Source organism: Aliiglaciecola lipolytica (assembly GCF_018860635.1).
Taxonomy (GTDB): Bacteria; Pseudomonadota; Gammaproteobacteria; order Enterobacterales; family Alteromonadaceae; genus Aliiglaciecola; species Aliiglaciecola lipolytica_A.
This window is the reverse complement of sequence record NZ_JAHKPT010000005.1, coordinates 1-56,053: the sequence shown is the minus strand read 5'-3', so window position 1 is coordinate 56,053 and position 56,053 is coordinate 1. Positions and strand designations below refer to the sequence as shown.

Here is a 56,053-nt window from a genome sequence, read left to right as displayed (position 1 = left end):
TTACTGTGGGGATTCTTCAGACTAAAGCCCCTACTATAGGTTGAGGTAATTTAGGATTTGTAGCATGGGATTTATCCCATGGAATCTTTTATCTATGTTTACAGGGGCTAAAGCCGCTGCTACAGGTTGAGGTAATTTTGGGTTTGTAGCATGGGATTTATCCCATGGATTATTTTATCTATGTTTACAGGGGCTAAAGCCCCTGCTACAGGTTGAGGTAATTTTGGATTTGTAGCATGGGATTTATCCCATGGAATCTTTTATCTATGTTTTCAGGGACTAAAGCCGCTGCTACAGGTTGAGGTAATTTTGGATTTGTAGCATGGGATTTATCCCATGGAATCTTTTATTAAATGCATTTAAACCTTTTGATTGGTTGTTGCGACTTAGTTACATACCACAGCCAAACAAGAGAACCTTATGTTTAAATCGAATCAATCTAAAATATTGTCTTTGTTATCACTCGCCGTTTTACTGGTGAGTTTTAATCTGTCTGCAAGAACTATTAATCAAAGTATTGATGCCCAAAGTGGTGGAACCTTATTTATACGTACTGACGTGGGCCGTTTAATTATCGATACCCATAATCAAGATACCGTGCTTTTGGAAGTGGATATTGACGGTGACGATGCCAATGATTTAAAGGTTACCCAAGAAGCGAAAGGCAATACCGTAAATATTATTGGTAAAATGAATAAGCTTAAAAAGTGGGGGTGGAACAGAGATATTCGAGCTGAATTTAGAATTACTGTGCCTAAAAACTTTGATTTGGAATTACATACCTCTGGTGGCTCAATTGATATTGATGATCTAGTGGGAGATATTGATGCTCACACTTCAGGTGGCCATATTAATGTTGGAAATATTACAGGTGATGTTGTTTTAAAAACATCCGGTGGCGCTATTAAGAGCAAAGAGATACACGGTGCAATTGACGCCCACACCTCGGGTGGCAGCATTCGTGTGACTATGACTAAGCAACCGAGTGAAGATGCGGAGCTTTCAACCTCAGGTGGATCTGTTACTGCTTATTTACTCGATACTATCGCGATTGATATAGATGCTTCCACCAGCGGTGGCAAAGTCCGTTCTGAATTTGATGTGGATGGTCGAGTTAAAAAGCATTCTATTCGCGGTGAAATTAATGGCGGAGGTCCAACGTTGGAGTTGCATTCCAGTGGCGGCAGTATATCCATCAAAAAATTGTAATTGGGAATTTATCTTCTTGATTCTTCCATCTATGTTCACAGAGACTAAAGCCCCTGCTATAGGTTGAGGTTATTTTGGATTTGTAGCATGGGATTTATCCCATGGAATATTTTATCTAAGTTTTCAGGGACTAAAGTCCCTGCTACAGGTTTGGATTATTTCGTTTTTTACCGTTGAAAAAACGCCTCAAAATTTGGGTTAATTTATTAACCTTCTACTTATTTTATCTATTTTAAACTTTCGTTTATTCTCAAAAACTCTTCATTTTGTTATCAATCCAGTAAATTTCTTTAACAATTGTTCAATTAATTATTTAACTTCATCGCAACCACTAATTTAAAAGTATTATTATATAAAACAAGTAGTTAAATTATTTTAAAAGACAATAAAATGGTTTGTGAAATTAACCAATGAAAAATAATTGTTAATTAAAGGTTGACTAAATTACCCTTTTTAAAGAATATGCTCAAACGGTGAGCATATGACCATATATCTTCATTGGCTCATTTATGTTTTTTATTGCCCATCAGTTTTGGCGAGGATTGAATGCTATTTTGGGAACAAAAACATTCAAAAATTTAATTATTAAAAACCAATCAGTAACTAAATTAGAGAGTTCACAATGTTTAAAAAAATTCATAAAACATCAGTTTTGTCGGCCAGCACAAAGGAAATTAATTTGTCCGATTCAAAAATCAACGGAACTGACGGCTTTCTCGAATCTAATTCTCGACCACTAGCATTTGGCAAGATGAGCCTGCTTGCAGCAGCTATAATGACCGCTTCTATCCCTGCTCATGTAAATGCAGCTGAATTCCTTGATGGCTTAGCTGAGGTAAATTTCTTAGCCATGCAAAATTATCAAGCTATTCAAGCCAAAGAAGGTGCATTTCGCCCAGTAGATGAAGTGCAATCTTCTGGATTCGGTCGAATTAGAGTTAACTTGATGTTTAAATTCCATATCAACGAATACATTACTGCTGATGTTGATATTGCTGAAGAGCCTAATGATTTCGGTAATAATGGCGACAGAGATTTTTCTTTTCACCAAGATTATGCGGGTATTGAGTTTGAACTTCTTGGTCTTTCAGGCATGGCTCGCGAAAATGCCAATTTAACCCTTCGTTTAGGTAATATCGGTGGTTCTCCCTTCCAATTTAAAGGTTTCCAAGATGGTGCTGACAACCAAGGAAATGCGCTAATTGGAAACGGTATAACTGATTACGCTACTGCAGAAAACGGTGCGCAATTGAGCTATAGCGAGACTTTAGATAATGGCATTATCAAGGCGTATAACGTTACCGGTCATATTACAACGTCAAGTTTTGGCGAAGCTTTCCAAGAAGATAGAGGGTTCAATTACCGACTGCAAGGTACCTTAGAGTTTGCTGGTGGTTTTAAAGTTGGATTGAATTTTCTACAAGCTAATCAGGGAGATCAACTCCGTTTTGAAAATGGAATTGCTAGCCTTGATGGTTTAACCACTACTAACTACCGCTTTGGTGATGGTGAGAACTACAACTTCTCAGCTTCTCCTTCTAGCGAACGTGATACCCATGTTGGTGTAATGCCAGGTCTTGACCAGTCTATTATGCAATTAAATTTGGCGTATCAACCTACACCAGAAACTAGCTTGATTTTCATGATCGGTAAAGCTAAAGACGACTATACTTTTGCTGATGCGGCAGGAAATGCAGTCGCCGGCATTACTTATTTCGGTGTAGATGGTATTGCTGATCCCACCGGAACAACATTCGATTCAAATAGCGTAATTAAAGGTGAGTCATCTGTTAAATATTACACGTTTGAAGCACAGCATTACCTAATACCTAATAAATTCTACTTGGCTGCTCGTTATGCCGAAGCTGAAAATACTTCAGATCTTATTGAACAAACTGACAATACCGTTGAGCGTATTCAAGTAGCAGCTGGATACTGGTTCAACGATAGAACCCTATTAAAAGTTGAATATGTTGACCAAGACGAAGGTGCAAACTCAGGCGGTCAAATTGGTACTGGTTTCGACGGTTTCACATCTGAGATTTCAGTTAAGTTCTAAGTTATCTAGCGAAAATAAAAACGTCCCATTTAGCCTAGTTAAATGGGGCAAAAATGTTTGAAAATAAGGGGTACACCCGATGTTAAAAAAATTATCTATATTAGCTTCCGTCTGTATGACACTGAGCACAGTGGTAAGTGCTGAAACTATCACCATTGCTACTGTTAATAACGGTGACATGATTACGATGAAAGAGCTTAGTAGCGATTTCGAAAGTAAAAATCCAGGTATCAACCTAAAGTGGGTCACCTTAGAAGAGAATATTCTTCGCCAACGCGTGACAACAGATGTAGCCACAAGTGGTGGTCAATATGACGTGATGACTATTGGTACTTATGAAGTACCAATTTGGGGAAATCAAGGTTGGCTTAAAGAGTTAGATAACCTTGGTGATGATTACGATATTGAAGATCTTTTACCCGCTATCAGAAGTGGTTTATCGGTAGACGATAAATTATTTGCTGCGCCTTTTTATGGCGAAAGTTCAATGGTGATGTACCGAACTGATCTAATCAAAAAGGCCGGTCTTGAGATGCCTAAAAAGCCCACTTGGGAATTTATTCGCAAAGCTGCAAAGGCGATGACGGATAAAGAAGCGGGCGTATATGGTCTTTGTTTACGCGGTAAAGCAGGTTGGGGTGAGAACATTGCTTTGATTACAGCTATGTCCAACTCATTCGGCGCTCGTTGGTTCGATGAAAATTGGAAACCACAGTTTAATACTCAGGCTTGGCACGACACCTTGCAATATTATGTGGATGTGATGAATGAGTCTGGTCCTCCAGGATCATCAGCTAATGGATTTAACGAAAACTTAGCTTTATTTCAAACTGGGAAATGTGGAATTTGGATCGATGCCACTGTTGCTGGCGCTTTTGTTACCAACAAAACTGATTCTGAAGTAGCCGATAAAGTTGGTTTTGCTCTTGCTCCTGATATGGGCTTAGGCAAACGTGGAAATTGGTTATGGGCTTGGACTTTAGCAATCCCTTCAAGCAGTAAAAAATCTGATGCAGCAATGAAGTTTATTAGTTGGGCAACGTCTAAACAATATTCGGCGTTAGTTGCTGAGAAAAAAGGTTGGGCGAAAGTTCCTCCTGGTACTCGTGCTTCTTTGTACAACAATCCTCAATACATGAGTGAAGCTCCTTTTGCACAAATTACGTTAGATTCAATTCAATCTGCAGATCCTGTAAATCCGACGGTTGATCCTGTTCCTTACGTAGGCGTGCAATTTGTTGCTATTCCTGAATTTCAAGGTATTGGCACTGCTGTAGGACAACAATTTGCGGCAGCACTGACTGGCCAAATGACGGTAAAGCAAGCGTTAGCAAGTTCACAACGTTTGGTTGAACGTGCAATGCGCAAGGCGCGTTACCCTAAGTAGTTTTACTTAGTTTTGCGGGTAAGTGAACTACACTTACCCATACTTTCACTTGTAAGAGGTCTAGGTTATGGCAACAACACAATCTCGTACTTTGGCTAGAATAATGTTATTTCCATCAGTCATATTGTTGTTGGCGTGGATGATAGTGCCGCTGTGCATGACATTGTATTTCTCGTTTTTGGATTACAATCTTCTTATTCCAGGAAACAATGAATTTATTGGTTTCCTTAATTACGAATTTTTTCTAACAGATCCAGCATTTATAGAATCGTTTTTTAATACTCTTTGGTTAGTCGGCGGTGTGTTGTTGATTACCATCTGTGGCGGAATTGGCTTAGCCATATTGTTGGACCAAGCAATTTGGGGTCGCAACTATGTACGTATAATGGTTTTAGCACCGTTTTTCGTAATGCCTACCGTTTCCGCATTAGTCTGGAAAAATATGTTTATGAATCCGGTGAACGGATTATTCGCTCACTTTGCAAATTGGATAGGCGTAGCGCCTGTTGATTTTTTTGCGCAAATTCCTTTGCTGTCAATTATTCTCATCGTTTCTTGGCAGTGGTTACCCTTCGCAGCCCTCATTTTGTTGACGGCTATTCAGTCTTTAGATCGTGAGCAGTTGGAAGCGGCTGATTTAGACGGTGCGGGTCCTTTCAGTAAATTTTATTACATTGTTTTACCGCATTTATCACGGGCAATAACAGCCGTTATTTTGATAGAAACCATATTTTTACTGTCAATATTCGCTGAAATATTGGTGACCACCAGCGGTGGACCAGGATATGCCTCAACCAATATTACCTATTTGATTTATACCCAATCATTGCTTCAATTTGACGTTGGAGGAGGCTCCGCGGGAGGTATTGTTGCCGTTATTATCGCCAATATAGTCGCTATTTTTCTAATGCGCCTAATCGGCAAAAACTTGGAGGACTAAACAATGGCTATTAATAGTAGTAATAAATCAAAAGTAATTTATACCGTTTTAGCCTGGACCATAAGTGGAATGATATTTTTTCCGATTTTATGGACATTAATCACCAGCTTTAAAACTGAAGCAGAAGCGATTTCAGCCAGTCCAAGTTTGTTTATGTTTGATTGGACGCTCGAGAACTATTCTGACGTATTAGAACGTTCGCCTTACTTTGACCATTTCTGGAATTCTGTGGTGATTTCTGTGGGGTCTAGTTTGTTGGGATTGTTAATCGCTATCCCTGCAGCTTGGTCAATGGCGTTTGTGCAAAATAAGCGAACTAAAAACCTATTAATGTGGATGTTATCAACCAAGATGTTACCGCCAGTGGGTGTCTTAATTCCTATTTATTTGTTGTTCCGGGATTTTGCATTGCTCGATACTAAACTGGGTTTGGTGATTGTGATGACATTAATCAATTTGCCTATCATGGTATGGATGCTCTACACCTATTTTAGAGAAATTCCAAACGAGATCCTTGAAGCTTCGCGTATGGATGGTGCTGGAATTTTTGAAGAAATATTTCATGTGCTCTTGCCTATCGCGTTACCTGGTATTGCATCAACATTATTACTCAACGTTATTTTAGCCTGGAATGAGGCGTTTTGGACGCTCATATTAACAGCCGCCAATGCTGCACCTTTGACTGCTTTTATAGCCAGTTATTCTAGTCCAGAAGGATTATTTTACGCCAAGTTATCAGCTGCATCAGCGATGGCCATTGTACCCATTCTCATATTGGGTTGGTTTAGTCAGAAACAATTAGTGCGCGGATTGAGTTTCGGCGCGGTTAAATAGGAGATTTAGAAATGGGCAGCATTACCTTAAAACAAGTAACAAAAAGCTTCGGCGATGTAAATGTAATCAAGCCGTTAGACTTAGAAATTAAAGACGGTGAATTCATTGTGTTCGTTGGTCCATCTGGTTGTGGTAAATCAACGTTATTACGGATGATTGCAGGCTTAGAAGATACCACCAGTGGTAATATTGAAATAGATGGAAAAGACGCGACCAAAACACCACCAGCAAAACGCGGTTTAGCGATGGTGTTTCAATCATATGCGTTGTATCCGCATATGTCGGTTCGTAACAACATTGCCTTTCCATTAAAACGAGCAAAAGTAGATCCTGCTGAAATCGAAGAAAAAATCGCGTCAGCAGCAAAGATTCTTAATTTAGGGGATTACCTAGACCGTAAGCCAGGGCAACTGTCAGGTGGTCAACGCCAACGTGTGGCCATTGGTCGCGCTATTGTGCGTCAGCCTTCGGCGTTCTTGTTCGATGAACCTTTATCAAACTTAGATGCATCTTTAAGAGTTAACATGCGTCTTGAGATTTCTGAATTACACAAGAGCTTAGCAACAACAATGATCTATGTAACCCATGATCAGGTTGAGGCGATGACAATGGCTGACCGTATCGCGGTATTTAATGGCGGTGTAATTGAGCAAGTGGGTACGCCTATGGAGTTATATCAAAATCCAGTGAACCGTTTTGTTGCGGGCTTCATCGGCTCACCAAAAATGAACTTCATTGATGTAAAACCTGTTGAGGGTGATCCAACTAGAAGCATAGGTGTTCGTCCAGAGCATTTGAAAGTAACTCAAGAACAAGGTTTATGGAGCGGAAAAGTAGGGGTTATTGAACACCTCGGTTCAGAGACTTTCCTGCATGTTCACGTTGACGGCGTTGGTACATTGACCATTAAAGATGATGGAGATTGTCCATTAAAATATGGTGATCTTGTCAATCTCACCGCGTCACAAAATAAAATCATGCATTTTGATAAAGACGGTGTGACCTTAGCGTCCTTGTCTTGGGGCGATAATGCAGTAATCGCTAAATAATCTTTAGTGAGCTTAGGCGCCAAAGTCCGCTCCTAAGCTCGCATTTTAATGAGTAAATTTTTATGGCAATTCAACTGTGCTATCAATCACTTGAAGCATTACCAAATAATATAGGTAAACCCAACTATTCCAGGGATTCGTTGTCAGCAGGGATTGTACATATCGGAGTGGGTAATTTTCATCGTGCACATCAAGCTATGTATTTACACCAGCTGTTCAATTCTGGCGAAGCCTTAGATTGGGCTATTCGAGGTGCTGGTACTAAGTCTTTCGATGCGGTGATGCGCGATAAACTTCAACAGCAAGATTGGTTAACGACCGTTGTTGAATTAGATAGTAAAGGATTAACTGCGCAAGTTTGTGCATCAATGATAGATTTTATTGAAAATGATGCCGACAGCGTAATCCAAGCCTTGAGTCACAGTGAAATACGCATAGTGTCGTTAACGATTACTGAAGGCGGTTATTTCATGGATGACAAAACTGGTGGATTTAATCTCAGTGACCCTGAAATTCAGCAGGATATAACCAACTTCAGTGAACCCAAAACGGTGTTTGGCATAATCATTAAGGCGCTACAACATCGCCGTGATAATCATATTGCACCATTTACTGTTATGTCATGTGACAACATTCCTCACAATGGTTTGGTTACTAAACGTGTAATTTCGCAAATGGCCTGTGAAATCGATCAAGGATTGGCAGATTGGATTGCTGATAAGGTTTCATTTCCCAACTCAATGGTAGATTGCATTACTCCGGCTACGTCTAATTTGGAACGGGAAAAACTGACAGATTTGTTTGGAATCACTGATAATGCGCCGGTATTTTGCGAACCTTTCCGTCAGTGGGTAATGGAAGATGACTTTGTGAATGGTCGTCCGCCATTGGAAAAGGTAGGGGTCGAGTTTGTTGAGAATGTCGAACCTTTCGAATTAATGAAATTGCGAATCCTCAATGGTGGTCACGCCGCCATTGCTTACCCTGCAGCTCTTTTAGGTATTAATTTTGTGCATCAAGTGATGGCAAACCCGTTGATTGGACAATACCTTAAAAAATTAGTGAGTGAAGAAATCATTCCTACGCTAAACCCAGTACCTGGAGTCGATTTTAATCAGTATTTTTCACTCATCGAATCGCGCTTTTCGAATCCAGAGGTAAAGGATACGGTTCCTAGATTGTGTCAGGACGCTTCCAATCGATTACCAAAATTTATTTTACCCATTATTCAAGCCAACTTAAGTCAAGGAAATGACTGTAAGGGGTTAGCATTAGTGATTGCATTATGGTGTCGTTTATGTGCACAAGGAGGAGATCCAGATAGCCCTATAACGATTCAGGATCAACAAGCTAATAGACTGATAAACCAAGCAATATTAGCTAAGGATAATCCATCTATATTTTTGCAAATGCATGATATATTTGGGACACTTGGGAGCCAAGATACCTTTATTCGAGATTTTTCAAATTGGTTGAACATGCTCTGGGATGTCGGTACTTCTAATACCTTAAAACACTACTTGTAGTAATTTTCTTAACTGGTGACACTATCATGACGCAAACCCAAACTTCGCTTTCACCCTGTTCAATTGATTTGGTTATTTTCGATTGTGATGGGGTATTAATCGATAGTGAAATTCTGAGTAAGCGGGTGTTGCTTTCAATGCTTGAAGATCTGGGTGTCAGTATCTCTGATAGTTACTTCGACACTTATTTTCTCGGACAAAGCTTTAAATCTGTTACTGCTAGGGTGTTAACAGACTACTCTGTGACGTTAACTGAGCAGTTTCGAGAAAATTATTTAGCTGCATTGTTGCAGGTGTTTGCACAAGAATTGGTTTCTACCGATGGTTTAAAGGATATGCTTGCAGCATTGCAAACAAACAGTTGTGTTGCTACTAGTAGCAGCCCGCAAAGAGTTAAATTTGCTCTGCAAACTATCGGTTTAAGCGATTTTTTTAGCGATAGGGTTTTTACCTCCTCAGAGGTGAAAAATGGCAAACCTGCCCCTGATATATTTCTGCACGCAGCCTCTAGAGTCGGTGTAGAGCCAGAAAATTGTTTAGTGATTGAAGATTCACAAGCTGGTATTCAAGGGGCCCTAGCAGCCAATATGCAGGTCATTAAGTACGCTGGCGCAAGTCATCTGAAGCATAAAGGCATATTAGAAACGGATATAGCAAACAATGTGGCAACAATATTTGATTGGCAGCAGTTATTTGAACTGGTTCCCTCTCTCAATTCAAGCAAGCCAATAGCGAGGTAAAAGTGGTTAAGTTAACGAATGCCGAAATGCGTAAGCTAGATGAAGCAGCTAGAGCTGGTTGGTTGTATTATGTGGCCGGTAAAACCCAAGACGAAATTGCTAAAAAACTCAATGTATCCCGTCAATCAGCTCAACGTATGGTTGCTTTGTCGGTCAGTAAGGGCTTAATCAAGGTTAGGTTAGATCATCCCATTGCTAAGTGCATGGACTTGAGCGTTAAACTCAAAGATCGCTTTGGTTTAACCACCTGTGAAGTGGTGCCTAGCGATGATTCTGAATCAACTTTGGGACTCGCTCAAGCTGGTGCAGATGAAATTGAAAAGCACCTTAAATCGGCTGAACCCAAAGTGCTTGCCATGGGGACAGGTCGGGTTTTACGCGATTGTGTTGATGAGCTTTCCTCATTGGACTGTGAGCAACACAAAATAGTCGCTTTGTTGGGGAACATGACATTAGATGGTTCCGCATCTCCTTACGATGTAGTAGTGCGTATGGCAGAACATATTAAAGCCAAGCATTACCCAATGCCTTTACCTGTATTACCTCGCAGCAAAGAAGAAAAAGAACAATTGCATTCGCAATATAATATTGCCAGTAATTTAGCGTTAGCCGCTAATGCGGATGTTACCTTCGTAGGAATTGGAAATCTTGGTTTGCATTCCCCGTTGATGTTAGATGGATTTATTACTAAAGAAGAGCTGAAAGATTTGCAAAAAAACGGTGCAGTTGGAGAGATCATTAGTTGGGTCTTTGACCGTAATGGCAAACTATTAGACTGTGCTGTAAATGATCGTGTTGCCAGTACGCCTTTGGCTGTAAGTTCTGATAAACCTGTGATTGGTATAGCGGCAGGTCAAGAAAAGGTAGATGCTATTTTGGGCGCGCTTAGGTCTAAGATGATAAACGGATTGATCACCAACGAGTACACCGCTGAAAAAGTGCTGAGCCTCGACTAAATTTGAACCTCAGCGCAGTATTGGTAAAGGGGAGGTTGATGACCGAGCCTATGCAACAGCGGTTTATTTTACCTGATTAGGCTGATAACCGCTGCTAACGTTCATCGCTTCTGGGGCTTGAGGAATAATTTCTTTGCGGCGGCTAGGACCGGAAAATTTTACTTTGTAAGTATCGTATTCCTTAATTGACTCAAAGCAGTATTTACCCAACGCATTTTCTAATTCAGCTAAATTGTGATTGGTAATCAATATACAATTTTTGTTATTCACCAATCGTTGTCGCAGCAAGTTACCTAGCCAGCTTTGAGTATTCTTTTTAAGCATGGTTTCGTTAACGCATACTTCATCCAGGATTAATAAATCCACATCCAACAATTCTTTTTGTATTTCTCTAAATTGTTCGGCAACGTTATCTGTAGCATTGTAATCATATGAAAAGAAGCGCATCTCAAGCAGACTTGAAAGTTGTCTATACAATACTGATATTTCATATTGGTCGATTAGCTGGTGGGCAATCGCACCGGCAATATGCGACTTTCCGCGGCCATAATCACCATAAAAGATCATCATATGTGAGCCGCTTGAACGCCATATTGGATCATCGTGGGCAGCAATAAATGACTGAGCAATACTCACCGCTTCAATTACGTCATCGCTATCTTCTATCAGTGTTTGGAAGTTCCATTTTGGATTGAGATCTGAGCGACCGTGGATTTCTTGAATACGTCTTAGTTTGGCTTCTTGCTGCATTTTTTTGACGTCTTCGTTGGCTAAATGCTCGTATTGCGCTCGCACCTCTTTGTAGTCAGTATAGGTATCAGGAACATTGGTTTTACCCAAAGCTTTAGCTAATTGATCTAATTTTTGTTTGATACTGTCCACGTATTTTTGCTCTTTTATGGTTGTTTTTTTACTGTGCTATTTCTTACTATACTTAGCGACAAGTTGTTTAGCGTTATCATCAGCTTCAACACCTGCTTTAGGAGTAACCCACTGATTTCCCACTTTCTGAACATTTTTAACGCCACTTGCTAACCGTCTTTGCTTAATTTGAAAGACAAATTTCTGGGTCCATTGGTATTGACTAAATTGTAGTTCAGGTCGACCCATCCAATAGGCAATAAATTCACCCAGTTCATGTTGGCTGTAGTCTTTGTCAATAATCCCTACCAAAGAAGCTAAATCTTCAAAGGCAGTTTGATGTGGTTTCCATGTTGCCGTCATCCCACTCCATTGTAAATGAAGGCTAGGGTAGTCGTCTTGTTTAATATTCAGTAGTGGTAAACGGACCCGTTGTTGGTTGAAGCTTTTGTCTAAAGAGGCGTCAGATTCTATTTCTACCAGTTGTTGTTTAACGAGCTCTTTAATCAGCCCATTGATTTGTCTTCCCAAGGTAAATTCTTTGGTTTTACTATTTAACAGCGCAATTAACTGCTTGTAATTTAACGGTGCGGTTAGTCCTGTTTGTTCATCAGCAATAGGTCGTAGACCAAGCAAATACAGCACTCTAGCATCATTGCTAAGTTCTTGTGTGAGAGCGGCTTGTTCCGATGAATTCATAATCAGTAAGTTAGTTTTGTTGTAAGTAAGACGTTAGCCATTCAACGGCGGCTTCTTCAGGAATTGGGTGGTTTAGTACATCAATATGAAAAGCGGGGGATAGTAGTGTCGCCCCGGAATTGTGTAATAACTCCTGCATTGTTTTCGCACCATAACAATAGGTGTCGTAACTGCTATCACCTAAACCAACGACTAAAAATTGTACATTATCTAATGAGTGATTTTTAATTTGCTTGGCGAATGCTTGGATATTATCGGGTAATTCACCAGCCCCATGGGTACTGGTACAAATCAACCATTTGCCTTCGTTGGGTATCTCTTCAATATTAGGTTCTAAGTGAATGTTTGCACTGTGTCCATTGGCTTCCAATGTTTCTTGTAAGGCATCGGCAACATATTCGCTTGCCCCTAACATAGTGCCTACAATGATTTCATAATTTGCCATGTCGTTGACCTTTATTTACCGATACAAAATGAAGAAAATATGCGTCCGAGTAAATCGTCTGAACTGAATTCACCGGTGATCTCATTTAATGCTTGCTGGGTTAAACGCAATTCTTCTGCCAAAATCTCTCCGGCAATATGTTCATGCAGTTGTTGTTGTCCAATATCTAAGTGTTCTGCTGCTCGATCTATGGCATCTAAGTGTCTTCGTCTGGCAATGAATTGGCCCTCAGAACTTTGGTCAAAACCCATACATTCTTTAAGGTGTTCAGCTAAGGCTTCAACACCTTGATTTAGACTTGCTGATAGACGGTAGACTGGTGTGTCACCGTGTTGTTCAAATCCCACTGACTCACCGGATAAATCGACCTTATTTCGAACCAAGGTCAGGCCAATATTAGCGGGCAATTTTTGCATAAATTCAGGCCAGATTTTATACGGATCATTTTCCGTGCTTTCACAGCTATCTAGCATGAATAAAACTCTGTCTGCTTTTTGTATTTCCTGCCAAGCTCGTTGGATGCCGATTTGCTCTACTTTGTCTGAGCTCTCTCTAAGCCCCGCAGTATCAATGATATGCAGTGGCATGCCATCTAAATGGATATGTTCTTTGAGTACATCTCGAGTGGTGCCTGCGATATCGGTTACAATGGCGGCATCGCGTCCAGCTAGAGCATTGAGTAGACTTGATTTCCCAGCATTAGGTTTACCGGCAATAACCACCTGCATACCTTCACGTAACAAGCTACCTTGCTTGGCTTGTTGTTTGACGTTTTGCATTTGGGTAATGATGTCGTTCAGATCTTTAGCTACTTTTCCGTCACTTAAAAAATCGATTTCTTCTTCTGGAAAATCGATGGCTGCTTCTACGTACATTCTTAGATGTATCACTTTTTCCACCAGCTGGTGGATATGTGCTGAAAATTCGCCTTGTAACGAACGCATAGCGCTTTTAGCCGCTTGGACTGAACTAGCATCAATTAGATCGGCTATGGCCTCAGCTTGGGCTAGGTCGAGCTTATCATTCAAAAATGCGCGTTCGCTAAACTCGCCAGGTCGAGCCATACGTATTTTGGGTATTTTGAGTATTCGCTTAATCAGCAAATCCAAAATGATTTGACCACCATGACCTTGCAACTCTAGTACGTCTTCACCAGTAAACGAATGTGGGTTTTCGAAGAACAACGCAATACCTTGGTCCAAAGTCTGGTTGTCTTCGTCTAAGAACGCCAAGTATTCTGCTTTCCTTGGCGTTAACGTTTTACCTAGTAATGCTAAGGCAACAGTTTTCGCTAGTGGTCCAGAAACTCTAACTATGCCTACGCCGCCACGACCTGGGGCTGTGGCTTGAGCAACAATAGTGTCAGTTGGTAATTCCAAAATAGTATTGCCTGATTAATCGCGAAAGTTGTTAAATTGCAACGGTTGACCCATATCTTCGCCCCTAAGTAACGCCATCACCGCTTGCAAGTCATCACGTTTTTTGCCGGTTACACGAAGTTGATCGCCTTGAATGCTGGCTTGTACTTTCATTTTTTTATCTTTAATTAACTTCACGATTTTTTTAGCAATGGGTTGCTCAATGCCTTGTTTGAATTTGATGGTGCTACGGTGGGTTTTACCACTTCTTACCGTATCTTGAGGATCCATGGCATTAGTGTCTAAGTTACGCTTAGAACACGCATTACGCAGCATATCTGTGAGTTGTTGAATTTGAAAGTCGCCTTCAGCAGTCAGCACGACTGATTCATCTTTGAATTCAATGGAGGCTTCAACACCTCGAAAATCAAAGCGTGTACTGAGTTCACGATTAGCGTTGTCAACTGCGTTACGAACTTCGTTCATTTCAATTTCTGAAACAATGTCAAAAGAGGGCATTTATTACTCCTGTTTTAATTTTGAGTATATTGTAAACCTGTAAACTTAGACAAAAAAGCCCGCAATGGCGGGCTTTCACTTTTATTTGGTGCCAATCACTTTTTATTTAGCTTTTAATCCACGTTTTTCCATGGACGAGTAAATAATTTTAGCTTGAACCAAGGTAATAACGTTACTTATTAACCAATATAAAACTAGACCAGCTGGGAATATGAAGAAGAATAAACTCATAGCTACTGGCATCCATTGCATGATTTTCTGCTGCATTGGATCTTGAATCGTCATAGGTTGCAGTTTCTGCAATAAGTACATACTCAAGCCAGTTAATACTGGTAATACAAAATACGGGTCTTTGACTGATAAGTCAGTGATCCAAAATATAAAATCAGCGTGTCTTAATTCAACACTCTCTAGTAGAACCCAATATAGTGCTAAGAATATAGGCATTTGCAGAAGAAGAGGGAAACAGCCACCCATGGGGTTCACTTTCTCTTTCTTATACATTTCCATCATGGCTTGAGACATTTTTTGTCTGTCATCACCAAAACGTTCTTTTAGTTGTGCCATCTTAGGCGCTAAGTTACGCATTTTGGCCATAGACTCATATTGTTTCTTAGTCAGGGGATACATAGCCCCTTTAACAATAATCGTAATGATGACAATGGCTAGTCCCCAGTTAATAACAATACTTTGAATAAATTGCAGTAATGCAAACAAAGGCTGTGAAATCCACCAAAGCACACCGTAATCAACAGTAAGGTCTAAACCGCGCGCTATTTGGGCAAGTGAATCTTGGTCTTTAGGACCCATGTACAGTGTACTTGTAATGGTGGTTGAATCACCTGGTGCAACATCTACAGGTGCGCCTTTAAAGCCAATTGCAGCATATCTAGACTGAACCACAGTACTGTACAACTGATTTGTGTCTTCTTGAGGTGGAACCCAAGCCGATACAAAGTAATGTTCTAACATGCCAGCCCAACCACCAACGGTTGTTTTGTTTAGTTTTTCATCTTCCATGTCATCAAAAGAGAATTTTGAATAACGGTCGTCTTGAGTAGAGAATGCACCACCACGGTAGGTCGGCATAAACATACTACTTTCTGTGCCCTCAATAGCCTGTTTTAATTGGCCGTATTGTTGGTATTGCTTAACTTGAGAACTTCCGTTAACAACTTCGTATTCCACTTTTACATCGTGATGACTAGGGGTAAATATGAATCGTTTTGTAATTGCTACACCATCAGCAGAGGTCCACTTTAAAGGAACCACCAATTCTTTGTCTTGCATGACGAATTCTTGTTGGCTAACTACATAAGCGGGACGCCCTTTTTTGGTGTCAATCGCATCTCTGCCAACTAATCCGCTTTGTGCAATGTATAAAGTGACTGCATCAGGGCGTAATAAGCTGTATGAGTCGTCAGATCCTTGAGTAACCGGAAACTTACGAAGATTAGCGGAAATCACATCGCCACCACGGGTATCTATCAATACATCTAATGTGTCAGATATAACGTGAACAACAGAATTAGATTGTGTAACTACCGGATTTACATCTTCAACTATCGTTGATTCAGGGACATCACCGTTATTGTCTGAGATAGTAGAGGGCGGTAAATCAGAACTAGGTGTGGACAAAGGTGCTTGTTCAACTATTTGAGTAGGTTGAACGGGCTGAGGACCATAGTCTTTTTGCCATTCTTGCCATAATAGAAAACTGACCAAAGCTAGGCCAATTATCAAAAAACTGCGTTGGGATTCCATATAATACTCTTTAACTACGTGTTCAATTTTGCGATTTTTTAAGACCGCATTTAGCTTTTCACAAATAGAGTAGTCTATTTGTGAACGTATTTATTACTTCTAATTTTTCACAGGGCGAAATAGTATAGGCAAATGAGGCAAATGATAAGTTCATTCGTGTTTTTTCGCCTTATTTTCTGGTACATGGTCAATACCACCCTGATGTAAGGGGTGACATTTACTAATTCTTCGAATCGTCAACCAACTTCCTACCCAAAACCCATGTTTGGAAATAGCTTCTATACCGTACTGAGAACAAGTCGGGTGAAAACGACAATTTTGCCCTAGCATAGGAGAAATCCAAAGTTGATATTGTCGTATCAACCAGACTGGGATTGCGCGCAACGGTTTGAGAGCTTTTTCCATAATTTTCCTAACAACAATGTTATTTGTTGATTCGTCATTGTGTCTAAGCCACTTTTTCCAACCACAACTATATCAGTGTTTGGAAGTTGGTGTTGATGCACGCGAAAACTTTCTCTGATAAGACGTTTAATGCGATTTCTATCGTGGGCTTTTTTGACGCGTTTTTTGGATATAGTAATACCCAGCCTAGGATGATCTAGCTGATTGAAACGGCCTAACACAGTGAGTTGAGGTGAAACTGAGGGGATAGCTTTTTGAAAGACTTTTTCAAAGTGAGTGGGAGTTAAAAGTCTTAGCTCCCGAGAAAACGAATTTTCACTCACTTTGAGAAATTAGGCTGATAAACGAGCACGGCCTTTAGCACGACGATTAGCAAGGACTTTACGTCCATTCTTTGTCGCCATACGGGCACGAAAACCGTGTGAACGCTTACGCTTTAAGTTACTTGGTTGAAATGTTCTTTTCATGACCTAGTCCCGATACATAAAGGTTAATACAAAATGAACTTCAATAGACGTTTAACCATTGCGCTCAAAAAGGATGCGGAATACTAGAGATATTTGTACCTGTTGTCAATCATTGATCGCAGAGATCGTTAAATTATTTGCTTTTATTTTTATAATAAATTAATTAACTGTTGATAACTGTATAAAATTAAATGAGGTTATCCACAAAAAGCTAGTTTATTTTTTCTAAATGGTGATTTTTATAGATTATTTTTATCCACCACGAATTCAAAATAATACAAGGTTATAGCTTTTTAATTTTTCATAATATAATAAAATAATCAACTAAAACAAATAGATAGATGGTATTAGACTAAGGTTTAGTAAATTATATCTAAATCAGTATTGCACTTAGTAGTGGGAATGCGAGATAATTCACAACCCCCTACGCTAAAGGGGATGAACAAGAACAATAATTGGACAATTTTCACTTCAGCGAGTGTTTTTAATTATCGAGTTATTTTAACTTTTAACGGGCTTAAACCGCCTCGTGACGGACTTTTTTTAATGTCTTTATGGAATAGATGCCTCGATCGTCTTCAACACGATCTTTCTACGCAAGAATTTAGTATGTGGATAAGACCGCTAAAAGTTTCAGAAGATAATCTTTATGTAACTTTGTCTGCTCCTAACCGATTCGTGCTTGATTGGGTTCGGGATAAGTACCACAGTCGTATAACCCAGTTATTGGAAGAATTTTGTGGTCCAGAAGCGCCAAGTCTATTATTGGAAGTGACAGCTAGACAGACGTCAAACTTTGCTTCTAACAATAACAACTCAAATGGTAATTTTGCGCCTAACAATAATGGTGCGAGTAATACGGCGAAACCCAATAGCGCGCAACAACCTCCAGTAGACGTCCAAAATTCAGAAACGCAAAAACCGGATAATAAAGATTTTAATCAAAAAGCCAGTGTTTCCAGTCAAGCTCATAAAAGTAATATTAATGTAACCTACAAATTCGATAATTTTGTTGAAGGTAAGTCAAATCAGTTAGCAAGAGCTGCGGCAACTCAGGTGGCTAATAATCCAGGCGGGGCATATAACCCGCTATTTATTTATGGCGGGACCGGGTTGGGTAAAACTCACTTACTGCACGCTGTAGGTAATGGAATTATTGCAAAGAAAAAAAATGCCACTGTGGTTTATATGCATTCAGAACGTTTTGTTCAGGATATGGTAAAAGCGCTGCAGAATAATGCGATTGAATCGTTCAAACGTTACTACCGATCTGTGGATGCTTTGTTAATAGATGACATTCAGTTTTTTGCTAATAAAGAACGCTCACAAGAAGAATTTTTTCATACCTTTAATGCGTTGTTAGAAGGCAATCAACAAATCATTCTGACCTCTGACCGATATCCAAAAGAAATCGATGGGGTGGAAGATAGATTAAAATCTCGTTTTGGTTGGGGTTTAACTATTGCCATAGAACCGCCAGAACTTGAAACAAGAGTAGCGATTTTGAATCGTAAAGCCCTTGAGAATAAAATTAATCTGCCTGATGAAGTGGCTTTTTTCATTGCTAAACGTTTGCGCTCAAACGTACGGGAATTGGAAGGGGCACTTAATCGGGTAATTGCCAACGCAAATTTCACTGGCCGTGCAATTACCATTGATTTTGTTAGAGAAGCGCTTCGTGATTTGTTAGCGCTTCAAGAAAAGTTAGTTACCATTGATAATATCCAAAAAACTGTGGCTGAATATTACAAAATCAAAATTGCTGATATTTTGTCAAAAAGACGTAGCCGCAGTGTAGCAAGACCACGCCAAGTGGCGATGGCTTTGGCAAAGGAATTAACCAATCATAGCCTTCCAGAAATTGGTGACGCATTTGGCGGAAGGGACCATACTACGGTTTTGCATGCATGCAGAAAAATAGTACAGCTAAGAGATGAAAGTCATGATATAAAAGAAGACTATCAGAATCTTATTCGAACACTATCTTCTTAAAATAAAAAATGAGTTTATAAATGAAATTCACCATCAGCCGGGAAAACTTTCTCCAACCTCTTCAATTAGTCTCTGGTGCTGTAGAGAGACGACATACTTTACCGATATTATCTAATGTACTAATAAAAGTCAGTGATAGTTCACTTTGGCTAACGGGTACGGATCTAGAGGTTGAATTGATCTCTAACGTAACCTTAACCGGTGAATTTGAAGAGGGCGAAATTACCGTTCCTGCCAAAAAGCTTTTCGACATATGTCGAGGTTTAGGCGATGAAAGCGAAATCAAATTCGAAGTTGATGGTAATAAAGCACTGATACGCTCAGGTAGAAGTCGATATTCGTTATCTACTTTGTCGGCCAGTGACTATCCAAATCTAGAAGATTGGGAAGGGGAAACTGAATTTGAAATTTCCCAAGCTAATCTTAAACATTTGATTGAAAGTACTCAGTTCTCAATGGCACAGCAAGATGTTCGTTATTACCTTAACGGGATGAGCCTTGAAACCGAAGAAGATATTATTCGAACTGTTGCAACTGACGGTCACAGACTAGCGTTATGTCGATTGAAATATACAGCAGCTCCTTTGCCAAGTAGACAAGTTATTATTCCTCGTAAAGGTGTATTGGAAATAAGTCGACTTATTGAAGCTGATGATAACCTTGTGAAAGTACAGTTGGGTTCAAATCACATTCGAATTTTTTCTACTGACTTTATCTTTACCAGTAAGTTGGTAGATGGTCGTTTCCCAGACTATCGCAGAGTGCTTCCCAAAGATGGTGATAAGATCATCGAGGCCAGCAAAGATATTCTTAAAAATGCTTTCTCTCGAGCTTCTATTCTATCTAATGAAAAGTTCAGAGGTGTACGCTTAAACCTTTCTAAAAACGAACTTAAAATTACAGCTAACAACCCAGAGCAAGAAGAAGCAGAAGAAATTGTAGATGTTTCTTACGAAGGTGAAGGGGAGTTAGAAATAGGTTTTAATGTTGCTTATTTAATTGATGTGTTTAATTCGTTGGGTTCTGAAAACGTTAAGATAACGCTAGCCGATTCTAATAGTAGTGCACTGATTGAAGATGCTGCTGATGATTCAGCTCTTTACGTTATTATGCCGATGAGACTGTAATTGTAGTTTAGGAAACATCGGCATATGAAGCTGGACAAAGTCCAGATCCAACATTTTAGAAATCTGCAAAATGTTGACATTTCACCTTCTTCTTCGTTGAATTTTATATTTGGTCAAAACGGTAGTGGAAAGTCTTCTTTTTTAGAGGCTCTCCACTACTTGGGTTTTGGACGGTCATTCAGAACCCTTAAACACAAAAACGTGATTCAATATGATTCGACTGAATTCAGTGTTTTTTGTGTTGTATCTGATTCTAATCATTCTCTAAAACTCGGTATGTCTCGTAAAAATGATGACTCTCTGTTGGTCAGTGTAAATGGTAACAAGTCGAATAAAATGTCTGAGCTTGTTAGTCATGTTCCTATTCAGATATTCACACCACAAAGTTCAGATTTAATAATAGGTAGTCCGTCACTAAGACGTCGGTTTTTAGATTGGGGATTGTTCCACGTGGAACCTTCATTCATTCAGACCTCTCAAGATTACCAAAAACTAGTAAAACAGAAGAACGCGCTACTACGTAAAATCGGCTTAAATAGTAACAACGAAAATAGCACTCAGATGCAATTCTGGGACAAACAAATCATAAAGGTAGGAAACCACCTTACAGAATTGAGAAAAGGCTACCTAGACAGCATTTTGGAGCATATAAATAGCAATTTAATGCAATTTCTACCTGAGTTTTCGGTAGAAATCTCGTATCATAGGGGTTGGGAAAAAGACGCTTCACTTGAAGAGTCTATTAAAAGAAAATTTGAAAAAGATTGTCGTAATGGTTATTTAAGCGTTGGTCCACACAAGGCTGATCTGAAACTTAAATGCAATGGTGTTGAAGTTTCAGAGACCTTATCTCGTGGTCAATTGCGAATGTTGGTGGCAGCATTACAACTTGCTCAAATACAGCACCTAAGCGGTAAAACGAAAAAGTCCTGTGTATTTCTATTAGATGATGTTGGTGCTGAACTGGACGAGACTAAACGAGAATCTTTTATTGATAAACTGTTAGAAAACGAAACACAGCTTTTTATTACAGCAATCGAAAAATCTCAATTGCTGTTTATAGAGAAATACAAAAACAAGAAAATGTTTCACGTGGAACATGGCCATATGAGAGAGGAGAACTAATCAAATGGCAGAAGAGAATAACTACGATTCCTCGAGTATTAAAGTACTTAAAGGACTAGATGCAGTAAGAAAAAGACCGGGTATGTATATTGGTGATACAGACGATGGTACCGGACTTCACCACATGGTTTTTGAGGTGGTTGATAACTCCATCGATGAAGCTTTGGCTGGTCACTGTTCGGAAATTAACGTAAAAATTCACACTGATGGTTCTATTTCTGTATCAGATGATGGTCGTGGTATTCCTACAGAGATACATGAGGAAGAGGGTGTCTCTGCAGCTGAAGTTATTATGACAGTACTTCACGCCGGTGGTAAGTTCGATGACAATTCCTATAAGGTATCCGGTGGATTGCACGGTGTTGGTATTTCTGTTGTAAATGCATTATCAAAAAGACTGACCATGAAAATCCGTCGCATGGGTAAAGTATTCGAACAAGAATACGTTCATGGTGTTCCTCAAGAACCGCTAAAAGCGGTTGGTGAATCTGACACTACTGGAACCACAATACGTTTCTGGCCTAGCGAAGATACCTTTACTAATGTTGAATATCACTACGATATTTTGGCGAAAAGATTAAGAGAATTAAGTTTCCTTAACTCTGGTGTTTCCATTGTTTTATCTGATGATAGAGATGGTAAAAAAGACCACTTTAAATATGAAGGTGGTATTTTGGCATTTGTTGAATACCTTAATAGAGCTAAAACAGCCGTCCATTCAAAGATTTTCAATTTCACAACTGAAAGGGATGATGGCATATCAGTAGAAGTTGCGATGCAATGGAATGATAGCTTTAACGAAAATGTATTTTGCTTTACCAATAATATTCCCCAACGTGATGGTGGTAGTCACCTCGCTGGATTCCGTGCAGCGCTAACGCGTACATTAAATAACTACATGGAAAAAGAAGGCCTGAATAAAAAGGCTAAAACGAACGCAAGTGGTGATGATGCAAGAGAAGGGCTAACTGCTGTTATTTCAGTAAAAGTACCTGATCCTAAGTTTTCTTCACAGACCAAAGATAAATTGGTTTCTTCTGAAGTAAAACCTGCTGTTGAAACTGCAATGGGTGAAGCCTTAACTGATTTCCTTTTAGAGAATCCGACTGAAAGTAAAATCATCATTGGTAAAATTATTGATGCAGCTCGTGCTCGAGAAGCCGCTCGAAAAGCGAGAGAAATGACTCGCCGTAAAGGTGCGTTGGACTTAGCAGGTTTACCTGGAAAGCTTGCGGATTGTCAGGAAAAAGATCCTGCTAACTCTGAACTATATATAGTGGAAGGGGACTCTGCGGGAGGCTCTGCAAAGCAAGGGCGTAACCGTAAGAACCAAGCAATACTTCCATTGAAAGGTAAAATTCTTAATGTTGAGAAGGCACGTTTTGATAAAATGCTTTCTTCTCAAGAGGTAGCGACGCTAATTACTGCATTAGGCTGTGGTATTGGTAGAGATGAGTACGACCCTGAAAAGTTGCGTTATCATAAAATCATTATCATGACAGATGCTGACGTCGACGGAAGCCATATTCGTACTTTGCTTCTTACCTTTTTCTACCGTCAAATGCCTGAAATTCTTGAGCGTGGTTATATCTATATTGCACAACCGCCGCTTTACAAAGCTAAAAAGGGTAAACAAGAACAATACCTTAAAGATGACGATGCATTAACTAATTACTTAACTTCAATTGCATTAGATGACGCTTCTATCCATGTTAATTCTGAAGCACCTGGCATTTCAGGTGTTGCCTTAGAAAACTTGGTTAAGCAGTATCACCTTGCTGTGAAAATGATTAATCGAATTAGTAGGTTATATCCGAAGGTTCTTGTTAACCAATTAATTTACAGTGATATTTTGAATGTTTCTGATTTATCTGATCCAGCTAAACTAGAAGCTTTTGGTAAAACTTATATTGCTTCACTAACTGATGATGAATCTGATGGAGCAACTTACAGTTTTGAAGTTAAAGATGATGTAGAGCGCAGCAGTCATTACATATCAATTATTTTGCGTCAGCACGGTATTGATACTGAATATAAATTTGACCATGATTTTGTTGATTCAACTGAATACACCAAAATCAAAGAACTAAATGCAGCAATCAATGGCATTATGGAAGAAGGCGCTTATGTTAAACGCGGCGAGAAAACCAAACCTGTCACCGATTTTGTAAGTGCATTGGAATGGTTAATGGCCGAATCTAAACGTGGTCAGTATATCCAACGATATAAAGGATTGGGCGAAATGAACCCTAGTCAGTTGTGGGAAACTACAATGGACCCTGCTAATCGTAGAATGCTTCAAGTAACCATAGAAGACGCTATTGGTGCTGACCTATTGTTCACTACCTTGATGGGTGACCAAGTTGAACCTAGACGTAACTTCATCGAAGAAAACGCCTTGAGAGTGGCTAACCTAGACGTTTAGTCCAATAGTGTGGGATCTCATAATCCCTGCTAAAAAATCTCACATTGTTGCTAAATAATCCCATTATTGTTGCTAAAAGGTGTTCTTGAAGGAACACCTTTTTTCTTTCCGAATATAAATTCAGGACTACAATAGGACGTAATCTTGATTTGCGCCTCTGTACAAGACTGTATGACTACATCAACATTTAATGTAATTTTCGACCCCGTATGGCTCTTATGAGGCAGATAGGAGACAGTCGACGCTCATACTCAACTAACCGCGATCCCTTCGGTTAGTTATCGCTTTAGAGTTTCAAGTACCAGCACCCTAAACCGACTGTTGAGGAAAATGTTAACGTTACCAACGATAATTGAATAATAAGGTACTCGTCATTTAAGACTTATCGCAACTCAAGCTTGATGATATCGCTTTGCGCCAATAAAGACTCAACAACGGCGAGTTTCTTCTGATCTGCCGAGATATCAAAGTTGGCCTTGAAGCGATTTTTAGCCAGCTCTACTTTATTTAGCGAAGCGTCATCAATCGATAATTTAAATAGCATATTTGTATTTTCTTCCCTGTCTGTATAGTAGATATAATTCCCCACTAATTTAAACCGATTAGGCTGACTTGACGGCAACAAGCCTATTTCTTTAACCTCGTTATTTTGTTGTCGCCATAAACGATAATCTTTATCGATAAGTAAGCGATCATTTAGTCCAATATTTAGTATGCCAACATAACCACTCATCAAAAAAGTAGAAGTATTATCGAGTAGTGAATACTGATAAAGCATCGCTTCATTTTTTTCTAATTTTGCATAAACAAAGGTATTTTCATCAAGCCAGTGTGGCGGATAGATAATGTCGGTTTGTTTACTTAAGTAGCTTAGCACTCCTTTATTTATATTGTAGATGAACAAACTTGAATCCACCAAACCTGCAAAATATGTATCGTCTCGGTTTAGTGCTAAACTCTGTATTTCAGCAACATTTCCAAAATCTAGCACTGTCGCTGGGGAACTATTATCATCGATATATTCAATCAGACTGGTTTGGCCATACTGACTGAAAAAATAGATTTTGTTTTCGGTATTCGCATACACCGGAAAGTCATTTGCGCCGCTCATCTCAAAATATCCAAAAGAGCCTGTGCTTTTTTCAGAAAAGGGATTCGGTTGCTCTGCAATATCTAAGTAGTTTCCATTGTGTTGACGCATGTAATAGCAGTTTTGTCCGCATTGATAGAATAGGTTGTTAACAAAGTCAGCCTTAGGCGTAATGTCTTCGATCTCTCGGCTACTTAGGGTGGCTCTTAGCAATGTGCCATCAAAACTTCCCAAGGTAATACTGCTATTGTCGTCGCTCCAAACCAATCGATGCATTTTGCTGGGTAATTGATTCGCGTATAGTATTTCACCAGTGCTTAAGTGCAGTACTAATAATTCATGCTTATTTAAGGAAAGGCTTCGCAGTATGGCGAGTTGGGTGCCGTCAAACGACTCTTTAACGAAGAAGTCACCTTGGCCGTGGACGCTGGGCGACGTTATTTGTTCGGTCGTATTGCTGGTAATATCGAAAAACCAAATGCCTTGTGGGCGAGAAGGACTTTTTTTGTCAGTTAAATAAAGCCCCATTTTGTTAGATGACCAGCCCAGTAAATAATGAGTCGATAGAATATCGTTATCTAGTTTGTTCGAATTGACCATGCCTTTAAGTGTATCGAACTCACTAATATAGTGATGCATTGATGTAGTGGTGCTGCGAATATAAGCAAAGCTATCGCCATTAGGTGACCAAATTGGGTTGCCATAGTTTGCCGCATCCCACGTCAGGCGCGTTACCTTACCGCTATTCATCTCTTTTACATACAATTGTAAAAAGTCATCTTTATTTGCGCGGTGAGAGAAAATTAAGCGTTTGTTGACGGCATCGTAACTTGGCAGTAATTCCGACCCCGCGATATCGGTTAGCTTCGTTATAAGTGGTTTATTGTATGATGGACTAATAATGCCCGACTGCCAAATACCCAGCGCGAGCAAACACAATAAAACCATAGTGCTTAGTAATTTAGTTTTTAACGATATAAGCGAGAAGGCTTTAGGCGCTTCAAGCTCTATCTCACCAATAAACTCATAGCCTTTCATGGGTAATGTTTTGATGAATTTTGGTGATTTGGCGTCGTCTTTTAAAATGTCACGTAGTTTTTTAATACTGGAACGAAGCGCGTCATCTGAAACCACTCTGTCAGACCATACCACAAGCATTAAATCATCGCGTGATAACACTTGGCCTTTATTTTGTAAAAAATATCGTAAAAGTTGCGCAACCTGCGGTTCAATTTTTACCGATATCTGTCTATAAAAAAGGTCACAAGTACTCTCATCAAAAAGAAATTCAGCAAATTTATACTGCATATGTTTATGTGTTGAATTCAAAATTTACCGACTATAATTCAATAACTTAGCACTTGTGATCAGGCCCTAGCTTGTATCGCCACAAACGGTCACAAAGTATCATTTGTGTATTGCCGTCATTTTACATACAAAGATAGCACACAACTAAAATACGTGTACCACCTATAAGAAAAAAGCGACAGTACTAATAGTTATAACACGACTACCAACGAAGGTTTAGGGAATTATCATGAGAATATATTGGGCCATAACACTATGTTTATTAAGTGCTTTTTTTTCAGGCACTTCGATGGCACAAGTACCTGAAAAACAAAAGCCGATTAATAGCTTAGAAGAGCTAAGCATAGCAATAGACCAGATACGCCTGCGCACAAATACACCAGGCGTCGCGGTGGGTGTAGTGCAAGCTGGGCAGCCTAACTGGCGCTATAATTCTGGTATCGCAAACATCCAGTCAAAAATATCGCTAAACGATAACTGTCAATTTCGCTTAGGCTCAATTTCCAAAATGTTTGTAGCTTTGTCACTGCTCAAGCTTGAAGAGGAAGGCAAGCTTAGCCTAAACGATAAGGTGCAAATACTCGCGCCAGAAATTGAATTTTTAAATCCATGGGAGGCAACGGAACCGCTGAGAGTTGTGCATTTATTAAATCACTCATCTGGCTGGGACAGTCCGCATTTCAACGAGCAAAAGGCGTTATCTGCTACTCCAATTGCTATTATTGATGCATTAAATGCCCACCCACACTCTCGTTTGTCACGCTGGAAACCGAGCAGCCGTGTGGCCTATAACAACACGGGCTTTTTGGTCGCCGCTTATATCGTAGAAAAGATTACGGGCGAAGCATTTGAATCGTACGTAACACGTAGTTTTTTTGAGCCATTATCGATGAACAGTAGCGGGTACTATTTTTCAGATACATACCGAGAATCAGCAGTCAGTTTATATATCAACAAACAAGAGCAGCCTTATCATCACCTTAACAACCGCGCGGCGGGCGGCCTCAATAGCACAATAGGCGATATGCTTGGTTTTGCGCAATTCTTAGTCAGCGAAAAAACAACAAGTATAGTCGGTCAAAATGTACTTGAATCATTTAGAATGCCCACAGGCACAATCGCAGCAGAACAAGGCCTTAGCTTTGGTTGGGGCTTGGGTAATCAATTATTTCATGCAAATGGCGTCGCGCTTTATGGGCATGAAGGTAGTTTACGCGGCGCTAGTGCAATGCTCATTTACAATCCAGAGTATCAATTTGCGTATGTTATCGCTGCTAATAACAATAGCCCTGCGGTTAGCCAGATACATCACTTAGTAAGTCATTACCTAACTAAAGGTATTATGGTACCAAACGTAAAAGCCGAGCGCGAAGTTAGCCAAGAGGATAAGGCACTGTCGGGCTGGTACAAAAACGCTGCCCCCATATCTTCAACCTATTCTATAGTGTCGACGATTGTTCCGTGGCAATTACTGGTAGGCGACACTAGCAGCACGATAAAACCCTTGGTAGGCTCGCCGCCCCGTATTCTTATACCTGATGCCAACAAGGGATTTAAACATAATACAATCGGACTAACGGTGTTACTGCCTATAAAGGGTAGCGAATTTGGAGACGGGATTTATTATGGCCCGCAAACCCTCATAAAAACGAATATTGTTAGTGCATTATTGCCTCTGTTGGTGGTTGTATTTTGGGTACTTATGGCCTTATCGAGTGTTTTATTCATGTTAATTTGGCTTCCTCGTTATTTATTTAAAAAATCGATTACCTGCCAGACTGTTGCTTATAGGTCATGGCCTTTACTTTCGCTGTTTATTGCTATTGTGACGCTTATTTGTTTACGCATCATTACGAGTTCGCCAAACATGTATTCAATAGCAGGTTCAGTATCGCTGCTGTCGGTACTTGTTTTTGTGGGAAGTTTAGGTTTCCTGGTTAGCGCTGTGTGGTCGGTATGGATGTGTTATAAACTCAGAAAATTACCGATAAACAGTTTTACTAAATGGCACACAACTTTTTTCACGTTATCTAATTTACTGTTGGCAATCCTATTGCTTAGTAACGGCTTAATTGGACTGAGACTTTGGGCCTAGCTGCGGTTCACGCTCGAATACATTTTTGAGTAACTAGCACTTTAATCTATTTTGAAACCGGCTTACCAAGAGTCGGTTTTTTATCTGTTACAGAACAATTGCTATCGTTCATTGGACTAACTTTTCGTGTCCGCTATCCTTCCAAAACCTGCATATTAATGCAGACCTTCCGGGTATTGTAATGGTCTAATTTTCCTAGACACCTAGTTAGAGGTAATATAGCCAAAACTAACGAGGTTTAAAAAGTTTTTGTCTAAAGTGCCGCCTGAATTTAGCAAAGAACAAGAGATTCTCAGATGAAACTGGCATTTAACGTGAGATTTTTAGAATCTGAAAAGTCTCACATTCCCCGCAGAGCCTTTAAATTCAATGAGTGATTTTTGCAAATATTGTGAGATCCCACAAATAGTCTGCAAGCTTTAACTTGTAGGACCTGACAACTTGTTAAATTAATAACGCTGAGAACTTCTATTTTCAGCGTTTTTTTTGGCTCTAAATTATTGATTTAATTTAAAAATATCAATTTTAACCGCGCAATAATAGATCAAAAAGAGCAGACGTTAGCGTTGATTTTAATGTATGGAGTAAAAGAGCGACTACTGAATAGATATGGAACATCTATTTTGTTCTGATTTAACGGGATGATAGAGGGGATATTAAGACTTTCTATGGAGGTTGTAGCGTCTCACCTCCTAGGTTTCCCCTAAGAGGTGAGTATGCAAGAGTTAACTAATATTTAGGATTTTTCAATATAAACAACCGGAGATTGTTCACTGGTAAAATCGATAAAAAAGTCATATGCGCCTGTTTCATCTGGAGTAAATTGAAAATTACCGCCAGGATTTTCACAGGACGACTTTGCTGCTTTACCCACAGTTAGTACTTTTCCAGCAGAGCCGGAAGGGCTGCCACAGTCATATCCAGGGGTATAATTTTCGTCTGCAAATTTAAAATCATAGGGCTGACCATCTGCGATGAGCTTCACGGTTGCCTTATACAGATTACCGTTTACTTTCTTAATTCGATAATTCTCATCAGCTTCCCACCAAGTAAAGACTCCTCGTAGATAGAAGCTTTGGTAGTCTTTTTCCATTATCTGCTCAACAAAGGTCGTTGAGCAGCCGGAAACAAAGGTGCTGACTAGAAAAATCAAAGCGATTCTATTTTTCATATTCTTGTATTTAAACCTCAACTTCGTTTTATTCGTATCTTAATAATGATATGTCGGCACACTTAAGGAACAACTGACGTAATTGCAGTAGAAGTGCGAGGCGATTATTCTTAACAGACTGATCATCGGCCATTACCATTACATTATCAAAGAATGCATCGATACTGCTTGCCAGTTGCGAAAGAACTTGCAACACAGCTTCATAATCGGCTTTTGCTAACAATGGCGCTACTTCTTCTTGAATGCGATATATCTCATCGGCTAAATGTTTCTCTTCAGACTCTACCAATAGGCTAGCATCCAGCTTATATTCATCAGATACATTATTCTTATCTAATATGTTAGCTACACGTTTGTTTGCTGCAGCTAAGGCTTGAGCTGAGGGTAGTAACTTAAACTGTTTAACACCATGGATACGCGCATCGAAATCCGCAGGTGCTGTAGGTCGTCGAGAAAGTACTGCTTGTATGACATCAACTTCAATGCCTTGTTCCTGATACCAGGTTCTAAATCTACCTAAAATAAAGTCAACAACTTGTTCTTCAGTGTCGTTGTTATTTATTTTGTCTTGCAATAGTTGGTATGCATCGCTCACTAACACGGTCAAATCTACTGGTAGTTTCAGTTCAACAGCTATTCTCAATATACCTATTGCTGCGCGTCTAAGTGCAAAGGGGTCTTTGTCACCTTTAGGTAATTGTCCAATACCGAATATACCTACTAAAGTATCTAGCTTATCGGCAAGTGCAACGGCACAGCTCACGTTAGATTGGGGTAGGGCATCACCAGAGAAACGAGGCATGTATTGTTCGTTTAATGCATTTGCAACAACTGCATCTTCGCCATCGTGATTCGCATAATGCATTCCCATGATGCCTTGAACATCTGGAAATTCCATTACCATTTCTGTCATTAAATCAGTTTTTGATAATAATCCAGCTCTAGCTGCCTGGGCTTCATCGGCACCGATATGTTTGGATATTTTTGCGGCTAATTTAGAAATTCTGCGAGACTTATCCGCTAAGGTACCTAATTGTTTTTGGAACAAAACTGTTTCTAAACTATCTAGACGACTTTCCAATGTGCGCTTTTTATCAGTTTCAAAGAAGAATCGGGCATCCGCTAAACGTGGACGAATTACTTTTTCATTGCCGTGAATAACCTGAGCGGGATCTTTACTTTCGATATTGGTTACGAATAAAAATCGAGATTTAAGCTCGCCATTAGTATCTAACATCGGGAAGTACTTTTGGTCGCCTTTCATTGTATAAATTAGGGCTTCTTTTGGTACTTGTAAAAATTCGTCCTCAAAATTAGCAACTAATACTACGGGCCATTCAACCAATGCCGTTACTTCATCCAACAACTCTTGTTCAAGTTCAACTACACCGTTTTCTTGAGCTGCAGCGTCTTGAAGCTGTTGTTTGATGATATCTTGGCGGGCTTGATAGTCAGCAATTACATAATGATTTTTAAGCTGGCTTTGGTAATCGTCAGCATGGGCTAGCTCGAAGCTGGTTTCACCATGGAATCTGTGGCCGTTAACCGTTCTGGTTGACGTTAAACCTAATACTGAGCCGGCAACTATACTTTCTCCGTAAAGCATACAGAGCGTGTGTACAGGGCGTATAAATTGAATTCCTTTATTACCCCAACGCATTGCTTTAGGGATAGGTAATTTCTTTAATGCGCTTTCAACGATTTCTTCCAATAAGGTCGTTAACGTCTGTCCGGCTACATTGGCAACATGTAAGAGCCATTCACCCTTATCGGTCTTGAGTCGCTGTGCTTGGTCAACACTAATACCATTTGAACGAGCCCAGCCTTCTGCTGCCTTTGTAGGATTGCCTTGTGCATCGAATGCGGCTGTGACTGCAGGACCACGTTTTTCGACTTGCTTGTCAAGTTGCTTCTCGGCCAATGCTATGACTCTGACCGCTAGGCGTCGCGGCGTGGCAAAGCTTTCGATAGCATCAAATTCTAAATCTGTTGCTTCAAAACCTAATTTAATATTATCTGCAAACGCTTGCGCTAAGTTCTTCAGTGCTTTTGGTGGAAGTTCTTCTGTTCCTAATTCAACTAACAAATTTTCTTTACGCATCACCTTTGCCTCCCTGTTTTGCGTCATCTTTACACATGGGAAACCCGAGTTTTTCACGACTTTGGTAGTAGGCTTCTGCTACTGCTTTTGCCAGAGTGCGCACTCTTAGTATGTAACGTTGGCGTTCTGTTACCGATATTGCGTGACGTGCGTCTAACATATTAAATGCGTGAGATGCTTTCATTACTTGTTCGTAAGCTGGAAGTGGAAGTCCTGCTTCAATTAGTCGTTGGCTATCTTTTTCGCATTGATCAAAGGTTCCAAACAAGGCTTTAACATCTGCATGTTCAAAATTATAAGCAGACTGTTCAACTTCATTTTGATGAAAAACGTCGCCATAAGTTACTTTACCCATTGGGCCGTCAGTCCAGGTCAAATCATAGATACTGTCGACACCTTGGATGTACATTGCTAAACGCTCTAAGCCGTAGGTAATCTCGCCAGTGACAGGGGCGCATTCCAATCCGCCTACTTGCTGGAAGTAAGTAAACTGAGTGACTTCCATTCCGTTTAACCAAATTTCCCAACCAAGACCCCAAGCGCCCAAAGTGGGGGACTCCCAGTTGTCTTCAACAAAGCGTATGTCGTGCACTAATGGATCAAAACCTAACTCTCTAAGTGAATCTAGGTAAAGCTCTTGAATATTATCAGGTGAAGGTTTAAGCATTACCTGGAACTGGTAATAATGTTGTAGACGATTTGGGTTTTCACCGTAGCGTCCATCTGTAGGACGACGACAAGGTTGCACATAAGCGCTGCTTATCGGCTCGGGCCCTAAGGATCTTAAAAATGTCATTGGATGGAAGGTACCTGCACCCACTTCCATATCTAATGGCTGGATAATTACGCAGCCTTGACGAGCCCAAAAATCCTGCAATGCGAGGATAAGGCCCTGAAACGTCTTAATATCAAACTTTTGCATGTACAATCACTACATTATCGGTTACTAAAAAAATGCCCGCAAGTATACCTTTTGTCTTGCTTTGAATGTAGGCTAATTCATCGAATTTTGTAATAAACATGCAAGTTAAGCCCAAGTTGTTGGGAATTTTGCGTGAAATAAGGAAAGAATGTGGATACTAATCGCTGTAGTTGGGTGGGCAAAGATCCAATTTATCAAGAATATCATGACAAGGTCTGGGGTAGGCCGGTCAGGGACCCTATCGATTTGTTTGCTAAATTGTGTCTAGATGGTCAACAAGCGGGACTAAGCTGGATTACGATTCTAAAAAAACAACAAAACTATGAAGCTGCATTCCACAATTTTGAACCAACAAAAATCGTACTATTTGATGACCAAGATATCGAACGTTTAATGTTAGACAAAGGCATAGTCAGAAATCGTTTAAAAATTAAATCTATCATTAACAACGCAAAAGCATATTTAAAAATGCAAGAGGAGGGGATTGAATTCGATCAGTTTATTTGGAGTTTTGTCGGCAATAAGGTGATAACAAATCATTGGGTTAGCGCCAGTGAAGTGCCAACCTCTACACCAGAATCTGAGGAAATGTCTAAAGCCCTTAAGAAAAAGGGCTTTAGCTTTGTTGGTACGACGATTTGTTATGCGTTTATGCAGGCGGTAGGTCTAGTCAATGACCACACTACAGATTGCCACTGCTATAAACAGGCCTAAACTAGTTAAAACTAAGTGACCTTATCATCACCATTTCTTTTAAAATAGCAGACTCCAATTTGGCCTCTTGTTCTTCTCTATTTTGGTCTTGCTGCGCTCTTACTTCAGGTGCCAAAGCTTTGCGCTGTTGGTGCGTAGGCAACTCCCTAACTGCCAAAAACAAATTATACAGATTGGGATAGTCCCGTTGGCAATTTGGTGGTGACGCCACAGGTACACTGTCTAATAAGTTGACCAATCTAATCGCACCTTCAGATAAGTTACATTGCTGCTGTTCTACTGCTAAGGCAATGGTGTGAACACTTTCCATAATTCTAACGACACGATCTTGTCTAGCTTTTTGTTGGGCTTGTTTCTGTCGTTTTAATTGAAACAGTAATTTGCCTGCATAAAACGCGAGAGACCCAATGATCAAAAGTGCTAACGCAACCAGCGTATACTCTAAAACCGACAAAACCTTATCTCCTATTTAAATTCATCTATGTTAATAGACTCAAAGCGTGCAAAAGGATCGTCTTCTTTACCTTCAACTTGCTTATCTTTTGCTTCAGGTTCTACATCTATACCTAGCAGTTCACATAATTCTCTATGTCTGGCGAGTTTTCGTTCGACATAACGTTTATCGTCAGCATTCAATGCTATTCCACTATCCATGTTGTCTAGCAAATTATTCAAACGTTCATTATCTTCCAGTTCTGCTAGCTCTTGAGCGGGGGAGAAATATTTCGGTTTACTTGGTTTAGGTTTAGATTTGAATTCCTTCGGCTCTACAATTAGTTGAATAGGCTTTTTACTGCCGATGCGAGGATCGTTTTGCTTCGATTGATTCGGCGCCTGCTGGTTAAGTTCCACGGCGCTATGACGACTTCCCGAGGGATTGCCTTTATGCTTTTTAGGTTTAGTGTTGGTTGGATCTTTGGGCTTTCTTGGCGCCCAACTTTCTTTAGGGACACCAATGCGTCCAACTTTACGTGATTTTTTTACTCTAGCCATAATTGATTGCCATATTAAGTCGATTCTTCATTTTAGCGCATTTTAAACCTACATATACAGATTTAATATGCTTGCTGAATTGGTTGAATCGATTGACTTAATTTGACGTTATAAAGACGCAGATAAGAAAAAAGGTAACAGGAACCTGTTACCTTTTAAATATAGAGTGTCTTATGACACTTCTCCCGTTACGTGTTCATCCTAAACCTGTATTGCTTTCCTTGTCTTGCACTTCACTTTTTATTATTGCTAACGAAGTTGTTATATTGTTTTGGGTCTTCCTGACGCTTTATAGTTAATCCATAATTTCCAAAATGGAACCTCAATGAACAGCGGATTGTTATTATTATTAACTGTTCTAACTTCCCTGACAAACCTTATAAGGTTTGTTAATCCTTCTTTTTATTTGCGCAAAGAATACAGCAAAAAATAAAATTTACAACTTATTTACATCTATTAACAAAAAAAGTGAACCTTTTAGTCTAAAAAGGTTCACTTTTTTGTCGAAATTATTTGTTGCTAAGTAAAAAACTTAGTGTAGTCCGCCTAAATACTGAGAAAGAGTTTCGATGTCTTCATCAGTTAGCTTAGCTGCAATATCTCGCATCATTCCATTTAAGTCATTAGCACGAGAGCCTGCTTTAAACTTCTCTAACTGAGACTTCAAATAAGCTGCTTTTTGGCCGCTAATATCTGGGAATCCAGCTAAGCCTAAGCCATTACCTCTAGGTCCATGACAGGCAATACAAGCTGTGATGCCTCGCTCTAGGTCGCCACCGCGATACAATTCACCGCCTTTTTCCACTACGTCTTCTGGAGTAGTACCAGGTTTTGCTTCCTGGGTAGCGAAGTATGCTGCTAAATCTAGCATTTCTTGCTCGTTCAACAATGCTGCTTGTGAACTCATGACCGGATCGTAACGTCCCTCTGCACCTGCTGTTTCACCACCTAGCTTTAATTCTTTTAGCTGCTTTGCAATGTATTCAGCGTGTTGGCCGGCTATGGACGGATAAATATCCAGAGGGCTATTTCCATCTGCACCATGACAGGCAACACAGCCTTTGCTTGTAACTAACCCTTCACCCGCTTGTGCGTCGCCTTTGGCAAATACTGAAGCAGAAAAACCTACGGTCAAACACACCAACAAACCCAATTTTTTCATAGTGACTCTCAAAACATCTTATGCATTGGTTAATAGAATATCAGTATTTTACACATTTAATGGCGCGATAAAATCATTTCCCGAACAATTGTGTGGATATTTCAGTGTTTTACGCTAATAAATGCAGTTAAATGGTATACTATGCCAGAAATTTACCCCTAATTACCGTTTTTAAAGAGAGTTCGAGTGAGTCATTACAGTCACGCCAAGTTTGTTACCAGTGCCCCAGATATCAATCATCTTGAACAAGACGAGGGCAACGAAGTCGCTTTTGCCGGTCGTTCAAACGCGGGAAAATCCAGTGCCCTAAATCGTCTTACCCGTCAAAAAAGTTTAGCAAGAACCAGTAAAACACCAGGCCGAACACAGTTAATCAATGTATTTGAGATTGAAGAAGGGCGAAGATTAGTAGATTTGCCTGGTTATGGTTATGCCAAAGTACCTTTGGATATGAAACTTAAATGGCAAAAAGCCCTAGGTGAATATTTACAAGTACGCAAAAGTCTTGCTGGCTTAGTGGTGTTAATGGACATCCGTCATCCTTTCAAAGATTTAGATCAACAATTGATTTACTGGGCAGTGGAGCGCAACTTGCCTGTATTAGCGTTGTTAACAAAGGCTGACAAGCTAAAGGCGGGAAAACGTAAAGCACAACTATTAATGGCAAGAGAAGCGTCTATGGCGTTTTGTGGTGACGTTACAGTTCATGTTTTCTCTTCATTAAATGGTCTAGGACTGGACAACGTTGAAAGAGTGTTAGATGAATGGCTGGGTTTTGCTGATAAAGAAAAACCTATCGCGGGTTAATTTACTTTTTAGATAAAAAAAAGCCCCTTCAAAAGAAGGGGCACAGGATAGAGAGAAAACACATAAAAACCGTATATTCAGAGTAGCTCATTTCAATAAAGTTCACCGCTTTGTAAAAAAATTCCTGTTTTATTGATAATTTCAAATTCGAGTTTTCGAAAACTAATAAATTCAAACTACTCTCATCTTGATTATTTGATGGCTGCGAGTCTATTCAGCATTTGATGTGCAGGCGTTTAATAGCGAATTAAAAAGGTCTTAGTTATAGCTGATAGTGTTAGGCTGGGAAGGTTCTAAAAGGCATAAAAAAACCCCAGCAAATTGCTGGGGTCGAAAGCAAAGGTATATCTAACTTAATAAGTTAACCTCTGTACCCTACAAAGCTCATTCTAGCTATGGAATTGAAAAAATCAAATATTTTTGTAATATTATTACAGAAATAATCGGGTTTAGATTAGATTTAAGCACTTTATTAATGCGCTTCATCCCAATTCTCACCCTCTCCAGCCTCTACTATTAAAGGTACTGATAGGTCACAGGCGTTCTCCATCAAGGTTATTATGGATTGTGTGTTTTCTTTTATGTTTTGTTCTTTTATTTCAAAAACAAGTTCATCGTGTACCTGCATGATCATTTGCACATCGTCATTTTTCAGGCTCTCGATCCAATCATCTACCTTCAACATGGCCATTTTAATAATATCGGCCGCGGTTCCTTGCATAGGTGCATTAATCGCAGCTCGTTCAGCGCCTTGTCGTCTCATGCCATTACTTGCGTTGATATCTGGAAGGTATAAACGTCGACCGAACACTGTAGAAACGAAACCGTCTTCTTTTGCAGCTACTCGGGTCTGTTCCATATATTTTAATACGCCAGGGTATCGCTCAAAGTACAAATTCATGTACTTTTGTGCATCTTGCCTTGGAATATTTAATTGTCTGGCTAAACCGAACGCAGACATCCCATAAATTAACCCAAAGTTAATCGCCTTAGCACTGCGTCTTTGCTCTGTAGTAACATTTTCTAGAGCGACTCCAAATACCTCAGCAGCCGTGGCCTTATGCACATCTTTACCGGAAGAAAAAGCGTCCAAAAGCCCTTTATCTTCTGACAGATGCGCCATTATTCTTAATTCAATTTGAGAATAATCGGCTGCGACAATTTTATAACCTTTTCGCGCGACAAAGGCCTGCCTAACTTTTCTGCCTTCTTCGGTTCTGATTGGGATATTTTGTAGATTTGGCTCGGTGGATGATAAACGTCCTGTGGCTGCAATCGCCTGATGATAACTAGTGTGCACTCTACCTGTTCTAGGGTTTATCATCTTAGGTAGTTTATCTGTATAGGTATTCTTTAGTTTGGTTAGCCCTCTAAATTCCATCAAAAGTTTCGGCAAAGGATAGTTTAAAGCGAGTTCTTGAAGTACTTCCTCAGCAGTAGATGGTGCGCCTTTTGGGGTCTTTTTCAAGACCGGCAAATCTAGCTTATTAAATAAAATTTCCTGCAATTGTTTGGTTGAACCAAGATTAAACTCTTCGCCAGCCATTTCATGAACTTCTTTTTCCAATTGCATAATACGAGAAGCTAAGTTTTGACTCTGTTGCAATAAGGTTTGACTATCAATTAACACGCCTCTTTGTTCCATTTTAGCTAACACCGATGCCAGCGGGACTTCAATGTCGAGTAATACGTGTTTTAGTGATTCGTGTTCACACAGCTTTGGCCACAACTCTTGGTGCAAGCGTAAAGTAACATCTGCGTCTTCAGCGGCATAAGGGGAAGCTTTTTCTAGCGGTATTTGATTAAAGGTTAATTGTTTAGCGCCTTTACCTGCAATTTCTTCGAAACTAATTGCGTTATGTTGTAAGTAATACTTCGATAGGCTATCCATGTCGTGGCGTGTGGCCACGCTATTGAGGACGTAGGATTCAAGCATGGTATCGAATTCAATTCCGCGAAGTACAATATTGTAATTCGCTAATACATTTTTGTCGTACTTCAGGTGTTGTCCGACTTTTTTATGGGATTCACTTTCCAGCAAAGGTTTGAATTTTTCTAATACCATTGCGCGGTCTAGTTGTTCAGGTGCATCCAAATAGTCATGGGCTAAAGGCAGGTATGCAGCTTCGCCTGCCTTTACCGAAAATGACATACCGACTAATTCTGCCTCCATATAATTTAGGCTCGTTGTTTCGGTATCAAAGGCAAACAATTCAGCTTGTTCTAAACGGCTTAGCCAATCCTCTAATTCGGCTTCGGTTAATATTGTGGTGTAAGCTGTTTCTTCAACTTTTGGAGGAGTATTAACGTCTGTTTCATCTACTGTCGCCGTGGCACTGGCAGATTTATTCGCTGAATTCAGTATACTGCGGCCGTCAGTTGCTTCGGCTAACCAACGTTTAAACTCGTATTCCTTAAACAGCTCCACTAACTCTTCATGTGCCGGTGGTGTGGGGCTGAGTTCAGTCGGTCCAAATTCGAGCTTCACATCAAGTTTAATGGTGGCAAGTTCATAAGAAAGTCGTGCTTGAGTTTCAAATTCACGCATCTTGTCGGCCATTTTCTTAGCGCCTCTAAACTCAAGCTCTGCAATCTTATCTAAATTTTTATAGATTTCATCAATGCTGCCAATACCTTGTAGCAAGCCTAAAGCGCTTTTATCGCCAACCCCTGGAACACCTGGAATATTATCCACTTTGTCGCCTTTGAGCGCCAAAAAGTCGATTATTAAATTGGCAGGTATGCCAAATTTTTCGATTACACCGTCTTTATCCATGATGTGGTTGTTCATGGTGTTAATTAACGTAACGTGTTCATTAACCAGTTGAGCCATATCTTTATCGCCGGTGCTGATCAGGGTAGGGATGCCTTGTTCAGTGGCTTGTTGCGCTAAGGTGCCAATTACATCGTCGGCTTCAACCCCATCTTCAACAATCAAAGGTAACCCCATTGCTTTAATGATGGCATGTAAAGGTGCAATCTGACTTCTCAATTCATCAGGCATGGGCGGGCGGTTGGCTTTATATTCAGGATAAATATCATCTCTAAAGGTTTTCCCTTTAGCATCAAAAATGACAGCCATATGCGTAGGTGAATATTGCTGTATAAGGCTGCGTAACATATTAACTACGCCGTAGATTGCACCCGTATCTTGACCCTTCGAATTGGTTAACGGCGGCATGCCGTGGAACGCTCTAAAAAGATAAGATGAGCCATCTACAAGGATAAAAGGATTGTTTGGAACCGATGCCATAGAAGAGATCCATATTGATTAAGCTGGAAAAGGCGTCAGAATGCCACATAAAGGCTTTAGCATCTACCACCAAAGTTGTGGATAACTTTGTAGATAAAAAGTATCACGCACGGTTAAATGCATCAAAAATAAATCTTTTCAATGTGTTCAAAGCCTTATCGGCTGTACTTTTCGTTATTAAGGAGAAAGAATATCCTTTAACATATTTTTTTTATTATCTTGTGGATAACTTTTTTATTCTAGAGAGCTTTATTGTAAATAGCTTATTCTAGATTGTTGTTTCTAGCATGGGCTGGTTTGTCGTCCCAACTTGATCTAGCAGTTCTTACAGCTTAAAAACAATTAAGATTGTAAAACTGGACTGCTCTAATAAGTTCCATTTATCGCGGCAAATCGACAGATTCTGATTAGCTGAAAATCGAGCAGGGCGGTAATGTACCACATAAAAAACAATAGGGAAGGTTCTGGCTTAAACTATTTTTGAATCAAAACTTGAGGGTTAAAATACACATTTGCATAAGCCACAAAAACAAAGGGCTAGCGTCTAGCGATTTATCAATTTCAAGTTCCTTGTACAGTAAAAATAATTAAAAAACATAACTCGTATGTTAGCGCTTACAAACTTTCGGTTTTAGCGCTGCTTACCTGCCAATGAATCTACATTTTGCATGCTTGGTAGGGGCGGAGATCTATCAAAAATGTTGGTCGTCAGATTTTAACTATTAGTTAAAATGCTCTCAAAAGGGCAGTTTTACCTCAGCCCAAGGTCGCAAGCTCAACAAAAACAACATTTTAAACCTAGATTAATTACAATTAGTACTTTAGATTTGTAAGCTTGCAGATGATAATTGCATAAATAACCAAACATTAAATATACAAGGCTCGGTCTTGTTAGAGATACAACAAATATGAATCCAAATTACCGGTGCGACCAGTGGCCTCAAAATAGGCCGAATACGCAATGATGCAATACCGCACTATCATTCGTATTCTGGGGTTATTGGTCGCATTGTTCAGCTCAACAATGTTGTTTCCTGCAACTATCTCATTGATTTTTGAAGATGGCAGTGGGCTGCCATTCATACTTGCGTTCTTTTTAATCTTATTCACTGGCTTAGCAATTTGGTATCCCAATAGACGTCACCGAAATGACTTACGTGCAAAAGAAGGGTTTTTAATTGTCGTTTTGTTTTGGGTGGTGTTGGCCAGTTTTGGTGCCTTTCCATTTCTGTTGCTCGATCAACCCAGAATGACGGTTACAGATGCGTTTTTCGAGTCTTTTTCGGCTTTAACGACAACGGGCGCTACCGTAATTGAAGGGATCGAATACCTACCAAAATCTGTTCAGTTTTATCGTCAACAACTACAATGGTTAGGCGGTATGGGAATTATTGTACTTGCCGTAGCTATCCTGCCCATTCTAGGGGTAGGGGGCATGCAGCTTTATCGTGCTGAGACTCCTGGCCCAGTTAAAGATTCTAAAATGACACCTCGGATTGCAGATACTGCAAAACACTTGTGGTACATCTACCTTGCTCTTACCGTAGCTTGTTCAATCGCCTATTGGGTTGCTGGTATGGATTGGTTTGACGCCATTTGTCACTCATTTTCGACTATCGCCATCGGTGGATTCTCTACCTACGACGCAAGTTTAGGCCATTTTAACAGTCCAGTAATTAATCTTATCTGTGTGGTTTTTTTATGGATAGCAGCATTAAATTTCGCCTTGCACTACGCTGCTGCCAGCGGACGTTCGTTGCGAGGATATATTTATGATCCAGAATTTAAGGCCTTCTTTTTCATTCAGTTCGTATTGATTCTGGTGTGTTTTTTGGTTTTGGTAAACCACCAGATATTTGGCACCGCTGAAACCGCTTTTAATCAGGCAATATTCCAAGCCGTATCTATTAGTACCACGGCTGGGTTTGTGACCACTGATTTTACCAGCTGGCCGGTATTCCTACCTATATTATTAATTTTTTCCAGTTTCATCGGTGGCTGTGCTGGCTCAACGGGTGGAGGATTAAAAGTCATTCGCGTTTTCCTTTTATACCTGCAAGGTAAACGAGAAGTTGAAAGGTTGATACATCCCAAAGCGGTATATTCTGTAAAGTTAGGGGATAGACTTATGCCTGAGCGAGTTGTAGAAGCTGTGTGGGGGTTCTTTTCTGCTTATGCGATGATATTTGTGGTCATTATGATCGGCTTGATAGCCACAGGTATGGATAATTTAACGGCGTTTTCTGCTACCGCTGCAACACTAAACAATTTAGGTCCAGGATTGGGTACAGTGGCCGGTACTTTTGCTGATGTTTCTGATTCAGGAAAGTGGTTGTTAATTATTGCGATGTTATTTGGACGACTTGAAGTGTTTTCTCTATTAGTCTTATTCTCTCCAACATTCTGGCGTAGCTAATCTAAAAAGACACATAAACTTTGATAGTTGCGCGGAGACTGATACTAGCAGTCTCAATTTATCTTCTTTCTAGCGTAAAACCGGACCTATGGGTAGATGCTATGTCAACTTGGGATGATGCAGTGTGAGTCTGAGTGAGATAAGAAGCGATGTTTGAATACGTTATTGGGTACACAAAACATCGCTGATTTGAAAAGTATGGTTTAGGCATACACTAGAATCGTATGCCTAGCAGTAAAATTTAGAAAAATGACGCCATTGCATATGCTGTTTTATCAAACATAGTAGGTTGTGCTTCTTCTAACTCTAAATTGGCTTTATTCGCTGTAGTGACTACTCTGGTGCGATATTCTTTTTGATTCGTTGCTTCTGAATAGGTTTGCGTGGTAGCACCATCATCAGAAATTTTGGTGTTAATTTTTGAATCTCTGCGGACCAAAACGCCAGAACGTGCACGTTCCTTTATTTGAATATCAGCGACTAATAAAAAAGTCACATCTTTAACAAATGCGTTTGCTGCGGTAGACACTAACCCACCAACAAGACCACCTGCTGCTGCATCACGATAACCACCTCCAGCGGCATAACCTAGCGCAGACCCTGCGGCTACACCTTCAAAACCAGTTCTTAGGTAGTTCGCTGCCGCTGTAGGTGAAGCCTTTTCGAGGTTCCGTACAAACACACTCATTGAAAATTGTGCATCTTCTGGACTGTCTACAAATGAGTAACCATTTCCACTGCCTGAAATTTGCGATACTAATGCTTCACGAAACGCATTTCGGTCAAATTCCATCACTGCAGAACGAACTTCAAGATATATTTTGCGTTTTTCAGGTGCCACAGCATCAACAAAGATTGAGGTACTTAATTTAGTTTGAACATCTAAATCTTTTTTGGCTATTGACGTATGCACAGCCGCACACCCAGACAACATGAGCGTGAGCATTGCGAATATCAAAAAATTGAAGTGTTGATTCCTTTTCATTTTTATAATTACCTTTTTAATGTTTATTAGTATTGTGTGGTGAGGTTAAATAAAAAAACTATTATTAGTAATAACGTCCATAATATCGGTAATAATAACGACAGTTTCGATATTCTCTCCAATTATATCTAAGTAAATCTCGGCAGGTATATCCTGGGCGCCAATTTTGTCCTGAATATTCCGCTGGTTTTACATTTTTTTCTAGCATGCTTTTTATATAAGCATCAACTTCTTCCGGCTTTTCTGCCAAAAATGGTTTAGCCATTACTTCTTTATTTAATTGGGCTTGCATCTTGGCTAATTCGTCTGCGTCTGATTGCGGATCAGACCAACTGAATAGAGGTGTGAATAACATTACAAATATACAAAAACGTGGGAAAGTGACTCTGTTTGAGAAAGTTTGAATATTCATAACTTTCCTCCTTAAAAGTTAAAATACAAAATTAAATACAACGTATTAACAATACTATAGTTCAACATTGTTCATTTTAACACCAGTTTTTGATGAACTTAATGTTAAAATGATTTTTGTCATGCCGGTGAATATCCCTCACCTAACAAGCTTCTATCTTTCAATAATCGCCAGTTAAAAGCAGTATTATTAAAAGATAGAATGGAAATAGATTTATTTTAGTTGCCAGTTTGGCCCATTAAATTGCCGAAACCTTGCATTAATAAGTCTTTAGCTTGCTTGCCTTCTTCTGTATCTAGATATGCTTTAGCTTGTTCTACATACTGCATAATCATTTCAGGTTTAAGACCTAGTGCTTCGAATTGTTTTTTCACTTCATTAATGGCTTTAACTGAGTCGTTGTACTCTGCAGCTTTGTCTAATAATGAACCTAGCCCATCAGTACTTTTTAACTCACTTACGTCAGGAGCGGCGCTGATAAGTTCGTTAATGCCTGGCAAAGTTTCAGATAACTGACTAAATTTGTCAGCGGTCAAATTACCTTTTACATAATTAAACAATGAACCTAAGCCACCTTCTGCTTGTGATGAATCGACGTTCAAATTTTCAATTAGGCTGCCTACCATCGCACTCGTAGTTGGCACTGTTTCTTCCGCTTCTTCACTCATTCCAAACATACTTTTTAATGAATCAAACCAGCCTTCGGCATGAGATTGAGCTGAAAAAGTTAATGTAGCAACAGTAAGTAAAATGGCAATATGTTTCATTTTTTTGTCTCTGTATAAAAGTTGAGGGTGTCTCAACAGGTTTAACTGCAATAATAGTGCAAAGTAGCACAACTTATATTAATAAGGATATACAACTATTGTTTAACTAACCAAAAAAGAATGCGCTGGGCTGGAATAATTTTTCCACATCTGAGATGAATTTTTTATCGACTAAAAACAAGATAACGTGGTCGTTCGCTTCAATTGATGTGGTGCTATGGGCGATAATAACTTCATCTTGGCGAACGATAGCGCCTATGGTTGTTCCTGGTGGTAACTTAATATCGCTTATTTTTTTGCCGATAACTTTCGAGGTGTTTTCATCACCATGGGCAATTGCTTCAATGGCTTCGGCTGCACCTCTACGTAATGAGTAAACATTGACTATGTCACCACGTCGGATATGGGTAAGCAGAGCAGATATCGTCGCTTGTTGTGGTGAAAATGCAATATCAATTTCGCCGCCTTGAACCAAGTCAACATAAGCACTTCTTTGGATCAATACCATGGCTTTTTGTGCACCCAGTCTCTTGGCTAACATGGCCGACATAATATTTGCTTCGTCGTCATTCGTTACCGCTATAAAAGCGTCAACTTGTTGCACATTCTCTTCTGTCAATAATTCATGGTCGGAAGCATCCCCACAAAAGACGATGGTTTTATCCAAATGTGCTGATAAGTATTTGGCTCGCTCTTGGGAGTATTCGATCAATTTGACGTTATGATTGTGCTCTAATCGTTTAGCCAGTCCGGCGCCAATTAAACCTCCGCCAGCTATCATAATTCGTTTATAACTTGACTCTAATTTCTGCAGTTCGCTCATCACTGCTCTAATGTGTTTAGTTGCAGCGATAAAAAACACTTCATCATCGGCCTCAATGACGGTTGATGCCAACGGTCTTATTGGTTTTCCACGACGATAAATGGCAGCCACCCGAGTTTCAACATTGGGCATGTGTTCCCGCAGCGTAGATAACGCGTGACCTACTAACAGGCCACCGTAATACGCCTTAACGGCGACTAAGCTTGCTTTACCATCGGCAAATTCCACGACTTGTAACGCACCTGGATAATCAATCAAGCGCTTAATCGCTTTGGTGACTAATTGTTCTGGAGCGATTAGGTGGTCTACAGGAATATCTTGATGGTGAAACAATTTGTCTTGATGAATAATATATTGTTCGGAGCGAACTCGAGCAATTTTTGTGGGTGTATTGAAAAGAGAGTGGGCAACCTGACAGGCCATCATGTTACTTTCATCACTGTTGGTAACAGCGATCAACATGTCTGCATCTTCGGCACCGGCTTTTGCTAAAATATCAGGGTGAGAGCCAACACCGTGTACTACGCGCAAATCCAGTCGGTCTTGCAACGACCGCAAGGTATCTAGATCTGAATCAATGACGGTAATTTCGTTTTTTTCACCTACCAAGTTTTCGGCTAATGTACCGCCTACTTGACCAGCACCTAGAATTATAATTTTCATGATGTGTTAATTTCGAAACAATTTACTTTGCATTAGAAGACTTTAGCAGTCTCGCATAATAGAAACCATCCATTTGTTTTTCTCCGGGTAGAATTTGTCTTCCTGGGAAAGGTGTTTTAGACGGATTGCTCAATTCACTGAGTGTAGCATCTGCATTGTTTTCTAAGAATTCACTGATTTGTAGGTGATTCTCTTCAGGTAAAATAGAACAAGTTGCGTACAATAACGTACCGCCTGGCTTTAATATTTGCCACATGGCTGTGAGTATCTGCTGTTGTAAACCAACCAATGCTTCAATATCCGCATTTTTACGCAGCCACTTAATATCTGGATGACGTCTTATAACACCTGTTGCTGAGCAAGGGGCATCGAGTAGAATTCGGTCAAATAACTGGCCATCCCACCAACTACTGGTATCAAGCGCATCGGCAGCGACTAATTCTGCATCTAATTTTAGGCGTGTTAAATTTTCTCGTACTCTATCTAAGCGCGAGTCATCAATATCTAAGGCTACACATTTCTGCAAGTTTGCTTGGCGTTCCAATATATGGCAGGTTTTCCCTCCTGGGGCTGCACAGCAATCTAATACTAGGTCGCCTTCTTGAGCATCTAAGTAACTCGCTGCTAATTGAGCTGCACCATCTTGCACTGCAAATAGACCTTGTTGATAACCAGGTAATTGAGTGATGTCTTGGCTCTTTGAAAGTATCAATCCATCGGTATGCTCTTCACTTAGCTCGTAACCAACTTCTTGTTCTTCTAATAGACCCTTGAATGTGTTGATATCGGTTTGACGGTTATTGACTCGTAACCAGATTGGCGGTCTTTGCTGCATTGCACTGCAAAGCTCTTCCAATTGTTCGGGGTAAGCTACTTGTAGCCGCTTGAATAACCACTTAGGCAGGCCAGAGCGTATCTGCGGATCTTGGATAACTTGCTGCGCTAACTCCTGTCGAATAAAGTTTCGCAACAATGCGTTTACTAAACCTTTTAGCGGTTCAACTTTTAGTTGTCTTGCTGCCGCTACCGTTTCAGAAACCGCAGCATGGGTGGATACTCGGGTAAATGCTAGTTGATAAAACCCCAGCATGATCAAATGCTCAGCAACTTTGTATTTATTTTTTAACGGTTTATCTAATAACAGCCTTAACCAGCTTTGCAATACCGGTAGTTGGCGCAGTACGCCGTATACCATCTCTTGCAACCAGGCTTTGTCTTTATCTGAATATAACTCTTGGACTTTGGGCAGGGATTCCCGAGAAGACTGACCATTTTCTAAAATTTGATAAAGTACTTTTGCCGCATCAGCTCGCAATGTTTTATTTGTCTTGGTCACTCTTTTCTCATTGGATGGGGTACTCACGAGAGGGATTGGCCTGTTACAAACCAATTTTTCCTAGCATTTATTATGTCTGCTACTGTCATCGGTTTTTTTCCGGGGATTTGCAATTTAGCTAGTAATAAATTGTTTTCACCTGTGGTTATTTCAATACCTTTTTTGGTGACCGAAACAATTTTCCCTGGTTGTTCACTATTCACATTACCTGTATTGACTAAGCTTGCTTCCCAAAGTTTGATGGCAATTGGCTGTTCACTTTCCTCAGGGGTTAGTTCGAAGTAGGCCACGGGCCAAGGATTAAATGCTCGGACATTGCGTTCTATTTGCTCTGCCGTCATTTGCCAATCAATTAATGCTTCTTGTTTGCTGAGTTTTTCAGCGTAATTGGCAAGTGCATTATCTTGTATTTCTGGCTCAATGTTTTCAATTTTAGTTAAACATTCTAGCAATGCATCTGGGCCAATTTTTGCCAATTTATCGTATAAGCTAGCGCTGGTATCCGAAGGGGCTATTGGTATTGCTTTTTTAAGCAACATCGCACCGGTATCTAAGCCCTTATCCATTTGCATAATAGTCACACCCGTTTGCTCGTCACCCGCCCAAATCGAGCGTTGAATAGGTGCAGCGCCGCGCCAGCGAGGTAATAAAGAACCGTGTACATTTAAGCAGCCTAATCTAGGCGTATCTAAAACGATTTGCGGCAAAATCAATCCGTACGCCACAACAATCATAATATCTGGTTTTAATTCAGCTAATATTTTTTGCGCTTCGGGCGCTTTTAAAGACAATGGTTGTTGAACATTAATGTTGTGTTCTAGAGCCAATTGTTTAACCGCACTTGTTTGCAGTTTTTTACCTCTCCCCGCCGGACGATCAGGTTGACTGTATACGGCTAGAATATTATGTTCTGAATCAATTAATGCTTGTAAATGTTGTGCTGCAAAGTCCGGAGTACCGGCAAACACTATGTTCAATTTTTTGCTCAATGTAGCACTCCAAACATCAAGATGCGCGAGCGGCAAGACGCGCTTCTTTTTCTAACTTACTGCGGATACGCTTGCGTTTTAATGGCGACAGGTAATCTACAAATAACTTACCCTTGAGGTGATCAAGTTCATGTTGAATGCATATTGCTAACAAGCCATCCGCCTCCAAGGTGAATTCTTTACCTTCTGCATCTAACGCTTTTACGATTACGTGTTCTGCACGTTCTACTTTTGCATAATTATTAGGTACTGATAGACAACCTTCTTCACTGATGGCTTCTCCATCCATTTCAATGATTTCAGGATTAATAAATACTCGCGGAGTATTTTGGTCTTCAGAAATATCCATAACAACTACACGTTTATGCACGTCTACTTGCGTGGCGGCAAGTCCGATACCGTTTTCTTCTCGCATGGTTTCGAACATGTCTTCAATTAACTTGGTTATTTCTCCGTCGACTTTATCTACAGGCTTAGCGACTGTTCGAAGTCGTTCGTCGGGAAATTTTAATACGTTTAAAATGGCCATCTTGATCTTCAGCTACACTATACTTTGGTGAATATAAGGTACATTTTTAGAAAAACTGTACCTAGGGTCAGTATTAATTACTATACGGTTCAATAAAATACGCTATTGAATCATTTAAGGCGCTATTCTAGCCTAAATAGAATTAAAGTTCGATCAAGCAAATCAGTGTTTAGGTCGATACTTAACAACAAGGTTCGCTGCATGATGAGGTTGGTATGGGCAAAAGATTGAGTAAACTTCTGGTAATGCTATTGTTTTTACCATTGGCAACAATTGCAGACGTAATTAATATTAAGCAGACTGCACCGCAAGTTTATGTGGTGAAAAAGGGCGATACGTTGTGGGATATATCGAATATGTATCTAAGCAAGCCCTGGTTATGGCCTGAGTTATGGCGCAATAACGTACACATCAACAATCCCCATTTAATTTATCCTGGTGACGAATTACGTTTAAGGTATAACGAACAAGGCGAACCTATTCTCGATATTGTCCGTGATGACCCTAAGCCGCAAATCAAACTTTCTCCAGAAGGGCGTAAAGAGTTGAAAACAGTGCAACCGATTAATACGTTGCCCTGGAGTATTATCCGACCATACATTGAAAGTAGTACCATTATGGATGAAGAGGAGTACGAGCAGCTTCCCTACTTATTGGGAAATCAAGATGGAAATACAGCATTTGCTTCAGGTGACTTAGTCTTAACGAAAGCTGATTCGGATACGCCTGAGCAATATAACGTGGTCAGAAAACAAAATGAGCTTCGTGACCAATATGACAACCTGCTTGGTTTTCAAATTCGTCATGTCGCTGATGCGACGCCATTGGAAAGTGATGTCGAAGGTCAACATCTAGTAAAAGTGGAAGATGCCAATTTTGAAGCAAGGCGAGGCGACAAACTGCTTCCAAGTGAAGCTATGCAAATGGGGAGTATGCGATTAAAAGCTGCAACCCGTCAAAAAGGCAAAATTATTAGTAGCTTAGAACAGCATCAACTTCTTGGTAAGTATGATGTTGTAATACTTGATTTAGGCAGCCGGAAAGTGAAGCCAGGTACTGTTTTAGGTATTTACGTACAAGGCCCGAATATCCAAGTTAGTAACGATCCAAAGTACGATGGTGAAAATAGCTTTATTGATAATCTTTTTGTCGGCAGTGATGAATTGCAACAACCTGCGATTAAAGTTGGCGAGGTTGTAGTGTTCAAAGTGTTTAAAAAAGCCAGTTACGGATTGATTACCCGTTCGACAAAAACTATCCGCGAAGGAGCTATAGTCGCTAAACCGTAAAATATAATGCAATAAATTTAAGGACAGATCATGGCACAGGAAGTGCGTCACTGTGAACAAAACCTACAGGCTGATATAAAGCGCCCTAAGGATACCGAGGAAGCATTGCGGAGTTGGTTGATTCTTGACCAAATTCCTAACTTCGGTATGGGCAAACTCAAAAAATTTCAGCATGTTTATAACCTATCTGCTGATTCTCTATTAACTTATTCGAAGTCACAGTTGGCTGATTTGGGCTTTGATTCTGCTCAAGTGCAGGCTATAACTGCCCCTGACTTACGATTAGTTGATAAGGAGCTTAATTGGTTAGCTGCAGAGCGCTCGCGATTTGCTGTTTACCCTGAACACCCTGACTTTCCCTTTTTATTATCTGAAATCGCTAGACCACCACTGATTCTCTTCGGATGGGGCAATAAAAATTTACTTGCCTCCAATCAAATTGCCATGGTTGGTAGCCGTAATCCAAGTCATTACGGTAGAAACTGCGGATTTGACATTGCTTCTGGGCTTGCTTCGCATGGAATTACTATAACCAGTGGTTTAGCAATGGGAATTGATGCTTGCGCCCACCAAGGAGCCTTGAGCGCTGGTGGAAACACTTTGGCTGTATTAGGTAGCGGATTAGATAATCTTTACCCTAAAAGAAACGTTAAGCTAGCCCATGACATTATTCAGAATGAGGGGGTGATTTTGTCTGAATTTAGGGCGAGTACTAAACCCACACCTCACAACTTTCCTCGCAGAAATAGAATTGTTAGCGGATTATCCCTTGGTGTATTGGTGATAGAGGCCGCGATTAAAAGTGGCTCATTGATCACTGCAAAATATGCGATAGAGCAAAATCGCGAAGTATTTGCTATTCCGGGTAATATAAATAACCCACTTAGTGAAGGTGCGCATTTATTGATCAAACAAGGCGCCAAACTCGTATCAAGTCTGCAGGACATAATTGAAGAATTTCAGAACGTTAATTCTTGTGTTCTAACGGAATATTCTAAAAACAGTGAAAAAAGTCCGATTGAAAGCTTGGCAACCGACAAATTGTTAGATAGTGTAGATCATGACGTTACTGCGTTAGACGTCGTTATACAACGTAGCGAGATGCCGATTAAAGTCGTATTGGCGCAATTATTAGAATATGAGTTGCGTGGTTTAGTAGCCTCAGTATCTGGAGGCTACATCAAATTGAGGGGTAAATAATATGTTCGATATCCTCATGTATCTGTTTGAAAATTTCATTCACAGTGAAACTGAAATTCGTGTTGATCAAGATGAATTGACCGACGAACTCGTGCGCGCTGGATTCCATCATGATGAAATCTACAAAGCGTTATCGTGGTTAGAAAAGTTAGCCGCTTTACAAGAAACGGATATCAACCCGTATTTTGTTAAATCCGGTGGTGCTTTAGTCAATCGTATTTATACCCAAGAAGAAGAAATGCGATTGGATGTGCAATGCCGTGGTTTCTTGATGTTTTTAGAGCAGATTAATGTTTTAGACTCAGCAACAAGAGAAATGGTGGTTGATAGAGTAATGGAGATAGACTCTAAAGAATTCTGTCTCGAAGACTTAAAGTGGGTTGTGCTGATGGTACTCTTTAACGTTCCTGGTAAAGAAAACGCCTATGCTCAAATGGAAGATCTTTTATTTGAAGAGCCAGAAGGCCCCTTGCATTAAATCTCAGGTAGTAAAATCTGTGGCAATAAGCCACTGCAAATTGAAGCAAATGGCATGATCGATTATGTCTAAGATCGATCACACTCTTTTTGCCGCTCATGAACACGCACTCGATGGAGATTTTGGTGTGTGTCCTGACTGCGGCGCAAAACTCCAAATTAAACGTGGCAAAAATGGTGCTTTCCTAGGCTGCAGCCAATATCCAACATGTGATTTTGCTAAGCCCTTGCATGACAACGCAACTGTAGAGCTAAAACAAATTGACGGCTCTAAATGTCCTGACTGCGGTATGACCTTAGCGATTAAGAAAGGACGATTTGGTTTATTTATTGGTTGTACTGGTTATCCAGATTGCCACCATATCGAAGCTGTTAAGCAACAAAAGGACATCCACATTGCCTGTCCGTCATGTAAAACAGGCAAACTAATTAAACGCACAAATAAATTCGGTAAAAGTTTTTACGCCTGTGATGGCTACCCAAAGTGTAAATATGTTTTAAATTCGCAGCCGGTAGACAAAGCCTGTCCTAAATGTCATTGGTCAGTTTTAATAGAGAAGAAAGCGGACGGTCAGGTTTATTATCAGTGTCCACAAAAAGATTGCGGTATCAAGGTTCCTATTGATAGCAAATAAGCTCATTTCGTTCTGACGTCTTTCCACATTATCTCATTTGCATTACACTCCACGTCTGATTTTTAAGTATCCCTAGTCAAATGGACATAAGTCAAAATCCACAAAATTTTAAGCAGCAGTTTTTTGCTGGCGAAGTTTTTGCGTATCCCACCGAAGCAGTTTTCGGTCTGGGCTGCGATCCAACTAATGAAGCGGCAGTAATGAAATTGTTGGCGTTAAAAAATAGAAGCCTGGAAAAAGGCTTGATATTGATTGCCAGCAGTAAACAGCAACTAACCCAATATGTGAACTTTTCCGCCATCAACCCAGAGATACTTGCTGAGGTTAAAAACTCTTGGCCTGGGCCAAACACCTGGTTACTACCTAAACAACAAGGCACACCGGACTTTATTACCGGAGGCTCTGATTTGGTAGCTGTTCGGGTGAGTGATCATCCTGTGGTTAACCAAATGTGTGAACAAGTTAACAGTGCAATTGTATCGACAAGTGCGAATTTAAACGGTGAACCACCGGCTAAAACATGCGAACAAGTCTATGCGCAATTTGGTCCCTCCCTACTGTGCGTGCATGGGGCTTTAGGTAATCAAAAAAATCCAAGTCAAATCCGTAATGGCATAACCGGTGAAACAGTAAGAGCAAGTTAAATATGAACTCAAAAAGTACTCCCGATATAGATGCAGTAAAGCGCTTTTTACTGAAACTACAAGATGATATTTGTCATACCCTAGAATTAGTTGATGGAAAAAAACAGTTTAAACAAGATAATTGGCAGCGTGAAGAAGGTGGCGGTGGCCGCACTCGAGTTCTGACCAATGGCCAAGTAATTGAACAAGGTGGAGTTAACTTTTCTCATGTGTTTGGAACCCAGTTACCTGATTCTGCTACTGCCGCTCGACCTGAACTAATTGGCCGCAGTTTTCAAGCAATGGGTGTATCCTTAGTTATCCATCCAAAAAATCCTTATGTGCCAACATCTCATGCCAATGTTCGATTCTTTATGGCTGAGAAAGAAGGAGAGGAACCCGTTTGGTGGTTTGGTGGTGGTTTCGATTTAACCCCTTTTTACCCGTTTATGGAGGATGTACAGCATTGGCATGGTGTGGCGAAACAGGCTTGTTTGCCATTTGGGGAAGGGGTGTATGAAAAGTATAAGGAATGGTGCGACAGATATTTTTATATCAAACACCGAAACGAAACCAGAGGGGTTGGGGGATTGTTTTTTGATGATCTCAATGAATTAGGTTTCGAACAATCATTTGAATTTATGAAGTCTATCGGTAATGGCTTTCTTGATGCTTATATACCTATTGTTGAAAAGCGTAAAGAAACCTCTTATTCGGAACGAGAAAGACAATTTCAATTATATCGACGAGGTCGTTACGTTGAATTTAACTTGGTATATGACCGAGGAACATTATTTGGTTTGCAAACCGGTGGAAGAACAGAGTCTATTTTAATGTCTATGCCCCCGTTAGCTCGTTGGGAATATAATTTCCAACCTCAATCAAATACACCAGAAGCTAGACTCACTGAAGAATTCCTTAAACCACGCGACTGGTTAAACGAACAAGACAAAGGGAAGTAATAGATTTTGGAAATAGACAAATATGCTGTGTTTGGTAATCCAATAGCACAAAGTCGTTCGCCACTTATTCACCAAACGTTTGCTAAGCAACGCAATGAAATTATTGATTATCAAAAGATTTTAGGTCAAAAGGGAAATTTCTCAGCCAATTTAGATGAATTTTTCGCCGATCCTAATGCTAAAGGTTGCAACATAACCAGTCCTTTTAAGCAAGACGCAGTGGAATGGGTTACAGAGCTTTCTCCTGCAGCGGTAAAAGCTGGCGCAATCAATACGATTATTCGCTTAGATGAAAATCGTTTCAGAGGTGAAACCACTGATGGCCCTGGCTTAGTCTTGGACTTGAAACATCAGCACTTTGACTTTACTGACACGCGGATTTTATTAATTGGTGCTGGTGGCGCGGCGAGGGGAGTGATTCTTCCTATCTTAGAGCAAGGCGTTAAAAATATTACGATTGTGAATCGTACAAAAGAAAAAGCCGCAGAACTTGCTAACTGGTTTGCTAATGAACAGGTTTGTGCTGCAGATTTTTCTGAACTAAATACTAAATTATCACAATCTTTTGATTTAATAGTGAACTGCACTTCTGCGAGCTTAAGTGGTCAATTGCCTGATCTATCTGACAATGTGCTGTCGCAAGCAACTATGGTTTACGACATGGTTTACCTTTCAACTCCAACTGTTTTTGTAGAACGAGCCAAAACACTAGGAGTTACCCATACGAGTGATGGCTTAGGTATGTTGGTCGGACAGGCCGCCCATAGTTTTAAATTGTGGCGCGGTTACATGCCAGACATTGAACCGGTAATGCAACAGATAAGACGTATGTTATGAATCAGGCTATTCAAATAGTGGATGGCTTTGAATATGATGAGCGATATAAAGGACTCAAAATTATCGCTATAAATAACGGTGCATTAGTAAACTGTTATATTACCGAAGTGACACAACAAGAAGCGGAAGCATTTTATGCTCTTCATCAATTTGATTTCGAAGAGCATATAAGTTTGCTAATTGAACAAGAAGAGTTTAATCAAAACGGTGATATATCGTTTTCTAAATCTGAACTGCCACTTAACTAAGTATCAGTTCTTAGTTAATTCTAAAGTCGCGCTTAAACTTCAGCTAAATATTCATCTTTAGTCACTAAGTAATTGTCTGCGGAAACTTTTAAGAATGCTATTTCAGCTTCAGATAGTTTTCGAGCTTGTTTCGCCGGGCTGCCAACATATAAGAAACCACTTTTTAAAGTTTTATTTGGTGGCACTAAACAACCTGCACCAACAAACACATCATCTTCGACTATCGCGCCGTCCATTATAATTGCACCCATACCGACCAATATACGATTTCCCAATGTACAACCATGCAGCATACATTTGTGGCCTATGGTTACGTCGTCACCAACAATTAATGGATATCCGTCTGGGTTATTAACGCTGGAGCGGGTAACGTGTAGCACTGTACCATCCTGAATGTTAGTTCTATGACCAATTCGTATACTATTCACATCACCTCTGGCGGCGACTAATGGCCAGATACTCACTTCGTCCCCACAAACTACATCGCCAACTATGACACTGGAATTATCAATATAACACTTAGCTCCAAACACTGGAGTCATTCCTTTAAACGATGAAATTGGTTTTTGCATGTCGTTGTTACCTATATGAAGCGACCTTTGTTTATTAGGACAATACTAACATTGTTTTTAAAAATCGTCCTTTACCGGTTAATAGTAGGCAGTATTAAAGTCTTCTTATATAAGTGTTATAGAACTAAACTTATTTATTTAGCAATGATGTAGCTGTTTTGAGCCAGTATTATTTGGAGTTGTGCTTTATAAAGATTTTAGAAGCTTTGTAAAACTAAGTAATAGGAAGCTTATTCAACTCTGTACCACTGTTCTCTGTTTACGCTTCAATAACTAGAAACGCATCGTCTAAAAAGCCTAAAGATACGAATAACCAAGCATTAGTTTTAAAAAGCTTCTCTAACCGCTAAGCGAAACACTACAAAAGTCAGCTCAAATAATCAGCAAATAAGCAATAATTGACGCAAAAATAAGCAAACAAACGGATTTTTCAATTTATTTTAAAATAGCCCTTGATCTTCGGATTATGGTCTGTAGAATGCGCGCCTCGCTTCGGGACAAACTTTAAAGAATGTCTCTTCTTAATAGCCTTTATATGAATATTAAGAGCAAGCCGCAAGGCAAGTGTGGAGCGGGATGGAGACGATTTAGCGATTTGAAATAAATTCAAAAAAACTAAATAAAAACGTTGACATCAAATACCGGAAGTGTAGAATACGCCTCCCGCTTGAGAGAGACCTAACGGACTCACTAAGCAGAAAGATTTTAAGGGTAACGCCAAGAGGCAGTGACCTAGTGTTAAAAACCTTCGGGTAAAGACACTGAACGTTCTTTAACAATTTGCAAC

At 39.9% G+C, this 56,053-nt stretch carries 50 protein-coding genes; 25 read left to right on the top strand and 25 right to left on the bottom strand.

What is annotated here, in order from left to right:
• Window positions 1-420 precede the first annotated feature (420 nt).
• From KO530_RS02450 to KO530_RS02410, 9 genes are all read left to right on the top strand, one after another.
• Entirely contained in the window at window positions 421-1,209 is a 789-nt protein-coding gene (locus KO530_RS02450; protein WP_216046811.1) for a DUF4097 family beta strand repeat-containing protein, read from the top strand.
• A 751-nt stretch (window positions 1,210-1,960) separates the two neighbouring features.
• Window positions 1,961-3,268 (top strand): hypothetical protein, encoded by a 1,308-nt coding sequence (locus tag KO530_RS02445; protein WP_216046814.1) that lies wholly within the window; start codon window positions 1,961-1,963, stop codon window positions 3,266-3,268.
• Between the two features lie 79 nt (window positions 3,269-3,347).
• A complete protein-coding gene (locus tag KO530_RS02440; RefSeq protein WP_216046810.1) occupies window positions 3,348-4,655 on the top strand; it encodes an ABC transporter substrate-binding protein in 1,308 nt (435 codons plus the stop codon).
• Between the two features lie 67 nt (window positions 4,656-4,722).
• A complete protein-coding gene (locus KO530_RS02435; protein WP_216046809.1) occupies window positions 4,723-5,595 on the top strand; it encodes a carbohydrate ABC transporter permease in 873 nt (290 codons plus the stop codon).
• Window positions 5,596-5,598: 3 nt separating this feature from the next.
• On the top strand, window positions 5,599-6,429 hold the full coding sequence (locus KO530_RS02430; protein ID WP_216046808.1) for a carbohydrate ABC transporter permease: 831 nt from the start codon (window positions 5,599-5,601) through the stop codon (window positions 6,427-6,429).
• A gap of 11 nt (window positions 6,430-6,440) precedes the next feature.
• Window positions 6,441-7,478 (top strand): ABC transporter ATP-binding protein, encoded by a 1,038-nt coding sequence (locus tag KO530_RS02425; protein ID WP_216046807.1) that lies wholly within the window; start codon window positions 6,441-6,443, stop codon window positions 7,476-7,478.
• Between the two features lie 62 nt (window positions 7,479-7,540).
• Window positions 7,541-9,004 carry a mannitol dehydrogenase family protein gene (locus tag KO530_RS02420; RefSeq protein WP_216046806.1) on the top strand — a complete coding sequence of 488 codons (1,464 nt, stop codon included), beginning with the start codon at window positions 7,541-7,543 and terminating at the stop codon, window positions 9,002-9,004.
• Between the two features lie 26 nt (window positions 9,005-9,030).
• Window positions 9,031-9,744 (top strand): HAD family hydrolase, encoded by a 714-nt coding sequence (locus KO530_RS02415; RefSeq protein ID WP_216046805.1) that lies wholly within the window; start codon window positions 9,031-9,033, stop codon window positions 9,742-9,744.
• A gap of 2 nt (window positions 9,745-9,746) precedes the next feature.
• Window positions 9,747-10,700 carry a sugar-binding transcriptional regulator gene (locus KO530_RS02410; RefSeq protein WP_216046804.1) on the top strand — a complete coding sequence of 318 codons (954 nt, stop codon included), beginning with the start codon at window positions 9,747-9,749 and terminating at the stop codon, window positions 10,698-10,700.
• Between the two features lie 63 nt (window positions 10,701-10,763).
• Here KO530_RS02410 and KO530_RS02405 read toward each other — a convergent pair whose 3' ends face one another.
• The 9 genes from KO530_RS02405 to rpmH form a co-directional block, all read right to left on the bottom strand.
• Window positions 10,764-11,582 (bottom strand): ATP-binding protein, encoded by an 819-nt coding sequence (locus tag KO530_RS02405; protein WP_216046803.1) that lies wholly within the window; start codon window positions 11,580-11,582, stop codon window positions 10,764-10,766.
• Window positions 11,583-11,618: 36 nt separating this feature from the next.
• Window positions 11,619-12,260 carry a DnaT-like ssDNA-binding domain-containing protein gene (locus KO530_RS02400; RefSeq protein WP_216046802.1) on the bottom strand — a complete coding sequence of 214 codons (642 nt, stop codon included), beginning with the start codon at window positions 12,258-12,260 and terminating at the stop codon, window positions 11,619-11,621.
• Between the two features lie 10 nt (window positions 12,261-12,270).
• Complete coding sequence (gene mioC, locus KO530_RS02395; protein WP_216046801.1) at window positions 12,271-12,705, bottom strand: FMN-binding protein MioC; 435 nt, start codon at window positions 12,703-12,705, stop codon at window positions 12,271-12,273.
• An 11-nt stretch (window positions 12,706-12,716) separates the two neighbouring features.
• Entirely contained in the window at window positions 12,717-14,084 is a 1,368-nt protein-coding gene (mnmE, locus tag KO530_RS02390; RefSeq protein ID WP_216046800.1) for a tRNA uridine-5-carboxymethylaminomethyl(34) synthesis GTPase MnmE, read from the bottom strand.
• 15 nt (window positions 14,085-14,099) lie between these two features.
• Complete coding sequence (locus KO530_RS02385) at window positions 14,100-14,582, bottom strand: YajQ family cyclic di-GMP-binding protein (protein WP_216046799.1); 483 nt, start codon at window positions 14,580-14,582, stop codon at window positions 14,100-14,102.
• Between the two features lie 102 nt (window positions 14,583-14,684).
• On the bottom strand, window positions 14,685-16,346 hold the full coding sequence (yidC, locus tag KO530_RS02380; RefSeq protein ID WP_216046798.1) for a membrane protein insertase YidC: 1,662 nt from the start codon (window positions 16,344-16,346) through the stop codon (window positions 14,685-14,687).
• 150 nt (window positions 16,347-16,496) lie between these two features.
• A complete protein-coding gene (yidD, locus tag KO530_RS02375) occupies window positions 16,497-16,751 on the bottom strand; it encodes a membrane protein insertion efficiency factor YidD (RefSeq protein ID WP_216046797.1) in 255 nt (84 codons plus the stop codon).
• The gene (rnpA, locus tag KO530_RS02370) at window positions 16,706-17,074 is read right to left on the bottom strand and encodes a ribonuclease P protein component (protein WP_216046796.1); all 369 of its coding nucleotides are present in this window, start codon (window positions 17,072-17,074) and stop codon (window positions 16,706-16,708) included. Before rnpA ends, yidD begins: the two co-directional genes overlap by 46 nt.
• Window positions 17,075-17,083: 9 nt before the next feature.
• Window positions 17,084-17,218, bottom strand: a complete 135-nt coding sequence (rpmH, locus tag KO530_RS02365) for a 50S ribosomal protein L34 (RefSeq protein WP_008842504.1) — start codon at window positions 17,216-17,218, stop codon at window positions 17,084-17,086.
• A gap of 546 nt (window positions 17,219-17,764) precedes the next feature.
• On the opposite strand from rpmH, the gene dnaA reads away from it, so the two are divergent.
• The 4 genes from dnaA to gyrB are packed head-to-tail and all read left to right on the top strand — an operon-like array spanning window position 17,765 to window position 23,887.
• Window positions 17,765-19,210: a chromosomal replication initiator protein DnaA gene (gene dnaA, locus KO530_RS02360; protein WP_216046795.1), complete on the top strand. Its 1,446-nt coding sequence runs from the start codon at window positions 17,765-17,767 to the stop codon at window positions 19,208-19,210.
• 20 nt (window positions 19,211-19,230) lie between these two features.
• Window positions 19,231-20,337, top strand: coding sequence for a DNA polymerase III subunit beta (gene dnaN, locus KO530_RS02355; RefSeq protein WP_216046794.1), 1,107 nt, complete (start codon window positions 19,231-19,233; stop codon window positions 20,335-20,337).
• 24 nt (window positions 20,338-20,361) lie between these two features.
• Window positions 20,362-21,462, top strand: coding sequence for a DNA replication/repair protein RecF (recF, locus tag KO530_RS02350; RefSeq protein WP_216046793.1), 1,101 nt, complete (start codon window positions 20,362-20,364; stop codon window positions 21,460-21,462).
• A gap of 4 nt (window positions 21,463-21,466) precedes the next feature.
• Window positions 21,467-23,887 carry a DNA topoisomerase (ATP-hydrolyzing) subunit B gene (gyrB, locus tag KO530_RS02345; RefSeq protein ID WP_216046792.1) on the top strand — a complete coding sequence of 807 codons (2,421 nt, stop codon included), beginning with the start codon at window positions 21,467-21,469 and terminating at the stop codon, window positions 23,885-23,887.
• A gap of 382 nt (window positions 23,888-24,269) precedes the next feature.
• Here gyrB and KO530_RS02340 read toward each other — a convergent pair whose 3' ends face one another.
• A complete protein-coding gene (locus KO530_RS02340) occupies window positions 24,270-26,306 on the bottom strand; it encodes a winged helix-turn-helix domain-containing protein (protein WP_216046791.1) in 2,037 nt (678 codons plus the stop codon).
• A gap of 208 nt (window positions 26,307-26,514) precedes the next feature.
• Here KO530_RS02340 and KO530_RS02335 point away from each other — a divergent pair, with 208 nt between their 5' ends.
• Entirely contained in the window at window positions 26,515-28,380 is a 1,866-nt protein-coding gene (locus tag KO530_RS02335) for a serine hydrolase domain-containing protein (protein WP_216046790.1), read from the top strand.
• Between the two features lie 736 nt (window positions 28,381-29,116).
• On the opposite strand, the gene KO530_RS02330 is transcribed toward KO530_RS02335, so the two are convergent.
• From KO530_RS02330 to glyQ, 3 genes are read right to left on the bottom strand one after another with little or no spacing between them, the layout of a single operon-like run.
• On the bottom strand, window positions 29,117-29,551 hold the full coding sequence (locus tag KO530_RS02330; protein ID WP_216046789.1) for a hypothetical protein: 435 nt from the start codon (window positions 29,549-29,551) through the stop codon (window positions 29,117-29,119).
• A gap of 28 nt (window positions 29,552-29,579) precedes the next feature.
• The gene (gene glyS / locus KO530_RS02325; protein ID WP_216046788.1) at window positions 29,580-31,652 is read right to left on the bottom strand and encodes a glycine--tRNA ligase subunit beta; all 2,073 of its coding nucleotides are present in this window, start codon (window positions 31,650-31,652) and stop codon (window positions 29,580-29,582) included.
• Window positions 31,645-32,574: a glycine--tRNA ligase subunit alpha gene (gene glyQ / locus KO530_RS02320; protein ID WP_216046787.1), complete on the bottom strand. Its 930-nt coding sequence runs from the start codon at window positions 32,572-32,574 to the stop codon at window positions 31,645-31,647. The genes glyS and glyQ overlap by 8 nt, the downstream gene beginning before the upstream one ends.
• A 150-nt stretch (window positions 32,575-32,724) precedes the next feature.
• On the opposite strand from glyQ, the gene KO530_RS02315 reads away from it, so the two are divergent.
• Complete coding sequence (locus KO530_RS02315) at window positions 32,725-33,288, top strand: DNA-3-methyladenine glycosylase I (RefSeq protein WP_216046786.1); 564 nt, start codon at window positions 32,725-32,727, stop codon at window positions 33,286-33,288.
• A gap of 1 nt (window position 33,289) precedes the next feature.
• On the opposite strand, the gene KO530_RS02310 is transcribed toward KO530_RS02315, so the two are convergent.
• The 3 genes from KO530_RS02310 to KO530_RS02300 all read right to left on the bottom strand — a co-directional run bounded on the left by KO530_RS02310 (window position 33,290) and on the right by KO530_RS02300 (window position 35,443).
• On the bottom strand, window positions 33,290-33,742 hold the full coding sequence (locus KO530_RS02310; protein ID WP_216046785.1) for a DUF2489 domain-containing protein: 453 nt from the start codon (window positions 33,740-33,742) through the stop codon (window positions 33,290-33,292).
• Between the two features lie 11 nt (window positions 33,743-33,753).
• Complete coding sequence (yihI, locus tag KO530_RS02305; RefSeq protein ID WP_216046784.1) at window positions 33,754-34,281, bottom strand: Der GTPase-activating protein YihI; 528 nt, start codon at window positions 34,279-34,281, stop codon at window positions 33,754-33,756.
• Between the two features lie 532 nt (window positions 34,282-34,813).
• Window positions 34,814-35,443: a c-type cytochrome gene (locus KO530_RS02300; protein ID WP_216046783.1), complete on the bottom strand. Its 630-nt coding sequence runs from the start codon at window positions 35,441-35,443 to the stop codon at window positions 34,814-34,816.
• Between the two features lie 186 nt (window positions 35,444-35,629).
• On the opposite strand from KO530_RS02300, the gene yihA reads away from it, so the two are divergent.
• The gene (gene yihA / locus KO530_RS02295; protein ID WP_216046782.1) at window positions 35,630-36,250 is read left to right on the top strand and encodes a ribosome biogenesis GTP-binding protein YihA/YsxC; all 621 of its coding nucleotides are present in this window, start codon (window positions 35,630-35,632) and stop codon (window positions 36,248-36,250) included.
• A 472-nt stretch (window positions 36,251-36,722) separates the two neighbouring features.
• Here the strand turns inward: yihA and polA are convergent, their stop codons facing one another.
• A complete protein-coding gene (polA, locus tag KO530_RS02290; RefSeq protein ID WP_216046781.1) occupies window positions 36,723-39,503 on the bottom strand; it encodes a DNA polymerase I in 2,781 nt (926 codons plus the stop codon).
• A gap of 964 nt (window positions 39,504-40,467) precedes the next feature.
• On the opposite strand from polA, the gene KO530_RS02285 reads away from it, so the two are divergent.
• Window positions 40,468-41,919 carry a TrkH family potassium uptake protein gene (locus tag KO530_RS02285; protein ID WP_216046813.1) on the top strand — a complete coding sequence of 484 codons (1,452 nt, stop codon included), beginning with the start codon at window positions 40,468-40,470 and terminating at the stop codon, window positions 41,917-41,919.
• A gap of 241 nt (window positions 41,920-42,160) precedes the next feature.
• Here KO530_RS02285 and KO530_RS02280 read toward each other — a convergent pair whose 3' ends face one another.
• From KO530_RS02280 to def, 7 genes are all read right to left on the bottom strand, one after another.
• Complete coding sequence (locus KO530_RS02280) at window positions 42,161-42,904, bottom strand: complement resistance protein TraT (protein WP_216046780.1); 744 nt, start codon at window positions 42,902-42,904, stop codon at window positions 42,161-42,163.
• A gap of 64 nt (window positions 42,905-42,968) precedes the next feature.
• Window positions 42,969-43,259 carry a hypothetical protein gene (locus KO530_RS02275; protein ID WP_252728753.1) on the bottom strand — a complete coding sequence of 97 codons (291 nt, stop codon included), beginning with the start codon at window positions 43,257-43,259 and terminating at the stop codon, window positions 42,969-42,971.
• A 275-nt stretch (window positions 43,260-43,534) separates the two neighbouring features.
• Window positions 43,535-44,083, bottom strand: a complete 549-nt coding sequence (locus KO530_RS02270) for a DUF2780 domain-containing protein (RefSeq protein WP_216046779.1) — start codon at window positions 44,081-44,083, stop codon at window positions 43,535-43,537.
• 106 nt (window positions 44,084-44,189) lie between these two features.
• Window positions 44,190-45,569 carry a Trk system potassium transporter TrkA gene (gene trkA, locus KO530_RS02265; protein ID WP_216046778.1) on the bottom strand — a complete coding sequence of 460 codons (1,380 nt, stop codon included), beginning with the start codon at window positions 45,567-45,569 and terminating at the stop codon, window positions 44,190-44,192.
• A 22-nt stretch (window positions 45,570-45,591) separates the two neighbouring features.
• Window positions 45,592-46,905 carry a 16S rRNA (cytosine(967)-C(5))-methyltransferase RsmB gene (gene rsmB, locus KO530_RS02260; RefSeq protein ID WP_216046777.1) on the bottom strand — a complete coding sequence of 438 codons (1,314 nt, stop codon included), beginning with the start codon at window positions 46,903-46,905 and terminating at the stop codon, window positions 45,592-45,594.
• A 23-nt stretch (window positions 46,906-46,928) separates the two neighbouring features.
• A complete protein-coding gene (gene fmt, locus KO530_RS02255) occupies window positions 46,929-47,894 on the bottom strand; it encodes a methionyl-tRNA formyltransferase (RefSeq protein WP_216046776.1) in 966 nt (321 codons plus the stop codon).
• Between the two features lie 16 nt (window positions 47,895-47,910).
• The gene (gene def, locus KO530_RS02250; RefSeq protein ID WP_216046775.1) at window positions 47,911-48,423 is read right to left on the bottom strand and encodes a peptide deformylase; all 513 of its coding nucleotides are present in this window, start codon (window positions 48,421-48,423) and stop codon (window positions 47,911-47,913) included.
• A 227-nt stretch (window positions 48,424-48,650) separates the two neighbouring features.
• Between def and KO530_RS02245 the strand changes: the two genes are divergently transcribed.
• From KO530_RS02245 to KO530_RS02210, 8 genes are all read left to right on the top strand, one after another.
• Window positions 48,651-49,712: a LysM peptidoglycan-binding domain-containing protein gene (locus KO530_RS02245; RefSeq protein WP_252728749.1), complete on the top strand. Its 1,062-nt coding sequence runs from the start codon at window positions 48,651-48,653 to the stop codon at window positions 49,710-49,712.
• Between the two features lie 30 nt (window positions 49,713-49,742).
• Window positions 49,743-50,912: a DNA-processing protein DprA gene (gene dprA, locus KO530_RS02240; RefSeq protein WP_216046773.1), complete on the top strand. Its 1,170-nt coding sequence runs from the start codon at window positions 49,743-49,745 to the stop codon at window positions 50,910-50,912.
• A 1-nt stretch (window position 50,913) separates the two neighbouring features.
• Entirely contained in the window at window positions 50,914-51,390 is a 477-nt protein-coding gene (locus KO530_RS02235; protein WP_216046772.1) for a DUF494 family protein, read from the top strand.
• Between the two features lie 64 nt (window positions 51,391-51,454).
• On the top strand, window positions 51,455-52,024 hold the full coding sequence (locus KO530_RS02230; RefSeq protein ID WP_216046771.1) for a DNA topoisomerase family protein: 570 nt from the start codon (window positions 51,455-51,457) through the stop codon (window positions 52,022-52,024).
• An 80-nt stretch (window positions 52,025-52,104) separates the two neighbouring features.
• Window positions 52,105-52,668 (top strand): Sua5/YciO/YrdC/YwlC family protein, encoded by a 564-nt coding sequence (locus KO530_RS02225; RefSeq protein ID WP_216046770.1) that lies wholly within the window; start codon window positions 52,105-52,107, stop codon window positions 52,666-52,668.
• Window positions 52,669-52,670: 2 nt separating this feature from the next.
• Window positions 52,671-53,609 (top strand): oxygen-dependent coproporphyrinogen oxidase, encoded by a 939-nt coding sequence (gene hemF, locus KO530_RS02220; protein WP_216046769.1) that lies wholly within the window; start codon window positions 52,671-52,673, stop codon window positions 53,607-53,609.
• Window positions 53,610-53,615: 6 nt separating this feature from the next.
• Window positions 53,616-54,446, top strand: a complete 831-nt coding sequence (gene aroE, locus KO530_RS02215) for a shikimate dehydrogenase (protein WP_216046768.1) — start codon at window positions 53,616-53,618, stop codon at window positions 54,444-54,446.
• Window positions 54,443-54,694, top strand: coding sequence for a DUF1488 family protein (locus KO530_RS02210; RefSeq protein WP_216046767.1), 252 nt, complete (start codon window positions 54,443-54,445; stop codon window positions 54,692-54,694). The genes aroE and KO530_RS02210 overlap by 4 nt, the downstream gene beginning before the upstream one ends.
• Window positions 54,695-54,726: 32 nt before the next feature.
• Here KO530_RS02210 and KO530_RS02205 read toward each other — a convergent pair whose 3' ends face one another.
• Window positions 54,727-55,266, bottom strand: a complete 540-nt coding sequence (locus KO530_RS02205; protein WP_216046766.1) for a gamma carbonic anhydrase family protein — start codon at window positions 55,264-55,266, stop codon at window positions 54,727-54,729.
• Between the last annotated feature and the right edge of the window lie 787 nt (window positions 55,267-56,053).

Coding starts and splice junctions, on each gene's coding strand:
- KO530_RS02415 (WP_216046805.1), top strand. CDS start 9,031: ATGACGCAAACCCAAACTTCGCTTTCACCCTGTTCAATTGATTTGGTT.
- KO530_RS02400 (WP_216046802.1), bottom strand. CDS start 12,260: ATGAATTCATCGGAACAAGCCGCTCTCACACAAGAACTTAGCAATGAT.
- KO530_RS02335 (WP_216046790.1), top strand. CDS start 26,515: ATGAGAATATATTGGGCCATAACACTATGTTTATTAAGTGCTTTTTTT.
- hemF (WP_216046769.1), top strand. CDS start 52,671: ATGAACTCAAAAAGTACTCCCGATATAGATGCAGTAAAGCGCTTTTTA.
- yidC (WP_216046798.1), bottom strand. CDS start 16,346: ATGGAATCCCAACGCAGTTTTTTGATAATTGGCCTAGCTTTGGTCAGT.
- dprA (WP_216046773.1), top strand. CDS start 49,743: ATGGCACAGGAAGTGCGTCACTGTGAACAAAACCTACAGGCTGATATA.
- KO530_RS02440 (WP_216046810.1), top strand. CDS start 3,348: ATGTTAAAAAAATTATCTATATTAGCTTCCGTCTGTATGACACTGAGC.
- KO530_RS02420 (WP_216046806.1), top strand. CDS start 7,541: ATGGCAATTCAACTGTGCTATCAATCACTTGAAGCATTACCAAATAAT.
- KO530_RS02300 (WP_216046783.1), bottom strand. CDS start 35,443: ATGAAAAAATTGGGTTTGTTGGTGTGTTTGACCGTAGGTTTTTCTGCT.
- def (WP_216046775.1), bottom strand. CDS start 48,423: ATGGCCATTTTAAACGTATTAAAATTTCCCGACGAACGACTTCGAACA.
- KO530_RS02205 (WP_216046766.1), bottom strand. CDS start 55,266: ATGCAAAAACCAATTTCATCGTTTAAAGGAATGACTCCAGTGTTTGGA.
- mioC (WP_216046801.1), bottom strand. CDS start 12,705: ATGGCAAATTATGAAATCATTGTAGGCACTATGTTAGGGGCAAGCGAA.
- gyrB (WP_216046792.1), top strand. CDS start 21,467: ATGGCAGAAGAGAATAACTACGATTCCTCGAGTATTAAAGTACTTAAA.
- KO530_RS02445 (WP_216046814.1), top strand. CDS start 1,961: ATGAGCCTGCTTGCAGCAGCTATAATGACCGCTTCTATCCCTGCTCAT.
- KO530_RS02235 (WP_216046772.1), top strand. CDS start 50,914: ATGTTCGATATCCTCATGTATCTGTTTGAAAATTTCATTCACAGTGAA.
- KO530_RS02330 (WP_216046789.1), bottom strand. CDS start 29,551: ATGAAAAATAGAATCGCTTTGATTTTTCTAGTCAGCACCTTTGTTTCC.
- yidD (WP_216046797.1), bottom strand. CDS start 16,751: ATGGAAAAAGCTCTCAAACCGTTGCGCGCAATCCCAGTCTGGTTGATA.
- KO530_RS02270 (WP_216046779.1), bottom strand. CDS start 44,083: ATGAAACATATTGCCATTTTACTTACTGTTGCTACATTAACTTTTTCA.
- KO530_RS02210 (WP_216046767.1), top strand. CDS start 54,443: ATGAATCAGGCTATTCAAATAGTGGATGGCTTTGAATATGATGAGCGA.
- yihI (WP_216046784.1), bottom strand. CDS start 34,281: ATGGCTAGAGTAAAAAAATCACGTAAAGTTGGACGCATTGGTGTCCCT.
- KO530_RS02385 (WP_216046799.1), bottom strand. CDS start 14,582: ATGCCCTCTTTTGACATTGTTTCAGAAATTGAAATGAACGAAGTTCGT.
- recF (WP_216046793.1), top strand. CDS start 20,362: ATGAAGCTGGACAAAGTCCAGATCCAACATTTTAGAAATCTGCAAAAT.
- KO530_RS02450 (WP_216046811.1), top strand. CDS start 421: ATGTTTAAATCGAATCAATCTAAAATATTGTCTTTGTTATCACTCGCC.
- KO530_RS02275 (WP_252728753.1), bottom strand. CDS start 43,259: ATGTTATTCACACCTCTATTCAGTTGGTCTGATCCGCAATCAGACGCA.
- glyQ (WP_216046787.1), bottom strand. CDS start 32,574: ATGCAAAAGTTTGATATTAAGACGTTTCAGGGCCTTATCCTCGCATTG.
- dnaN (WP_216046794.1), top strand. CDS start 19,231: ATGAAATTCACCATCAGCCGGGAAAACTTTCTCCAACCTCTTCAATTA.
- trkA (WP_216046778.1), bottom strand. CDS start 45,569: ATGAAAATTATAATTCTAGGTGCTGGTCAAGTAGGCGGTACATTAGCC.
- dnaA (WP_216046795.1), top strand. CDS start 17,765: ATGTCTTTATGGAATAGATGCCTCGATCGTCTTCAACACGATCTTTCT.
- rpmH (WP_008842504.1), bottom strand. CDS start 17,218: ATGAAAAGAACATTTCAACCAAGTAACTTAAAGCGTAAGCGTTCACAC.
- KO530_RS02280 (WP_216046780.1), bottom strand. CDS start 42,904: ATGAAAAGGAATCAACACTTCAATTTTTTGATATTCGCAATGCTCACG.
- KO530_RS02435 (WP_216046809.1), top strand. CDS start 4,723: ATGGCAACAACACAATCTCGTACTTTGGCTAGAATAATGTTATTTCCA.
- KO530_RS02285 (WP_216046813.1), top strand. CDS start 40,468: ATGCAATACCGCACTATCATTCGTATTCTGGGGTTATTGGTCGCATTG.
- KO530_RS02425 (WP_216046807.1), top strand. CDS start 6,441: ATGGGCAGCATTACCTTAAAACAAGTAACAAAAAGCTTCGGCGATGTA.
- polA (WP_216046781.1), bottom strand. CDS start 39,503: ATGGCATCGGTTCCAAACAATCCTTTTATCCTTGTAGATGGCTCATCT.
- KO530_RS02230 (WP_216046771.1), top strand. CDS start 51,455: ATGTCTAAGATCGATCACACTCTTTTTGCCGCTCATGAACACGCACTC.
- KO530_RS02225 (WP_216046770.1), top strand. CDS start 52,105: ATGGACATAAGTCAAAATCCACAAAATTTTAAGCAGCAGTTTTTTGCT.
- glyS (WP_216046788.1), bottom strand. CDS start 31,652: ATGCGTAAAGAAAATTTGTTAGTTGAATTAGGAACAGAAGAACTTCCA.
- KO530_RS02430 (WP_216046808.1), top strand. CDS start 5,599: ATGGCTATTAATAGTAGTAATAAATCAAAAGTAATTTATACCGTTTTA.